At 45.0% G+C, this 43,691-nt stretch carries 34 protein-coding genes, 1 tRNA gene and 1 pseudogene; 10 read left to right on the forward strand and 26 right to left on the reverse strand.

Features of this window, described 5'->3' with window-relative positions; genetic code table 11:
• Positions 1 to 107: 107 nt before the first annotated feature.
• The 9 genes from rpsA to tig all read right to left on the reverse strand — a co-directional run bounded on the left by rpsA (position 108) and on the right by tig (position 11,499).
• Positions 108 to 1,778 (reverse strand): 30S ribosomal protein S1, encoded by a 1,671-nt coding sequence (gene rpsA / locus ACQEXT_RS18540; protein WP_138970759.1) that lies wholly within the window; start codon positions 1,776 to 1,778, stop codon positions 108 to 110.
• Positions 1,779 to 1,880: 102 nt separating this feature from the next.
• Entirely contained in the window at positions 1,881 to 2,561 is a 681-nt protein-coding gene (gene cmk / locus ACQEXT_RS18545) for a (d)CMP kinase (protein ID WP_426953160.1), read from the reverse strand.
• 142 nt (positions 2,562 to 2,703) lie between these two features.
• Positions 2,704 to 2,997, reverse strand: coding sequence for a ComEA family DNA-binding protein (locus ACQEXT_RS18550; RefSeq protein ID WP_138970761.1), 294 nt, complete (start codon positions 2,995 to 2,997; stop codon positions 2,704 to 2,706).
• A gap of 135 nt (positions 2,998 to 3,132) precedes the next feature.
• On the reverse strand, positions 3,133 to 4,992 hold the full coding sequence (gene ppiD, locus ACQEXT_RS18555) for a peptidylprolyl isomerase (protein ID WP_138970762.1): 1,860 nt from the start codon (positions 4,990 to 4,992) through the stop codon (positions 3,133 to 3,135).
• Between the two features lie 178 nt (positions 4,993 to 5,170).
• Positions 5,171 to 5,449 carry an HU family DNA-binding protein gene (locus ACQEXT_RS18560; protein WP_269376233.1) on the reverse strand — a complete coding sequence of 93 codons (279 nt, stop codon included), beginning with the start codon at positions 5,447 to 5,449 and terminating at the stop codon, positions 5,171 to 5,173.
• Positions 5,450 to 5,635: 186 nt separating this feature from the next.
• A complete protein-coding gene (gene lon, locus ACQEXT_RS18565; RefSeq protein WP_269376067.1) occupies positions 5,636 to 7,987 on the reverse strand; it encodes an endopeptidase La in 2,352 nt (783 codons plus the stop codon).
• 129 nt (positions 7,988 to 8,116) lie between these two features.
• Positions 8,117 to 9,400, reverse strand: coding sequence for an ATP-dependent protease ATP-binding subunit ClpX (gene clpX / locus ACQEXT_RS18570; protein ID WP_138970764.1), 1,284 nt, complete (start codon positions 9,398 to 9,400; stop codon positions 8,117 to 8,119).
• A gap of 65 nt (positions 9,401 to 9,465) precedes the next feature.
• Positions 9,466 to 10,092, reverse strand: coding sequence for an ATP-dependent Clp endopeptidase proteolytic subunit ClpP (clpP, locus tag ACQEXT_RS18575; RefSeq protein ID WP_138970765.1), 627 nt, complete (start codon positions 10,090 to 10,092; stop codon positions 9,466 to 9,468).
• A 105-nt stretch (positions 10,093 to 10,197) separates the two neighbouring features.
• Complete coding sequence (tig, locus tag ACQEXT_RS18580; RefSeq protein ID WP_426953161.1) at positions 10,198 to 11,499, reverse strand: trigger factor; 1,302 nt, start codon at positions 11,497 to 11,499, stop codon at positions 10,198 to 10,200.
• 502 nt (positions 11,500 to 12,001) lie between these two features.
• Between tig and ACQEXT_RS18585 the strand changes: the two genes are divergently transcribed.
• Both ACQEXT_RS18585 and ACQEXT_RS18590 read left to right on the forward strand, forming a co-directional pair.
• Entirely contained in the window at positions 12,002 to 13,780 is a 1,779-nt protein-coding gene (locus tag ACQEXT_RS18585; protein ID WP_426953162.1) for a sensor histidine kinase, read from the forward strand.
• A 13-nt stretch (positions 13,781 to 13,793) separates the two neighbouring features.
• A complete protein-coding gene (locus ACQEXT_RS18590; RefSeq protein WP_138970768.1) occupies positions 13,794 to 15,137 on the forward strand; it encodes a sigma-54-dependent transcriptional regulator in 1,344 nt (447 codons plus the stop codon).
• 147 nt (positions 15,138 to 15,284) lie between these two features.
• Here ACQEXT_RS18590 and ACQEXT_RS18595 read toward each other — a convergent pair whose 3' ends face one another.
• The 10 genes from ACQEXT_RS18595 to ACQEXT_RS18640 all read right to left on the reverse strand — a co-directional run bounded on the left by ACQEXT_RS18595 (position 15,285) and on the right by ACQEXT_RS18640 (position 27,079).
• The gene (locus ACQEXT_RS18595) at positions 15,285 to 16,646 is read right to left on the reverse strand and encodes a TRAP transporter large permease (protein ID WP_426953163.1); all 1,362 of its coding nucleotides are present in this window, start codon (positions 16,644 to 16,646) and stop codon (positions 15,285 to 15,287) included.
• Positions 16,647 to 16,649: 3 nt separating this feature from the next.
• The gene (locus ACQEXT_RS18600; protein ID WP_331417512.1) at positions 16,650 to 17,321 is read right to left on the reverse strand and encodes a TRAP transporter small permease; all 672 of its coding nucleotides are present in this window, start codon (positions 17,319 to 17,321) and stop codon (positions 16,650 to 16,652) included.
• A 100-nt stretch (positions 17,322 to 17,421) separates the two neighbouring features.
• Complete coding sequence (locus ACQEXT_RS18605; RefSeq protein WP_426953164.1) at positions 17,422 to 18,417, reverse strand: TRAP transporter substrate-binding protein; 996 nt, start codon at positions 18,415 to 18,417, stop codon at positions 17,422 to 17,424.
• 411 nt (positions 18,418 to 18,828) lie between these two features.
• On the reverse strand, positions 18,829 to 19,944 hold the full coding sequence (locus ACQEXT_RS18610) for an ABC transporter ATP-binding protein (protein WP_138970772.1): 1,116 nt from the start codon (positions 19,942 to 19,944) through the stop codon (positions 18,829 to 18,831).
• Between the two features lie 5 nt (positions 19,945 to 19,949).
• A complete protein-coding gene (locus tag ACQEXT_RS18615; RefSeq protein WP_138970773.1) occupies positions 19,950 to 20,807 on the reverse strand; it encodes a carbohydrate ABC transporter permease in 858 nt (285 codons plus the stop codon).
• Positions 20,804 to 21,727, reverse strand: a complete 924-nt coding sequence (locus tag ACQEXT_RS18620; RefSeq protein WP_426953165.1) for a carbohydrate ABC transporter permease — start codon at positions 21,725 to 21,727, stop codon at positions 20,804 to 20,806. The genes ACQEXT_RS18615 and ACQEXT_RS18620 overlap by 4 nt, the downstream gene beginning before the upstream one ends.
• Positions 21,728 to 21,844: 117 nt before the next feature.
• Positions 21,845 to 23,092 (reverse strand): ABC transporter substrate-binding protein, encoded by a 1,248-nt coding sequence (locus ACQEXT_RS18625; protein ID WP_426953166.1) that lies wholly within the window; start codon positions 23,090 to 23,092, stop codon positions 21,845 to 21,847.
• 143 nt (positions 23,093 to 23,235) lie between these two features.
• Positions 23,236 to 24,696: an ATP-binding protein gene (locus tag ACQEXT_RS18630; RefSeq protein WP_426953167.1), complete on the reverse strand. Its 1,461-nt coding sequence runs from the start codon at positions 24,694 to 24,696 to the stop codon at positions 23,236 to 23,238.
• Positions 24,686 to 25,408, reverse strand: a complete 723-nt coding sequence (locus ACQEXT_RS18635) for a response regulator (protein WP_138970777.1) — start codon at positions 25,406 to 25,408, stop codon at positions 24,686 to 24,688. Before ACQEXT_RS18635 ends, ACQEXT_RS18630 begins: the two co-directional genes overlap by 11 nt.
• Before the next feature lie 204 nt (positions 25,409 to 25,612).
• A complete protein-coding gene (locus ACQEXT_RS18640; protein WP_426953168.1) occupies positions 25,613 to 27,079 on the reverse strand; it encodes a protein adenylyltransferase SelO in 1,467 nt (488 codons plus the stop codon).
• 454 nt (positions 27,080 to 27,533) lie between these two features.
• Here ACQEXT_RS18640 and ACQEXT_RS18645 point away from each other — a divergent pair, with 454 nt between their 5' ends.
• The gene (locus ACQEXT_RS18645; protein WP_426953173.1) at positions 27,534 to 29,531 is read left to right on the forward strand and encodes a methyl-accepting chemotaxis protein; all 1,998 of its coding nucleotides are present in this window, start codon (positions 27,534 to 27,536) and stop codon (positions 29,529 to 29,531) included.
• Between the two features lie 39 nt (positions 29,532 to 29,570).
• Here ACQEXT_RS18645 and ACQEXT_RS18650 read toward each other — a convergent pair whose 3' ends face one another.
• Both ACQEXT_RS18650 and ACQEXT_RS18655 read right to left on the reverse strand, forming a co-directional pair.
• Positions 29,571 to 30,182 (reverse strand): DUF2913 family protein, encoded by a 612-nt coding sequence (locus ACQEXT_RS18650; RefSeq protein ID WP_426953169.1) that lies wholly within the window; start codon positions 30,180 to 30,182, stop codon positions 29,571 to 29,573.
• A 212-nt stretch (positions 30,183 to 30,394) separates the two neighbouring features.
• Positions 30,395 to 30,471 (reverse strand) — tRNA-Arg (locus tag ACQEXT_RS18655).
• A gap of 202 nt (positions 30,472 to 30,673) precedes the next feature.
• Between ACQEXT_RS18655 and folD the strand changes: the two genes are divergently transcribed.
• Positions 30,674 to 31,537 carry a bifunctional methylenetetrahydrofolate dehydrogenase/methenyltetrahydrofolate cyclohydrolase FolD gene (gene folD, locus ACQEXT_RS18660; protein WP_269376082.1) on the forward strand — a complete coding sequence of 288 codons (864 nt, stop codon included), beginning with the start codon at positions 30,674 to 30,676 and terminating at the stop codon, positions 31,535 to 31,537.
• Between the two features lie 136 nt (positions 31,538 to 31,673).
• Here folD and ACQEXT_RS18665 read toward each other — a convergent pair whose 3' ends face one another.
• Both ACQEXT_RS18665 and ACQEXT_RS18670 read right to left on the reverse strand, forming a co-directional pair.
• Entirely contained in the window at positions 31,674 to 32,639 is a 966-nt protein-coding gene (locus tag ACQEXT_RS18665; RefSeq protein ID WP_426953170.1) for a lytic murein transglycosylase, read from the reverse strand.
• A gap of 44 nt (positions 32,640 to 32,683) precedes the next feature.
• Positions 32,684 to 32,974: a YcgL domain-containing protein gene (locus tag ACQEXT_RS18670; RefSeq protein WP_269376086.1), complete on the reverse strand. Its 291-nt coding sequence runs from the start codon at positions 32,972 to 32,974 to the stop codon at positions 32,684 to 32,686.
• Between the two features lie 161 nt (positions 32,975 to 33,135).
• Here ACQEXT_RS18670 and minC point away from each other — a divergent pair, with 161 nt between their 5' ends.
• From minC to minE, 3 genes are read left to right on the forward strand one after another with little or no spacing between them, the layout of a single operon-like run.
• Positions 33,136 to 33,798: a septum site-determining protein MinC gene (gene minC / locus ACQEXT_RS18675; protein ID WP_426953171.1), complete on the forward strand. Its 663-nt coding sequence runs from the start codon at positions 33,136 to 33,138 to the stop codon at positions 33,796 to 33,798.
• Between the two features lie 18 nt (positions 33,799 to 33,816).
• Positions 33,817 to 34,629, forward strand: a complete 813-nt coding sequence (gene minD, locus ACQEXT_RS18680; protein ID WP_138971564.1) for a septum site-determining protein MinD — start codon at positions 33,817 to 33,819, stop codon at positions 34,627 to 34,629.
• The gene (gene minE / locus ACQEXT_RS18685) at positions 34,630 to 34,893 is read left to right on the forward strand and encodes a cell division topological specificity factor MinE (RefSeq protein WP_138971563.1); all 264 of its coding nucleotides are present in this window, start codon (positions 34,630 to 34,632) and stop codon (positions 34,891 to 34,893) included.
• Positions 34,894 to 35,118: 225 nt separating this feature from the next.
• Here minE and adhE read toward each other — a convergent pair whose 3' ends face one another.
• On the reverse strand, positions 35,119 to 37,818 hold the full coding sequence (gene adhE, locus ACQEXT_RS18690) for a bifunctional acetaldehyde-CoA/alcohol dehydrogenase (protein ID WP_331418473.1): 2,700 nt from the start codon (positions 37,816 to 37,818) through the stop codon (positions 35,119 to 35,121).
• Between the two features lie 633 nt (positions 37,819 to 38,451).
• Here adhE and ACQEXT_RS18695 point away from each other — a divergent pair.
• Both ACQEXT_RS18695 and ACQEXT_RS18700 read left to right on the forward strand, forming a co-directional pair.
• A complete protein-coding gene (locus ACQEXT_RS18695; protein WP_138971561.1) occupies positions 38,452 to 39,090 on the forward strand; it encodes a YchE family NAAT transporter in 639 nt (212 codons plus the stop codon).
• 63 nt (positions 39,091 to 39,153) lie between these two features.
• Entirely contained in the window at positions 39,154 to 39,990 is an 837-nt protein-coding gene (locus ACQEXT_RS18700; protein WP_269376091.1) for an ion transporter, read from the forward strand.
• A 151-nt stretch (positions 39,991 to 40,141) separates the two neighbouring features.
• Here the strand turns inward: ACQEXT_RS18700 and asd are convergent, their stop codons facing one another.
• The gene (asd, locus tag ACQEXT_RS18705) at positions 40,142 to 41,272 is read right to left on the reverse strand and encodes an aspartate-semialdehyde dehydrogenase (protein ID WP_331418472.1); all 1,131 of its coding nucleotides are present in this window, start codon (positions 41,270 to 41,272) and stop codon (positions 40,142 to 40,144) included.
• 449 nt (positions 41,273 to 41,721) lie between these two features.
• Between asd and nhaC the strand changes: the two genes are divergently transcribed.
• Entirely contained in the window at positions 41,722 to 43,167 is a 1,446-nt protein-coding gene (gene nhaC, locus ACQEXT_RS18710) for a Na+/H+ antiporter NhaC (protein WP_426953172.1), read from the forward strand.
• Between the two features lie 325 nt (positions 43,168 to 43,492).
• Here the strand turns inward: nhaC and ACQEXT_RS18715 are convergent.
• Positions 43,493 to 43,691, reverse strand: a pseudogene (locus ACQEXT_RS18715) (hypothetical protein); the annotation flags it as partial.

Below are 43,691 nucleotides of genomic sequence, written 5' to 3' on the forward strand. Positions count from 1 at the left end.
AGAAACTTAGAGCCTTTATAAGCCATCTGCAGGATCGTTCAACCGATCATTTATCTCTTAACTGATCGGCATTAGCCTTTCGGCTCCTTTTTCTTAAAAGCGACTAATTATTCGCCTTTAGCTGCTTTGAAAGCGTCAGCCATAGCGTTACCGAATGCCGCTTCATCAGCGCTGTTCAGTGTAGCCATTGCTTCTTGCTCTTCAGCTTCATCTTTAGCTTTGATAGATAGGTTGATTACGCGGTTCTTACGGTCTACACCTGTGAACTTAGCTTCAACACTGTCACCAACACTTAGGATTAGAGTAGCGTCTTCTACGCGGTCGCGAGAAACTTCAGAAGCGCGGATGTAACCTTCTACGCCTTCTTCAAGTTCGATAGTTGCACCTTTAGCGTCTACTGCAGTAACAGTACCGTTAACTAGTACACCTTTCTTCTTCTCAGAAACGTAAGCATTGAATGGGTCATTTTCCATTTGCTTAACGCCTAGAGAGATGCGCTCACGCTCTGCGTCTACTGCTAGAACTACTGCAGAGATTTCGTCGCCTTTCTTGTACTCACGTACAGCTTCTTCACCAGCAACATTCCAAGAAATGTCAGATAGGTGAACTAGACCGTCGATGCCGCCGTCTAGACCGATGAAGATACCGAAGTCAGTGATAGACTTGATCTTACCAGTAACTTTGTCGCCTTTAGCTTGCGCTTCAGCGAAAGATTGCCATGGGTTAGCTTTACACTGTTTCAGACCTAGAGAGATACGACGACGCTCTTCGTCGATTTCAAGAACCATAACCTCAACTTCGTCGCCAACATTAACAACTTTAGATGGGTGGATGTTCTTGTTAGTCCAATCCATTTCAGAAACGTGTACTAGACCTTCAACGCCTTCTTCGATTTCAACGAAACAGCCGTAGTCAGTTAGGTTAGTAACGCGACCAGATAGTTTGTGACCTTCTGGGTAACGCTTAGCGATTGCTACCCATGGATCTTCGCCTAGTTGCTTAAGACCTAGTGATACGCGAGTACGGTCACGGTCGAACTTAAGAACTTTAACTTGGATCTCGTCACCAACGTTAACGATCTCAGAAGGGTGCTTAACGCGCTTCCAAGCCATGTCAGTGATGTGTAGAAGACCGTCAACACCGCCTAGATCTACGAACGCACCGTAGTCAGTAAGGTTCTTAACGATACCTTTAACTTCTGCGCCTTCTTGTAGAGTCTCTAGAAGCTCATCACGCTCAACGCTGTTCTCAGATTCGATAACTGCACGACGAGAAACAACTACGTTGTTACGCTTCTGGTCAAGTTTGATAACTTTGAACTCTAGCTCTTTGTTTTCTAGGTGAGCAGTATCGCGGATTGGACGCACGTCTACTAGTGAACCTGGAAGGAAAGCACGGATACCGTTTAGTTCAACAGTGAAACCGCCTTTAACTTTACCGTTGATGATACCAACAACAGTTTCAGCTTCTTCACAAGCTTTCTCAAGTACGATCCAAGCTTCGTGACGCTTCGCTTTCTCACGAGAAAGTTGAGTTTCACCGAAACCGTCTTCTACAGCGTCTAGAGCCACGTCTACTTCAGAACCAACTTCAACTTCAAGTTCGCCAGCAGCGTTCTTGAACTGTTCAGCAGGGATAGCAGACTCAGACTTAAGGCCAGCGTCAACAAGAACAAAACCGTTCTCGATAGCTACTACAGTACCTTTAACGATAGTACCTTGTTGGAATTCAGTCTCGTTTAGAAACTCTTCAAAGAGTTGAGCAAAAGATTCAGTCATTATTTAATCTTCAATAAATTAAACGTCCACGGGTGTCCTACCACATGGGGTTATTAACTTCGCCGGTCATCATCCTTGCGACCAACGTTCTTACCTAGCAGCCTAGGCTACTAGCTTAGATTCGATATATTGTAGTGCCTTTTCTACCACTTCGTCGATACTCATCGCAGTAGAATCTAGCAAAAGCGCATCCTCAGCAGGGCGTAATGGCGCTACTGGGCGGTTACGATCTCGGTCGTCACGCTCTTGGATCTCGCTTAAAAGGTCGTCAAATTTAACATCTAACCCCTTGCCTTGCAACTGTTTAAGACGGCGACTTGCTCGCTCTTCAGCACTTGCGTCCAGAAAGATTTTCACTTCAGCTTGAGGGAAAACAACCGTCCCCATGTCACGACCATCAGCCACCAAACCTTGACCTTCCGCAAAAGCACGCTGACGACGCAAAAGGGCTTCGCGAACACGCGGTAAAGCAGCGACCTTTGATGCAGCCATGCCCGTTTCTTCTTTACGCAGTTCACGAGAAACATCTTCGCCTTCAAGGATAACCTTGACCAGCTCGCCTTCAGCCACAAACTGTACATCCAAATGGGTCGCCAAAGGAACCAGCGCATCTTCCGATTCAAGATCAACGCCATGATGAATTGCAGCTAGAGCTAAGACACGATAGATAGCGCCAGAGTCTAGTAAATGAAACCCTAGTTTTTTTGCAAGCAGCATACAAAGTGTGCCCTTGCCGGCACCACTTGGTCCATCAACGGTTACTACCGGTGTATGAGACGACATGTTTTACTCCGTGTTGTTTTCTGATCAACGTTCGACTCGTTGACCTTGTTTCGGCGTGGAATTATAGAGGGAAATGCCCACAGGTTCTAGGCAGGATTTGTCGTATGCGTAAAAAAGAGCGCCAAGGCGCTCTCCAATCAGTTTATAGCTTAATTCGGTCTCGGTTCTGCGCCACAATTGCAGCACCAATACCTTTGACTTTCTCGAGATCCTCGGCACTTGTGAAGTGACCATTGAGCTGACGGAACTCGACGATTGCCTGAGCCTTCGCCAATCCGATGCCTAACAACAGGTCGGCGAGCTCCTCCGCACTGGCTTGGTTGATGTTCACCGTGATCTCGATACCTTGATACTTGGCATCGGTGCTAGCGTCTTCAGCTTGGGTGATGGCAGGAAATGATAGTAGAAGAGTAACTAGCAGTAGTTGTTTTAACATTTTAGTTTCCTTGTTTACTTATGTGCAGGCCCAGACTAACCACTCATCACCAAAAGAAAACCGTGTAAACATTAAAACAAAACGGACTGCTGATGCAGTCCGTTAATATAGATATATCAATTACATTTGAGCTGATTATTGCGTCACAATGTAATATTCGATATCGATAGTCTTGCGCAGGATACTGATCAAGCCAGAAAGGTCTTGCTGAGCATTCACTTGTGTCAGTTGTGCACCAATCTGCTGGTTGTATTGCGGGTCAAACTTTGATGCGACATTAACAAGCTCAACCACGACCACATCACCATTGAGGTCTTTCGCCTGAGCAAACTCTTTTTCGCCATCGACAGGTTTCGCCATTGAGAAAACAACGTCTGCAAATGGTGAACTGCGATCTAGTGTTTCCATCTCACCGAATGACAAACCACTCTCAGCCAATAGCTCTTGCTTACCTTGCTTAAGTTCAGCAACTAGGTTTTGAGCGAGTTCGATAGCGGCTTGCTCGCCTTTCACATTGGCAAGTGACTTAGTAACGTCAGCACGAACTTGCTCCAACGGTAGAACCGTTTCATTGCGGCTATCTTCAACACGGACAACAACGACATGCTCAGGGGCAACTTCAATCACTTCTGAGTTGAGACCATCTTCTTTCACTTCAGGACTTACAATCGCTTGTAATACCGCAGGGGCATTCAAAAGCTCAGGAGCGTCTACTTGAGAGATAAAGTCTGTTGTCTCGATCTTAGCGCTGATTGCTTTCGCAGCTTCATCTAGTGAATCCGGATACTCAAACGCCACTTTCTCTAGTTCACTTTGAAGCGCATAGTATTGATCAACGGCTTGCTGGTCTCGTAGCTCTTGTTTAACTTCCTCTGCAACTTCTTGGTACGATTTCGCAACTGAATCTTTGAGCTCATCAAGTTTAATGATGTGGTAGCCAAAGTCTGATTTAACAAGACCTGTCATATCACCCACATTTTTAAGCGCAAACGCAGCTTCTTCGAATGAAGGATCCATCACATCACGTTCGATCCAACCCAAAGAACCGCCTTCAGATGCACTACCGAAGTCATCAGATTTCTCTTCAGCCAGTGCAGCAAAATCCGCACCTGCATTAAGCTCATCTAGGATGGCTTGCGCTTTAGCTTCATCATCACCCTCAATTAGGATATGACTTACACGACGCTGCTCTTCTGAAGAGTATTTATCGATGTGCTCTTGATAGTATTTTTCAGCTTGCTCGTCAGAAATCTCAATGTTTTCTTTTAGCTTTTGAGCTGATAATTCTACGTAAGCTACTTTAACTTGCTCTGGGCGCGTATAACGCTCAGGGTTTAGTTGGTAATATTCGTTGATCTCTTCTTCTGATAACTCTGCTTTAGCCGCAAAGTCTGCCAGAGAAAGGGTAACCTTTTTGATATCACGAGTTTGGGTCAGTAACTTGCTTTGCGCTTCTACTTCACCCGGCAATGAGAAATCACTACCTTGAATTGCGGTCATCAGTTGATTACGCACTAGGTCACGGCGTAAATATTCTGCAAAGCTATCTGCTGAGAAGCCAGCTCGACGTAGCGCAGCCTGGTAAATTTCTTGATCAAATTTGCCATCAACTTGGAACTGAGGCATTTCTAGAATCATGGTACGAACTTGAGTGTCGCTTACGCGCAGCCCTAGCGACTCTGCGTGTTGCTCTAGAAGCAAGTCATTGACCATACGATCAAGAACTGATTTACGGAAAGACTCTACATAGCTTGGGTCAGCCAATAGATTTGAGAAGTAATCACCAAGCTGAGCTTGCATACGATTACGTTCGTTTTGGTAAGCCTGTTCGAACTCACCACGACCAATTTCAACATTGCCTACTTTCGCCGCAGAGTTATTTGAGCCACCTACAATGTAACTACCAACACCTGCAAATACGAACGATAGGATGATAAGCCCTAGGATAATTTTAACCGCGATGCTGTTAACGCCTTCGCGTAATCGGTCCATCATACTTAAACTACTCTCCGCTTATGTGCCGTACATAAGCCCACTTTAAATCCGTGAGTTCGGCACATTTCATAAATAAAAAATTGAATAGCGCGATAATACCAGAAAAAGAAATGCGCATCAGTATGATGCGCATAATTTAAAAAGGTTCTAAAAAATCACCTCAAGTGGCGATTTTTTATTAGTTGCAAGAATCTTTAAGAGCTTTACCAGCTTTGAATGCAGGAACTTTAGCTTCTGCAATTTGAATCTCTTCACCAGTCTTAGGGTTACGGCCTGTACGTGCTGCACGAGTACGAACACTGAAAGTACCAAAGCCAACTAGAGCAACTTGATCACCAGATTGAAGAGTTTCACCAACTGCTTCGATGAATGCATCTAGAGCACGACCTGCAGACGCTTTAGATAGATCTGCATTTTCTGCGATTTTTTCTACTAATTGTGTTTTATTCACTGTGATTCCCCTTTGCGCTGCCTGTTTATATTTTTATGGCAGCTATACGTTCCATTTCATTTCAAATTTGCGACAAACCCTTATTTTTCAAGGCTCGCAGCTATCGTCGATAACGTTAGCGTCCAAAAAAAACGCTGACAAGCATTTTTGTGCTTATCAGCGTAATCTTTTACTTATTTTTGCTGCACATCACTATTTTGCGGCAGCAAACTCCACGCCTGAAGGCTCTTTTTCTAACGCAACTTTCAATACTTCATCAATCCACTGTACCGGAATGACCTTAAGATCGGCGATAACATTGTCAGGAATTTCCTCCAAATCACGCTCATTATCTTTAGGAATCAGCACTGTTTTGATGCCGCCACGGTGCGCTGCTAGGAGCTTCTCTTTAAGACCACCGATTGGTAAAACTTCACCACGAAGGGTAATTTCACCTGTCATCGCGACTTCTGCTTTTACAGGGTTACCCGTCAAGCTCGACACTAGCGCTGTACACATCGCAATACCAGCACTAGGGCCATCTTTCGGCGTTGCACCCTCTGGTACGTGAACGTGAATATCACGCTTCTCATAGAAGTCAGAGTTAATACCCAAAGCTTCTGCGCGAGAACGCACCACTGTCATTGCAGCCTGAATGGATTCCTGCATGACATCACCAAGAGAACCCGTCTGAGTTAGCTTGCCTTTGCCTGGCATTGATTGCGTTTCGATCGTCAGCAGGTCACCACCGACTTCAGTCCACGCCAAGCCAGTCACTTGACCGATGCGGTTGCTATCGTCTGCTTTGCCGTAGTCATGACGTTGAACCCCTAAGTATTCTTTGAGGTTGTCCATGTTGACGGTAACGGTTTTAAGCTCACTGTTGAGCAAGATGTTTTTCACTGCTTTACGACAGATTTTTGAGATCTCACGCTCTAGGCTACGAACGCCCGCTTCACGGGTGTAGTAACGAATAATGCCAATGATTGCTGAGTCTTCAATGGTAATCTCGTTGGCTTTTAGGCCGTTACGCTTGATCTGCTTGTCGACCAAGTGGCGTTTAGCAATGTTGAGTTTTTCATCTTCTGTGTAACCCGACAGACGGATCACTTCCATACGATCCAATAGAGGACCTGGAATATTCATCGAGTTAGACGTTGCAACGAACATCACATCAGACAGGTCGTAATCGACTTCGAGGTAATGGTCATTGAATGCGTTATTTTGCTCAGGGTCCAATACTTCCAATAGCGCCGATGATGGGTCACCACGCATGTCTGAAGACATCTTGTCGATTTCATCGAGAAGGAACAATGGGTTCTTCACACCAACTTTCGACATTTTTTGAATTAGCTTGCCAGGCATTGAACCGATGTAAGTACGGCGATGACCACGGATTTCCGCTTCATCACGTACGCCGCCAAGTGCCATTCGTGTATATTGTCGACCAGTAGCTGCTGCGATTGAGCGGCCTAGGGAAGTTTTACCCACACCAGGAGGCCCCACTAGACACAAGATAGGGCCCTTGAGTTTGTTAATACGGTTTTGCACCGCTAAGTACTCAAGAATGCGCTCTTTAACGCGCTCTAATCCATAGTGGTCTTCGTTAAGGATCTCTTCTGCTTTAGCAAGGTTCTTCTTCACCTTAGTTCGTTTGTTCCAAGGCACCCCTAGCATCCAGTCGATATAACCACGAACAACCGTGGCTTCTGCCGACATCGGAGACATCATCTTGAGCTTTTGTAGCTCTTGTTCTGTCTTCTCGCGCGCTTCTTGAGGCATCTTAGAATCGATAATTTTCTGTTTCAGAGTTTCAAACTCATCAACACCATCTTCACTTTCACCAAGCTCTTTCTGAATAGCTTTCATTTGCTCATTCAGGTAGTACTCGCGCTGAGATTTTTCCATCTGCTTCTTAACGCGGGTACGAATGCGTTTTTCAACTTGCAACAGATCGATTTCTGATTCCATCTGCCCCATCAGGAACTCTAAACGTTCTGTAACGTCAAGTAACTCAAGAACAACTTGCTTGTCTGCCAATTTCAGAGGCATATGGGCTGCAATGGTATCCGCAAGACGTGCGGCTTCATCGATACCATTCAGAGATGTCAGCACTTCTGGTGGAATCTTCTTGTTGAGCTTAATGAAGCCTTCAAACTGGTTAATTGCACTGCGGACAATGACTTCCTGCTCACGCTCATCTAACTCAGCAGTCGTGAGATACTCAGCATCAGCATAGAAAAATTCGTTTTCAATAAAGTGGTTAATGCGCGCGCGCTGCTGGCCTTCAACGAGTACTTTAACAGTACCATCTGGCAGCTTTAGTAGTTGAAGGATGGTCGCAACGGTACCAACATCAAACATATCGCCTTGAGTCGGTTCATCGGTATCCGCTTCTTTCTGCGCTACCAATAATACTTGTTTGTTGTTGTCCATTGCTGCTTCTAAGCAAGCAATAGATTTTTCACGACCAACAAACAATGGAATTACCATATGCGGGTAAACGACTACATCTCTTAGAGGTAGTACGGGGATCTCGATACGTTCGGAACGTTCCAAGTTCATATTCTTCTCTCTTCCGCTTAGTCCTATGAGCAGTATATGGGGGCTAATTGGTTGGATTCAATGAAAGAATAAAAAAAAGGGAGTAATTGATTACCCCCTTTCTATCTACTTCAATTTCTGTGAATCAGATTATGATTCTGCACCAGCAGCTTGATTATCTGAGTTGCTGTAAATAAGCAGTGGTTCAGACTCACCCTTAATTACCGACTCATCAATCACAACCTTACTAACATCTTTCATCGATGGTAGTTCGTACATGGTCTCAAGTAGCACGCTTTCTAGAATCGAACGCAGACCACGAGCACCCGTCTTACGCTCCATTGCTTTCTTAGCAATCGCACGCAGTGCATCTTCACGGAACTCAAGTTCTGAGTTTTCAAGCTCGAATAGTGCTGCATACTGTTTTGTCAGCGCATTCTTCGGCTCACACAGAATTTGAATCAGTGCTTCTTCATCCAGTTCTGTCAACGTTGTTGTTACTGGTAAACGACCAATAAACTCAGGGATCAAACCATATTTCACTAAGTCTTCCGGTTCTACCTGAGTAAACAGCTCGCCGACAGTCTTAGTTTCGTCTTTAGAACGGACTTCCGCTCCAAAACCGATACCCGTACCTGTCGCTACACGTTGTTCAATCACTTTATCTAGGCCAGCAAAAGCGCCACCACAAATAAATAGAATCTTAGATGTATCTACTTGTAGGAACTCTTGTTGAGGGTGCTTACGACCACCTTGAGGTGGAACCGATGCAACCGTACCTTCAATAAGCTTCAATAGCGCCTGCTGAACGCCCTCACCCGATACATCTCGTGTAATAGATGGGTTTTCAGCTTTACGAGAAATCTTATCGATTTCATCGATGTACACGATACCACGCTCAGCTTTCGCTACGTCGTAATCACATTTTTGCAGAAGTTTCTGGATGATGTTTTCTACATCTTCACCAACGTAACCCGCTTCAGTCAGCGTCGTTGCATCGGCCATAGTGAACGGTACATCTAGGAAACGAGCCAGTGTTTCAGCCAGTAGCGTTTTACCACTACCCGTTGGACCGATAAGCAAAATATTACTCTTACCTAGTTCAACACCTTCGCTCGTTGTATCTCCGTTACGTAAACGCTTATAGTGGTTATAAACGGCTACTGCTAACACTTTCTTAGCGTAATCTTGTCCAATCACATAGTCGTCAAGGTGTTCACGAATGTCTCTTGGCACTGGTAGCGCCTCAGACTGCTTCTTAGGGAGAACATCCTTAATTTCTTCACGAATGATGTCGTTACATAAGTCGACACATTCATCACAAATATAGACTGATGGACCAGCGATTAGCTTGCGAACTTCGTGCTGGCTTTTACCGCAGAAAGAGCAGTAAAGAAGCTTACTACTACCGCTCTCTTTGCTTTTATCTGTCATTCGCTAACCTCTTAGCCTTTACTCATATGACTTGAGTGTATATCAATATATACCAATGTTGCTAGTTATTCACCGCGATGAGTCAGAACCGCGTCAACTAAGCCATACTCTACTGCTTGTTCAGCCGCCATGAAGTTATCACGATCAGTATCGCGCTCAATCACTTCTAGAGGCTGACCTGTATGCTCTGCAAGAAGTCTGTTTAACTTCTCTTTGATCGTTAGAATCTCTTGAGCATGAATTTGAATATCCGAAGCTTGGCCTTGGAAACCACCTAGCGGTTGGTGAATCATTACACGCGAGTTAGGCAATACATAACGTTTACCTGGCGCACCACCAGCAAGTAGGAATGCACCCATTGAACACGCTTGTCCCATACATACTGTGCTCACGTTTGGTTTAATAAACTGCATAGTGTCGTAGATTGACATACCCGCAGTTACGCTGCCACCCGGAGAGTTTATATAAAGGAAGATATCTTTGTCAGGATTTTCTGATTCGAGGAAAAGTAGCTGTGCCACGACAAGATTTGCCATGTGATCTTCTACTTGACCAGTTAAAAAAATAACACGTTCTTTTAGCAAACGAGAGTAGATATCGTAAGAACGTTCACCACGGGAAGTTTGTTCAACCACCATCGGTACTAGCGCGTCTAGAATTGGCGACATTGCATTTTTTTCTTGGTAGCTCATATTCTTATGTCCCTAAAATAAATGGCCCGGATGATAATTATCATACGGACCATTGTTAGCAGAATAGTTAACGCGAAGTCAACCTTCTAAGCAATATATTGCTTATTACGCAGGCTGTTGGTTCATTAGCTCGTTAAAGCTAACCGTTTTTTCAGTAACCTGTGCTTTAGCGATGATAGCGTCGATCGCTTGTTCTTCTAGAGCAACGTTACGCATGTTGTTCATCATTTGCTCGTTTTGCTCGTAGTAAGCAACAACTTCAGCTGGATCTTCGTAAGCAGTCGCCATCTCTTCGATAAGCGCTTTCACTTTCTCGTCGTCCGCTTTTAGCTCTTCAGACTTGATGACTTCACCTAGTAGAAGACCTACAACTACGCGACGCTTAGCTTGCTCTTCGAACAGCTCACGTGGAAGTTGAGCAGCCGCTTCTGGGTTGCCACCGAAACGCTGTGCAGCTTGCTGACGTAGAGCACCAATTTCTTGGTCGATTAGAGCTGCTGGTACGTCGATTTCGTTCTCTTTCACTAGACCGTCGATAGCTTGCTCTTTGATGCGGTTCTTAACAGCTTGCTTAAGCTCACGCTCCATGTTCTTACGCACTTCAGCTTTAAGAGCGTCAACGCCACCTTCAGCAACGCCGAACTTAGCAACGAACTCGTCGTTTAGCTCTGGAAGCTCACGAGCTTCAACTTTGTTTACTTTGATTGCAAACTTAGCCGCTTTACCTTTTAGGTTTTCTGCGTGGTAATCTTCTGGGAAAGTCACGTCGATGTCGAATTCCATACCAGCAGTCTTACCTGCGATACCGTCTTCAAAACCAGGGATCATGCGACCAGCACCCATTTCTAGTGGGAAGTTTTCAGCTTTACCGCCTTCGAACTCTTCACCGTCGATAGAGCCTACGAAATCGATTGTTGCACGTTTGCCGTCTTCAGCCGCTTCTTCAACTACAACCCAAGTTGCTTGTTGTTTGCGTAGAGTGTCGATCATCTCTTCAACATCTGCGTCTTGAACTTCTGTTGCTGGTTTTTCAACAGTGATGTTCTCTAGACCTTTAAGCTCAACTTCTGGGTAAACTTCAAAAGTCGCGTTAAATACTAGATCTTCGCCTTCTTTAACTTCAACTGGAGCGAAAGTAGGTGCGCCTGCTGGGTTGATCTTCTCTTTAACGATCGCTTCGATGAAGTGACGTTGCATTACTTCACCCATTACGTCTTGACGTACTGCTTTGCCGTACATCTTCGCAACCATTTTTAGAGGCACTTTGCCTTTACGGAAACCATCGAAACGACGGTTTTTTGCGATGTTGCGTAGTTCCGCTGTTACAGCATCTTCGATGTTTGCAGCAGGAACAGTAATGTTTAGACGGCGCTCTAGGCCCTCTAGCGTTTCAACAGTAACTTGCATTATTCATTAACCTCAAAACTGGCTCAGAAAACTGAGCTTATGTGCCCTATCCTCTTTCGGACAGAACCCATCCTTGTTTGTACTCTATGAGTACTCTTTTATAAACCGAGTATCGACAATCGAACAAGCCAATTGTCGGACTAATGAGTGATATCTTTTCGAAGGATATTCGGTAAAGGTATCTCTGATTAGCCTCAAGATAAAATTCAGACGCAGCATTCTACCGAGCAGATCGTTAGCTGTCGAGCCGAACCCTACGATCGCTGCGGGATTACCCTAAAAACTCACTTAACTGCTAAAAAAAACACCAATAAAGCAGTCTTTGTTTCCAGAAATGGGGACATTAATGCCTTTTTCAATGGAAACTAACGTTTTTTTTTGATTAAAGATTAAAAGTCGATCTAAGTCCGGTTTTATCACTCAATTTATCATGATGAGTAAACACATTTGTAACAAAAACATTTACGCTATGGCGGAGTGATGTAGTTTGGCAAGGATTAAGATGTTGACGTATCGACGGGGTAAGTTCTCTCTGCTTGTTCTGTACGTAATTGCGATCATAGGTGGCTCTAGTTGGATTTGGAATTCAAGCGAAAACCACCTTATCGTAACGCATAAGGAACAGCTCGAACGCTTTGCTGAGTTCATCTCCAGCAAATTGGACAAATACGCGCACCTGCCACAATTGATTGCTAAAGATAGTGAGCTAGTTTCTGCACTTCAGTCGCCTAATAACTCCGCCCAAATCGATCTGACCAACCGTTATTTGCAGCACATCAACCAAACCATCCAGTCGACTGACGCCTATCTGCTCGACGAGTTTGGCAATACTATCGCATCGAGTAACTGGGACCTAGAACGATCCTTTATCGGTCGAAACTATGCTTGGCGTCCCTATTTCTCCGACGCGATTCTCGGTAAGCCTAGCCAATACTTTGCGCTCGGTTCTAGCTCAAAACAGCGTGGTTATTACTTTTCACACCCAGTCACTTATGCGGCCGAGATCATCGGCGTGATCGTCATTAAAATGGATTTAACTGCGATTGAAGCTAACTGGCAAGACAAGAACAATATCTTTGTTGCTACAGACGCCAATAACGTAATTTTTATGTCAAGCAACGATGACTGGCTGTTTAAGAGTCTAACCACGCTCTCAGAATCAGCTCGTCAGTCCATCCTTAACAGTCGCCAATATCTGGATACACCGATTCGCTCATTTGGTCTGGTGGGCGATCTAACTCAGGAACATTCCGAACTGAGGAACCCAAACCTACCCGGATTTGAGAACGACTATCTCGTTTCATCTCGTTCATTGGATAAACACAGCTTAACTCTGCGTGTCCTCACCTCTAAAGTGACCCTGTTGTGGTCAGTGCTGAGTTACTCGCTCATAATCAGTTTAATGTTCGTCATTGCGTACCTCTCGTTTGCACTGGTACACCAGCGTCAACTCAAAAAGCGTCAATTCGAACAGTTACAGTCGGAAGCGAAGCAGAAGCTTGAGTTTCTTGTTATGGAACGAACCTCTGAACTTCAAGCTGAAATCAGTGAAAGAAGCAAAACAGAACAAGTGCTACGCCAAACACAAAATGAGCTAATTCAGGCAGCTAAATTAGCGGTATTGGGGCAAATGTCAGCCAGTATCAGTCACGAGCTCAATAATCCCCTCGCAGCAATACGCAGCTTTGCTGACAATGGTCGACGGTTTTTGGAGAGAGAAAGTTACGATCGAGTCGATGATAATCTCTCACGCATTTCCGCTCTGACGGAGCGCATGGCAAAAATCAGTAACCAGCTGCGCACTTTCGCCCGTAAAAGTGACAGTAATGATGTGAGCAAACTGGACGTGAAGCCACTGATTTGGTCGGCGAAAGAGTTACTCTCTCCACAGTGTAAGGCCAAACAGGTTGAGCTAATTCTTGAACTTGACGAAATATTGCCCGCTGTTGAAGTCAACCCAATACAATTTGAGCAAGTACTAATCAACCTTGTTACCAATGCAATCCAAGCGGTCGAGGAACAAGAGAAACGCAGAATTAAGATCTCGACCTCGGTGTCCAATCACCAACTGCACATTTTTGTCGATGATAATGGACCCGGTATCGCTTATAGTGAGCAACATCAACTGTTTGAGCCTTTCTATACCACTAAGAAGAATGGACTTGGATTGGGGCTATCAATTTCACAACAGATCACCCAAGCGATGGGAGGGGAACTCGACGTCGCGGACTCGCCTCTGGGAGGCGCCCGATTTGTAATCACTCTCCCTGTCGATGCCTAATCAAGGAATTAAGATGTACGATGTTATCTTCATTGATGATGAAAGCGATATTCGCCTAGCGATCGAACAGAGTTTCGAGCTGGAGGATATCAGTGCCCGTTTTTTTGCTAACGCTGAAGATGCTCTATTGGCGATAAAAAGTGACGGTCTACCGAAAGTCGTCATCACCGATATCTGCTTACCGGGTTTGTCTGGCGAAAATATTTTATCCAGCATACTGCACCAAGACGAAAACATTCCGGTCATTCTGATAACGGGACATGGCGATATCTCGATGGCAGTTAATGCCCTACGCAATGGCGCGTATGACTTTATTGAGAAGCCCTTCCCAATTGATCGTTTGATCGATACCACCAGACGTGCGTTGGAAAAACGCGAACTCACTTTAGAAAACCAAGAATTAAAACGCAGCCTTAAAGCGAGTCAAGCGCTGGGTCCACGCATCATCGGTGACACCCCTTCCATTCAACTCCTCCGCGATACCATCGTCCATATTGCAGACACCAATGCGGACATCTTGCTGTTTGGCGAGACCGGCACAGGTAAAGAGCTGTTTGCCCGTTCTATTCACGAGCAAAGCTCTCGGCGCGACAATAACTTCGTAGCGATCAACTGTGGTGCTGTACCAGAAAACTTGATTGAAAGTGAACTGTACGGCCACGAGAAAGGCGCTTTTACTGGTGCAGACTCAAAACGAGTGGGTAAATTCGAACATGCCCAAGGCGGTACACTTTTTCTCGATGAAATTGAATCGATGCCCCTTCAAGCGCAGATTCGTTTGTTGCGGGTTTTGCAAGAGAGGGTCATTGAGCGTGTGGGCTCCAACGAACTGGTTCCTATTGATATTCGCGTCATTGCCGCGACTAAGGTCGATTTAAAACAGGCGGCGGCTGAGGGCTCATTTCGCGAAGATCTCTACTATCGACTGAATGTGGTCACTCTAGAGCTTCCTCCGCTCAGGCAGCGCAAGGAAGATATTCCGACGCTATTTCATCACTTTTTGCTGGTTGCCGCTTCACGCTATGGTAAGTCCGCACCAGCTATCGAAACTCAGCAGATTCATCAACTGATGACGCACGATTGGCCGGGAAACGTTCGCGAACTGAGAAATGCCGCCGAACGTTTTGTACTATTGGGAAGATTAACTCAATTTGATTCAGAGTCTGCGTTCGCAAGCCGAGAGATGAGTCTCGCCGAACAAATTGCGGAATTTGAAAAGAGTGTTATTGAACAAGCACTTAACCAGTGTCATGGCAGTATTAAGCAAACCATGGATAGGTTACAACTCGCGCGTAAAACTCTATATGACAAGATGCAAAAATACGGTTTGGATAAAAGTAACTATAAAGGTGAATAAGCGGTTCATTTTATATTCAGATTGAAAGCGTTAAGTTAGATGCATCAAAAGGAACTGATACAAATGAGCTAAGAATTTAGTTCATCCACTGTCCTAACAACAAAGCCCCGGATAACGAGTTATTCGGGGCCTTCTTTTTTAGTTCCGTTATTTGGTGATGATTTCAGGGCCCATCAAGGTGGTTGGTAACCACGTTGACACCCAAGGAACATAAGTCACGATAATCAGGAATAAGAACATCACCCCTACCCAAGGCAAGGCGGCTTTCACCACTTGCATCATCGACATCTTAGCGACCCCTGCGGTAACAAACAGGTTGAGACCAACGGGCGGCGTGATCATCCCTATCTCCATGTTCACGACCATCATGATACCTAGGTGAATCGGGTCAATGCCTAGTGCAATAGCTATTGGGAACACCAGAGGTGCAACGATGATAAGTAGACCCGATGGTTCCATAAACTGACCGCCAATCAACAGCAGTAGGTTGACCACAATCAGGAAGGTAATCGGACCAAGACCAGCAGATAGCATCGATTCCGTAATCATCTGAGGAATGCGCTCTTCGGTCAGTACGTGCTTAAGGATCAGTGCGTTTGCAATGATAAACAGCAGCATGATAGTCAACTTACCTGCTTCGTAAAGCGTGTGTTTAGTATCTTTATGCACAAACGCCTGCACGATTTTTACCAATGCTGGTTTGGTATTTTCCTTATCTGCAAATGGCCCCATATCCTTGTAGATAAAGTTCGCGATTAAGAACGAGTAAACCGCAGCCACGGCAGCCGCTTCCGTTGGCGTAAATACCCCACCGTAAATACCGCCTAGGATAATAACGACCAGTAATAAACCCCAGCTCGCATCTTTTGCTGAATCAAACATCTCCTTCCAACCGACAAATGGCTGTTTTGGAAGGTTCTTAACACGCGCAGCGATGTAGATGGCAATCATCAACATCACCCCAGCCAGAAGACCTGGGATCACGCCACCTAGGAACATACGACCAACCGATACATCCGTCGCCGCTGCGTAAACCACCATCACGATAGAAGGCGGGATCAAAATACCCAGCGTACCTGCATTACAGATAACCCCAGCCGCGAACTCTTTTGAGTAGCCGTTTTTAATCATACCCGCGATAACAATACTACCGATGGCAACAACTGTCGCAGGCGATGAACCAGACAGGGCTGCAAACATCATACACGCAACAACCGATGCCATGGCGAGACCACCACGGAACCAACCGACCATGGCAATAGCGAAACGGATAATACGTTTAGCAACCCCACCCGTAGACATAAAACTAGAGGCAAGAATGAAGAATGGAATCGCGAGTAGCGTATAGTGGCCAGCAAAGGCATTAAATAAGGTCTGAGCAACGGAAGCCAGTGACGCATCAGAGTGCATCATCAGGAAAATAATGCTCGATAAACCAAGGGAAATAGCGATTGGCACACCCACAAGCATAAAGCCAATCACCATGATGAATAAGAATAGAATTTCCATGGCTTAGCCCTCCTTGCTCTGGTTATTATTACTTTTAGGTTCCATTGCTTCTCCAGCGTCTTTGAGTTCCTCTTTCAGAGCTTCGAGCTCTTCTTCAGCCTCGTGACCTGCGATGAGACGATCCAACTTGCCAGTAATAATTTGCAACGTAACTTGAACAAAGCGGAAAGTGAGTAACGCCATACCTATAGGCAGTGCCATGTACGGAATGAATCGAGGTAATTTTTCGTAACGCTCACCTTCATTCAACCAGTCAGCCAAAAACTGCAACATTTCCGGCATCGGAATATCGTCGGTTTCATACCATGCACGTTCAGTTGCGAACGGGTACCAGTAGTTCCAAGAGCCAATAAGCAGCAAGATTGAAAAAGCCAAACAGGATGCCGCAGCGATCAGCGCATAAACTTTACGCAGATGGTCTGGCGCTAGGTTAATAACAACATCAACACCAATGTGAAAATGTTTTTTCACGCCGTATGATGCCCCGACGAGTACCATCCAAGCGAACATGAACACGGTTAGCTCAAGTGCCCACAAGATGTTGTCATTAAATACGTAGCGAAATACTACATTGGCAAAGGTGAGCATGGTCATCGCACCCAAGAAGAACGCGATCAGAGTTTCCTCAATTGCGTCTGTCACCCTGCCAATTCTGGCAAAAATAGACTGTTCCATAAGTTACTTCACTTTCTCAAAAGAAAAGAAAGGCCCTCTTCCCGATATATCCCGAGAAGAAAGAGATACTAAGAGGGCCAAAGGTTAGGGGAAATTGTTATTATTTATTTGATGCGATAGCCGCTTCGATCAGGTCAGAGCCGATATCTTTCTCGAACTTCTTCCATACTGGCTGAAGCGCAGTTACCCACTGTTGGCGCTCTTCGGCAGTCAAGGTACGAACGACACCACCCGCTTCAATGATGTTATTTTTGTTCGCAAGGTCGACACGCGAAGATTCAGCATTACGCTCAATCGTCACTTCTTCAATGATTGTCGCAAGCTGCTGACGTTGGTCTTCTGGTAGACCTTTCCAGAAATCGTTTGACGTAACGACTAGGTAATCAAGAATACCGTGGTTTGTTTCAGTGATACCGTCTTGAACTTCGAAGAATTTTTTACCGTAGATGTTAGACCAAGTGTTTTCTTGACCATCAATAACTTTAGTTTGTAGACCACCGTAAACTTCTTTGAATGACATTTTCTGCGGGTTACCGCCTAATTGCTCAAACTGAGCAACAAGAACATCGGATGCTTGCACGCGGAATTTCAGACCTTTTGCATCTTCAGGAGTGATAAGTGGCTTGTTCGCAGACATCTGTTTCATGCCGTTGTGCCAGAACGCTAGACCTTGAAGACCGCGACGTTTCATCGCATTTTTCAGCTTCTCACCCGCTTCTGAGTTTTGGAAACGGTCAACCGCTTCTACATCTTCAAATAGGAATGGTAGGTCGAAAATACGGTACTTCTTGGTGAACTTTTCAAACTTTGATAGAGAAGGGGCAGCAAGTTGCACGTCACCGTTAAGAAGAGCTTCTAGAACTTTGTCATCATCATACAGAGTTGAGTTCGGGAATACCTGAAGACACACTTTACCGTTCATCTCTTCATTAACACGTTTTTCAAGTAATGAAGCCGCGATACCTTTCGGGTGCTTATCTGTATTCGTTACGTGACTGAATTTAATCACTGTTTCACCTGGATCACAGTTAGCCGCAGCGTTGAAACTGGTCACAGCAAGAATCGATGCAGATAGTAGAGTCAATGGCTTGAACATTATTATTCTCCTTGTTAAATGAACAACCCCATCACTGGGTGTTGATATTTCTATAAGGGCAATAACTAAGCCAACTTTCAATTAATCATAAAAACATCTATAAATCATAAGTTTAATAAAAACGTCCCGACTGCCACCTGTTTTTAAATCACACTTTTTTATAAAAATGGGTGGATTTCCACCCATCATATTTATCACAACGGGTGAATTTACACATATTTAACAAAGACTCATTATAAAAAACAAATGGCAGCCCTTGGGCTGCCATTTTTGTTACTAGAGATTCGACGGGCAATAAGGAGACGAAATCGCCCATCTCCCCTCAAATGTGCACGAAGCTTCTTCATGCTATAGCTCTAAGCATAGTTGACTATGTGCATTTTTCTAACAATATTGTTAACAAATTAATCATTAATGAAAGTCGATGCGTTTCTCTGTTGTTGCATCAAAGAACACCGCTTTAGAGAGGTCAAAGTGCAAAGGTGCCACTTGACCTGCGACCACATCAAACTCAGGAGAAAGACGACACGCGACTTCTTGCTCGTTGACTTTGATCATCGCAATCGTATCTGGACCCGTTGGCTCCAAAACTTCCAGCATCAGATCAAGCTTGGTGCTTGCTTGTGAATCCACATTCTCGCTATCTGTAATGTGTTCTGGACGAAGCCCAATAACGATCTCTCGTCCATCTTGCTCACGCATTGATGCCGGTAAACTAATGTGATGTTCTTGACCGTTGCTGCCCTTCACTTTGATCACAGGGTTATCCTGCGCATCCAGATCGACCATAGTTTTGATGAAGTTCATCGACGGTGACCCCATAAAACCGGCGACAAACATATTGGTTGGCTTGTTGTAAATCTCTTGCGGAGTGCCTAGCTGCTGAAGTTCACCATCCTTCATAACTGCAATACGGTCGGCGAGAGTCATCGCTTCAATCTGGTCGTGGGTCACGTACACGATGGTCGTTTTAAGCTGTTGATGAAGGCGCTTAATCTGATGGCGCATCTCTACGCGAAGTTTCGCATCAAGATTCGATAACGGTTCATCAAACAGATATAGCTTAGGGCGGCGGGCCAGTGCGCGCCCCATTGCGACACGTTGACGCTGACCACCCGAAAGCTGTGAAGGTTTACGGTCTAACAGATGATCAATTTGCAGCATGGTTGCAACTCGCTCAACTTCTGCATCTATCTCAGCCTTAGGCATCTTGCGGATCTTCAGACCAAACTCGATATTGCCGCGAACCGTCATATTTGGGTAAAGCGCATAGGATTGGAATACCATCGCAATATCACGGTCTTTCGGTTCAACCTCTGAGACATCATTACCGTCGATAACAATCTCACCAGAACTGATATTTTCCAATCCAGCAATGGTGTTCATCAAGGTCGATTTACCGCAACCCGAAGGCCCAACCAAGATCAGGAACTCGCCTGAATCAATGTTAATGTCGATACCCTTTAAGGTTTCTTGCTCCGCTTTCGGGTAGGTTTTACGGATCTGTTTAAGTTCGAGTGTTGCCATGATAATTATCCTTTTACCGACCCAGCCGTTAGGCCGCGAACAAAGTATTTTCCTGCTAATACATAAACTAATAGTGTTGGCAGCGCCGCGATAATCGCCGCAGCCATATCAACGTTGTACTCTTTGACACCAGTACTGGTGTTAACCAAGTTATTGAGTGCAACAGTTATTGGTTGAGTTTCTGAGCCTGAATAAACCACCCCGAACAGGAAGTCATTCCAAATCGCTGTGAACTGCCAAATCACCGTCACCATGATGATAGGCGTTGAGATTGGTAACAGAATCTTGAAGAAAATAGTGAAGAAGCCTGCACCATCTAGCTTCGCCGCTTTAACCAGTTCATCAGGGACGCTGATATAGAAGTTGCGGAAGAACAGTGTAGTAAACGCCATACCGTAGATAACGTGAACAATCACTAGCCCAGCAGTGGTATTCGCCAAACCTAACTTGCCAAGTACTGCTGCCATCGGCAAAAGGATGACCTGAAACGGAATGAAACAGCCGAACAGCAATAGGCTGAAAAACAGATTTGAACCACGGAATTGCCATTTGGTCACAACGTAACCATTAAACGCGCCTAATAGAGTTGAGATAGCCACGGCCGGAATAACCATCTGGAAAGAGTTCCAGAAGTAACCTTTAACACCTTCACACTTAACACCAGTACAAGCACTGTCCCATGCTTTAAACCAAGCATCGAACACCCACTCAGTTGGTAAACTCATTAAGTTACCCGCTTTGATATCTGGCAAGGTTTTAAATGAGGTAATGAACATTACGAACAGTGGCATCAGGTAAACCAGACAGAAGAACACCAGTGTCGAATAGATAAATAGTCGAGAAAAATTGACACTACGCATCATGATTTTTTCTCCCTAAGTTCAGAGTAAAGATAAGGTACTAAGATGGCTAAGATACCTGCTAGCATCATCATCGCACTCGCCGCACCCAGACCTATCTGACCACGAGTAAATGAGTGAGCATACATAAATAGTGCAGGCAGATCGGAAGAGTAACCAGGTCCACCGGCTGTCATAGCGGTCACCAAGTCAAAGCTCTTGATCGCAATATGAGAGGTAATAATCACCGCGCTGAAAAACACCGGGCGCAAACACGGCATAATGATTTGCCAGTAGATAGTCGGTAAACTTGCGCCATCAATTTGCGCCGCTTTTATGATCGAAGAGTCGATACCTCGCAAGCCGGCTAAAAACATCGCCATGACAAAGCCAGAGGACTGCCAAACCGCGGCAATAACCAAGGTATAAACAGACATATCCGAGTTAACCAACCAATCAAATTTGAACTCGGAGAAGCCCCAGTCCTGCATTAATTTTTCGATACCTAATCCCGGGTTAAGAATCCACTTCCACGCCGTACCGGTCACGATGAATGACAACGCCATTGGATAGAGATAAATGGTACGGATCGCCCCTTCCTGACGGATGTTCTGGTCGAGGAAGATAGCCAAAGCCACTCCCAAACCAATTGCCACCAGCATAAACAGCAGGCCGAAGATACCTAGGTTAGTGATTGATGTGATCCAACGGTCGTTCTCCATTAGCTTTTCATACTGGGCAAAACCCACGAAGTTAAAGCTAGGCAGAAAGCGCGAGTTGGTCATTGAAAGTGCCGCCGTCCAGAAAATGTAACCATAGATACAAACCACAGTCACAAGCACTGTCGGGGCAAGAACGATTTTCGGCAGCCAATGTTGAAGTCGGTCGCCTAGGTTAACCTTGGCTTTTGACTTCTTATCAGACCGAGTAACAACATGCTCCATAACGAGTCCTTACGTCATAAGACCCTAATCAAATTCCTGATCGGGTAATAGAGAAAGGGCAGACAGGCTCCCCACAAGCCTGCCTGCCCTTTGGGGGTGTACTTAAACGAGCGAAGTTTAAATGGCGGCTTTAACGGCCTTAGCCAGTTTTTGAGCCGCTTGCTTAGGATCCGCTTTGTCATCATTGAAGAAGTTAGTCACTACGTCGTAGATGGCGCCTTGTGCATAGCTCGTTGTTGATAGACCGTGCGCCATACTTGGTACTAGGTCACCAGACTGAGCGCTCGCCTTAAATGTCGCCATAGAGTCCAGTGCACACTGGTCAAACTTAGACATATCCATATCTAGGCGCACAGGAATTGAACCTTTGTTTAGGTTAAACACCTCTTGGAACTCTTTAGTTAGGATTGTACGAGCTAGATCTTGCTGAGCTTTCTGATTGTCTTTGTTGCTAAGCTCGAAGAAAGCGAAGCTGTCGATGTTGAACGTGAACTGTCCATCCGTACCTGGAGCAGGTGCACAGATGTAATCTTTGCCTGGAACTTTACCAGCAGCGGTAAACTCACCTTTCGCCCAGTCACCCATGATTTGCATCGCCGCTTCACCGTTAATCACCATTGAGGTTGCAACGTTCCAGTCACGTCCTGGTGAGTTTGCATCGATGTAGTCACGCACCTTCTTGAACTTAGTGAACACTTCCACCATCTTGTCACCAGAAAGCACATCCATGTCTAGGTCTACAAACGCTTTGTTGTAGTCTTCACTACCTAGTACATCCAATGCGACTGCTTCGAATACAGTGGCATCTTGCCAAGGCTGACCACCATGAGCGAGCGGTACAAAACCAGCGGCTTTAATTTTTTCAGCCGCAGCAAAGAACTCATCCAATGTGGTTGGCAACTCTACGCCCGATTTCTTAAGCACTTCAGGGTTAGCCCAAATCCAGTTAACGCGGTGAACATTGACCGGCACTGCGACGTACTCACCGTTGTATTTCATCACTTTGGTGACTACTGAAGGTAGGATTTCATCCCATTTTTCTTGTTTTGCTGTGCTCTCAAGAGAAGTCAGGAAGCCAAGACCGCCCCACTCCTGAATGTCATGACCTTTGATTTGTGCTGCTGATGGTGGATTACCTGATACAGCACGAGTTTTCAAAACCGTCATAGCAGATTCACCGCCACCACCAGCTACTGCGAAATCTTTCCAAGTGTGGTTTTGCTCTTCTAGCATCTGTTTAAGAACAGCAGCAGATTTTGCTTCACCGCCCGCAGTCCACCAGTGAAGAACTTCAACTTCACCAGCAGTTGCAACATTAGCAGCAGACAAAAGAGAGAGGGTAAGTAGGGTTTTATTAAGTTTCATTATTATCTTCCATGTATTGGATTAGACATTCAGGCCAACAGCTCAATGACCCCAAGCGTTCTTGCTTGTACTAAACAGAGTCTATCCAAATTGAAATTTAAGATTGAAACAAACGGTAAACGCCACGTAACAATTATGTTACATTACACCTCTAGGTTCGATGGAATATAGATTTGGGCGCGTAAGCCTTTTCTGGGTAAGTTATCAATAATGAGATCTCCGCCATGTCCGTGAAGAATATTCCGGCAGATACCTAAGCCTAAGCCATGCCCATTTTCATCATTTGCCAATCTAAAATAGGGTTCAAAAACGGCTTCGAGCTTATCTTCTGGAATACCTGGACCATGATCCTCAATGACAATACTGACCCACTCCTGATTGGTGAGCACTTCAATCTCAGCACGATGACCATATTTTACTGCGTTATCGACTAAATTACTGATCACTCGCTTGATCGCTAATGGTTTCGCAACAATTGGCTCAATTGGGTAGGGATCAAACTCAACCGTTTGCTGGTGTTGGTTCAATGGTTCAATCACACTCAGTATCATCTCATTGAGATCAATGTAGGCATTGTTTTCATGTAGGTCGGTGTCACGGACACACTGCAACGCCCCTTTAACCATCATTTCTAGTTCATCAAGGTCACGATTAAACTTGTCGCGTTTGGTGTCGTTTTCAAGCAACTCGGCCCTGAGCCTTAAACGTGTGATGGGTGTTTTCAGGTCGTGGGAAATCGCCGAGAAAAGATGCTCCCTATCCGCTACATAACGGCGTATCCGCTGCTGCATACGATTAAATGCACGCGTCGCGGTGATCAATTCGCTCGCCCCCTCTTCCTTTATAGGCGCTTGATCGATGTCCATGCTCATCTCATTCGCGGCCTTAGCTAATCGCTTGAGTGGCTTGACCTGACGCCGTACCAACAAGTAAGTAAGGAACAATAAAATCGTGGTAGAGAAGAGCAGAAACATCATCTGTTCACGACCGATCAAGGTATCGTCGAGAGTGACATACGGTGCAGGTAATAGAGCCGCAATATAGACCCACTCATGGGTTTTTAGCTCAATTTGTACCACGAGAATCGGTGGTTCAATGGGATTGAGCGTCAGCGTATGGTGAGCCCACGACTTAGGTAAGTCATGCAGATAAATATCATTTTTGAGCAGTCTCAAGTTATCTGGATGAGAAAAGTCGACTTGAATCGACTCGACCTTAGGTAGCTTTTTGGCTAACACACTTTCAATTGCTTGCAATGAAGCTAACTTCAGCGGGGTATCTTCTATCGGGTCGACGATTAACTGCTCTTTATTGAATGAGACGAAAAAACGAGTCCCGCCCATATTTCGGATCTGATCCAATACAATATGGCGATACTTGACCGGCAAAGATTGAAAGAAGGTCACTGTCGAAGAGAACATATTTGCCATGCTTTCAGAAGCAGAGCGGATACCTTCCAGCTCCTTCTGTTTCGACTCGGCGTACCAAATAGTCGTCGCCACACCTTGAGCGAGCACAACCGCCAACAACGTTAACCCCAGAGTTCGGCTGACTAGCGAATTGGGCTTGAAACGGCGTAACCAATTTTGCAATTTATTGCTCATAACTCACAGGCACCGCGAGAATATAGCCATTACCACGCATCGTTTTGATGTAATGCGGGAATCTTGCACTGTCACCTAACCTTTGGCGCAATCGGCTAAGCTGGACATCGATACCGCGTTCAAAAGGTAACGCTTCTCGACCGCGAGTCGCGAAAGAGATGGTGTCGCGGTCAAGTACTTCATTTGGACGTTTAAGAAATAGCATCAGCAATGCAAAGTCACTGCCTGACAAGTCATGAGACTCATGGCGCTCGACATGAGTAATTCTGTGTGCCAAGGGATCCAGTTTCCAATCACCAAATACGATGGTTTTAGCGATAACACTGGCAGGCAGCTCTTCTACTACGTTAACTCGGCGCAACACGGCTTTTATCCGTGCGGTGAGGTGACGTGGATTGAACGGTTTTGCGATATAGTCATCTGCACCAATCTCAAGGCCGATGATCTGATCGGTATCATCGGAGACCGCAGTGAGCATAATGATGGGGACAGAAGAGTGACGGCGCACTTGCTGACACAAAGTAAAGCCATCATCTCCCGGCAGCATCACATCAAGCAGGATAAGTTCAGGATAACCCTGTTGTTCAAGATACGACTTCATCTGTTCGCCGTCATTGACCGCATCAACCTGATAACCTTGCTTCGTCAGGTATTCTTCCAATAACTCACAAATCTCTTGATCATCATCGACAACAAGAATTTTAGCTGACATACCCTTACCTACTACTGAGCGACTTTAGTACTGAGGAGTGTAAACAGTTCTTATTCGGTAATTTGTAAGATATTACTTAGAATTTGAACCCCTTGCGGACTCACATCACATCTTATTAACAAAAAACGAATTATCGAACCTTCTAACCAAACCCATCAACCGCACCCTACTCAAAGAGAAACTCATCGCTTGGAGCCCACGTCATTAAGATGAACAGCTAATCTCCATCTTTTTGCCCCAATCAGGTGGTAGGTTGGCATACTGACTCATCTCAGGCTGCTCATCAAAAGGGTTTCTCAACAAGGTGGCAAGGCGCTCTACTTCGCTGAAATCGCCCTCTTCTGCTCGATCTATTGCAATTTGAGCGAGGTAGTTACGCAAGATGTACTTCGGGTTTACCCGACGCATGGCTTGACAACGTTCGGCGGCGGAAACCACCTCTCCATGGCCATTATGTTCATGCTCACAGCGTTCTAGGTATTGTGCCAACCACTGATTTATCGCCTGCTGGTCGACAAAAAGATCCAGTACCGCTTGAATCCCTTTGATATCGATCGATGACAATTCGCGTAAAAAACGCGTGTAATCAATACCCTGTTGATGCAACAACTCAAACATTGCACCAAACAGTTGCGTATCACTTTGCTGCTGACTATTGATACCCAATTTACTTCGCATCAGACGGCTAAACTCCTGACCTAACAATGGCTCAAACTGCGATAGTGCTTGTTCTAGATCCTCTCTCAATATGAGAGGAGACAAGCTGTGAGCTAAGGCTGATAGATTCCAAAGCGCAATGCGTGGTTGTTGATTAAATGCATAGCGCCCTTGGTAGTCAGAGTGATTGCAAATATAACTTGGGTCGTAATCGTCAAGAAAACCAAATGGACCGTAATCAAATGTATCGCCAATGATCGACATATTGTCCGTGTTCATTACCCCGTGCGCAAAACCATACGCCTGCCATTGCGCTATCATTTTTGCAGTGCGTTGGACGATTTGATCAAACATCGAGAGATAAGGTTTCTCATTGTCCCGTGCTGAGGGGAAGTGCCACTCAACAACTCTGTCAGCTAATAACTGAAGCTCTTCAAGTTGATTGGTATAGAAGAAATGCTCGAAATGACCAAAACGAATATGACTGCGTGCCATTCTAATTAATAGAGCACCTTGCTCACACTTCTCTCTATAGACAGGGGTATCACTCACCAACATCCCTAAAGCTCGCGTCGTTGGAATACCAAGTCCTGCCATCGCTTCACTGCATAGATACTCACGAATTGTAGAGCGCAATACTGCCCTGCCATCCCCCATCCGTGAATAAGGCGTTAAACCTGCACCTTTAATATGCAAGTCAAAGACTTCGTTATGATGATTAGTCAACTCACCGAGCAATAGACCACGGCCATCGCCTAATTCAGGGTTATAAACACCAAATTGGTGTCCTGCATACTTCATGGCAACAGGCGGCGAGTTTTCTATGATGTATTCGCCAGTCAGAAACTGTTTCAGATCTCCGTCAGGAGCCTGTAGGGGTAAATTAAATTGCTCAGCAAACTGTCCGTTCCAAATAATCCAACGCGTATTATCAAGAGGTTGCGGTGCGACAGGCGTATAAAAAGCATCTGGCAAGGAGGCAAAACGATGAGAAAGTGACGACAGCGAAAACATATACAAACCATTAACAGTATGAATCACTGCGAAACTAACATAGCAAATGGGTGAGATCCAGAACTGCCTTGAGTCTCCGTACACTTAAGTGAGTAATTACTTCCTCGTCAAGGCTTGTTCGAAAACTAAATAATACTGAATACCAATAAAATACCGAACAATGAAAACAGACAAGTACGGCTGATAACGCCAAAATTGGAAGGTTGGATCATTTCTTGATGCTGCATAAACCACTCTCTCTTTTTTGTTACATAGTCATTACAATATGATGAATTTTCAATATTTTCACAATGCACACTAAGATTAAATTTTTATGACAAGCGTCTACACTTTTTATTCCCCCTTTTCTAACTATGGATAATTAGAACAATAGGGGGTAAATCACTTAAAAGTTTACTATGTTCATATACAATAAGTAGAGCATTATTATAACGTATTTAGTCAGGAGGCCATGATGACAGCATTTTTGAAAAAATTCTCGCTTCATCATATATTTACTGCTCTAGCGGTTATCCCGCTGCTCCTTGCATTGTCGATGGCTGTAGAGCTTTCACTCAATCAAAAGGCAACGGTAGAACAAGCAAACAAAGACAAAGAAATCATTCAGCTGACATTGCTGTACGATAACTTGGCCCACAATCTTGCTGTAGAACGTGGACTGACAGCTGGTGTATTAGGCAGTAAAGGCGCATCTGAGCAAGTCGCCAAACTTAAAGAGCAACGAACCTCGGCAGATAAACATATTTCCGCGTTTAAAGCCTTTAACCCACAATATATCTCGACTGACCTAGCCACCAAACTTAAGCAATCTGTCCTTTCCGAGCTTTCTCAGATCAATGATATTCGCAGCCAAGTCGATCGTTTATCTCCTCAAAGATCACCTTTCGCCTACTATTCGAATCTCAACCAACTTGCGATTGACAATGCAACACTACTTATCTCAGGTGTTGCGAACTCTGAAACCATTAGATTAGGTAACTCGCTGACTTCTATCATGACCATTAAAGAGAGAGCTGGACAAGTCCGCGGGGCTCTAAATGGTGCATTCGCACGTAAGCAATCGTCACAAGGTCAATACACGGCGATTGAAAACTATCTTAACTCGGGTAAGTACAGTGAAAGAGCCGCAATGTTAACCATGCCTAGCGAATACTTAACCCTGTTTAATGACGCGAAGCAAAATCCGATTTGGAAACAAGTTGAAGAGATCCAAGAGCAGTATTTGGCGCAAAAAAATAGCCTAGACAATCTGCAAGGCCCATCGGCGTTAGCATGGTTTGGCGCGGCGACTGAACGCATTAAATTGGTCAATCAAATCCGCAATAACCTAGTGGAAAAAATGACCACCATTGTAACTCAGCAGGCTGATGCTGCAATGTGGCAGATGAGCGTAATGATCGCATCGACACTCTGTTTAAGTATCATTCTTATCGGTGGTTTGGTCATTAGTCTTTCAAGCCTTAAATCCCGCGTTGGTGAACTGACCTCTGAATTGGCACATATGTCAGAAACCAACAACTTAAGCGTGGTACTCAACTCCGAAGGTAAAAACGAACTGTCACAAATATCGTTCAGTGTTAACGGACTAGTCTCAAGTATCAAGAGCTTGCTGCTTCAAGTCACCGATAGCAATAGCCACAGTAACGAAAGACTGGCACAAATGGTGAAAGGCGCCGACGACTTAGGAGACAGCAGCCGAGCGACAGCGGATAAATGCAGTAACATTGCCACCGCTATGACCGAGTTATCTCAGTCGAGTCTAGAAATTGCAGCATCCTCTGAGCGTGCTCTTGAAGAGACCGAGCAGATGACCAACAAAGTCCTGACTTGCCAACAACAGAGCCAAGCTTCGTACGATATTGTAAAAGCGTTGGTTAGCCAGATTGAACAAACGCAAAGCTGTATGCTTCAGCTTGAGCAAGATGCCCAAAGCGTGAGCAAGATTGTTGATACTATTAATGGCATCTCGGAGCAAACCAATTTACTCGCACTCAACGCAGCGATTGAAGCGGCTCGTGCAGGTGAACACGGCCGTGGGTTTGCAGTGGTATCATCCGAAGTCAGAGATCTTGCTCAGCGCAGTAAAGAGGCGACGGAGCATATTTCTCAACTGCTTGGAAATATCACCAACAACACTCAAACAGCAGTGAGCAACATGCATAAGAGCCGTGAAGCCACAGACTCTACCTTTAATTCCGTGTCTGAGGTAAACAACAGCGTCTCTCAGCTAGAAACATTGATTGAGACGGTGAATCAACATATCACCAGTATTGCTAACTCAACTGTCGAACAATCTAAAGCGAGTGAAGCGGTCGATCAGGATGTCGATGTTCTCACTGAAATTGCTCAGACTACGGGGCATCTCGCTGACACAATGAACGATATTGTGGCGAGCTATCGAGAAGAGGTGAACGAAGTCAACGAGCAGTTACAAGAGTTCAAACTCGCGTAATGAAGCAAATCATAAAAAAGTGGCCATGTGCCACTTTTTTTATTTTTGTAAGCTCAAAGAGATACGTACAAAGTCACCATCTTCAAATTCGACTTTATGCTCAAATAAGGATGACGAATAAATCGTACGCATAAAGGCATGCTTTTCACCGTGAGTCCCACGAAACAACATAGAAATATCCGCAACCAAGCGATTACGATTGTTGAAATGAGCGTTGAGATCCGTAGAAAGCACACACAGCAAACAGCCTTTCGGGTTATGTTTTAGATCCACCTCTTGAGGACTTGAAACCAACACTGTGGTGTTTAACTCCCTCTCTAAGGTGTTAACCAACAGCAAAAAACTGTCGAGATGAGGTAACTCGTCCCCTTCTACCGGCGGGAGTAAATTCCCAAGCATCCCTTCCATATCTAAGCGCTGTGAGCGAGCATGGCTGACTAACGAGCGCACTTTCTTCTTGAAGGGTTTGTATTTCTTGCTATTTGCAGCTTTGTTAAGCCAAGCAGAAAGAATATCGTTCACATCGGAACGTGGCTTTCTCGCCAAAGACACTGCGGTATGATTAGTGCGCAAATGAAGTAAAGCGTGAAGAGCAAGTTCTGCTAATAGCGGCTCAAATTCAGGTTTAATTTTAGTATGGATACTGCGCATGGTTCACTAAAGGTAGGTACTCGGTTCGAACTTGGCCAAGACGGAAACGTCAGAGGAGCGACATGCTACCGAAAAGCACAGCTTATGTACAGAGAGCATATTAAATCGGTTGAAATAGCGCAGAATATAGGTTGCGTATGTAACGATCCACCAGCACCACAGAAACGACAAAGCCCCGATAACTCATCGAGTTATCGGGGCTTCTGAATAAATGGCACGCCCTGTAGGATTCGAACCTACGACCACATCCTTAGAAGGGACGTGCTCTATCCAGCTGAGCTAAGGGCGCGCTACAGGGACAGGATTATACGAGTTCGAGGCGTTAAAACAAGAGCTTTTCTTAACATTCTGATCTGAATGACTAAAAAAAGGCCACTGAACTCTTATTTGATTAAAATCACCACAAAGCAAACGTTTGCTTATAGATGTTCGTCAAATAATTTGCGACAATGCGCTGCAAATACGTCGCCATTCATTTCTTAAGGAAAGTCATGACAGCTCAAAATATCGATGGAACTCTTATTTCACAAACTGTTCGTTCAGAAGTTGCAGCACGTGTTAAAGCTCGTAAAGAGGCGGGTCTTCGTGCACCAGGCCTTGCTGTTGTGCTCGTTGGTGAAGATCCTGCGTCACAGGTTTATGTCGGAAGTAAACGCCGTGCTTGTGAAGAAGTCGGTTTTGTTTCCAAATCATTTGACCTTCCAGCGACCACAACCGAGCAAGAACTGCTTGCGTTGATTGATGAGCTTAACGAAGATGCTCAGATAGATGGTATTTTGGTTCAATTACCCCTTCCTGCGGGTATCGACGCCACTCATGTGCTAGAGCGCATCCACCCAGAAAAAGACGTTGATGGTTTCCACCCTTACAACGTTGGTCGCCTAGCTCAACGCATCCCTAAGCTTCGCTCTTGTACGCCAAAAGGGATCATTACTCTACTAGACCGCTACAATGTCGAACTACGTGGTAAGCATGCCGTTATCGTAGGTGCATCAAATATTGTTGGCCGTCCAATGACTCTTGAGTTGTTGCTAGCAGGTTGTACAACAACAACGTGTCATCGCTTTACTAAGGATCTTGAGAGCCACGTTCGCCAGGCTGATGTGGTTGTAGTCGCAGTAGGTAAACCTAACTTTATCCCAGGTAACTGGATCAAAGAGGGTGCTATCGTGGTCGATGTGGGTATTAACCGTCTTGAATCAGGAAAACTGGTCGGTGACGTCGAGTACGATAAAGCAAGAGAAAAAGCGAGCTTCATTACACCTGTACCTGGTGGTGTGGGACCAATGACAGTGGCAAGCCTAATCGAAAACACCATGCTGGCGTGTGAGCAGTTCCATACCAAGAAGAAATAGCGTAGAACTGGAGAAAGTTTGAAGGGTCGGTGCTTGGCGTCAGCCCTTACCTCCTTAAAGGCTCGGAAGCCGTATTTGGAAATAACTCCAAAAGAAAAAGGAGCTCTATAAGCTCCTTTGCTAACAAATTGATTCTCTACAGTGTAATTCTGTCCGCTAAATGACTAACAGCAAGTGCAAAGTAATAAGAGCGATTCCACTTCATCAATACATTGTAGTTGTTGTAAACCAGATAGACTCGGCCGTTGGCATTGTCTGGTGCCGTCAACCACGCATTGACATTCACTTGTGGCAATGCGCTTCCATCGTAACGTGTGATACCAAGTTGATTCCACTGCGCTAAGGTTTTCTCTTTACCCTCGACACGTCCCTCTAGGTTCATGTCGAAACCCTTTGGCAGTTTTACCTGACGCCCCCAAGTGTAAGTGTCGTTCCAACCTGACTGACTTAAATAGTTAGCGGCGGAAGCGAACACATCCGCTTCGGTGTTCCAAATGTCCTTCTTGCCATCCCCATTACCGTCAGCGGCAAAAGATAGGAACGAACTTGGCATGAACTGACATTGCCCCATCGCGCCAGCCCAAGAACCTTTAAAGTCCTCAACGGCAATATGACCCTGCTCAAGGATTTGCAACGCCGCCATGGTCTCTTTACGGAAAAAGTCCTCACGACGACCGTCATAAGCCATCGTCGACAGCGCATCAATCACAGGGTAATTACCCGTAAAACGACCAAAGTTACTTTCTACGCCCCATAGTGCAACGATAAACCGTGGCTGAACGCCGTACTCTTCACCAATGCGACTCAGCTCAGCATAGTGCTCTTTGTAGAGCTCTTTAGCTTGTTTTACTTTCCAATCGGGCACTGCGCGTGGAATATACTCATCTAGGGTGAGCTTCTTCTCAGGCTGATTCTTATCGGCTTTCACCGCACGCGGTTTGTGGGTGACATTATCGAACGCTTGCTCAATAACCGCCTCAGAAATACCGTTTTGGCGAGCCTCAACTTTTAAACCTTCAACGTATTCCTCAAAGCTCACTTCATTAGCAAAAACCGATGAGGCGAGCGTGACCCCTAGAGCGACTGACATTAGTTTTTTCACATTGCCCTCCTTGAGCAACAGAATCTAACAGTCCGAATATAATTTTATTCTTCTTCAGACTGCTGACGAGCTTGTTTTTGCTCTTTATATTCATCGAGTAAATTTTTCGGTGGTGGCGGTAGTTGAAGGAAAAAGCCGTCATCTTTCAGTGACTGCTTCACTTTCTCTACGTCTACTTGAGCCAGCGTACGCCCCTCTAACTTCACCACCATAACCATAATAGGTTTGCCAAACATCTGCATTAATGTGTCAGGAACTTGTGAGAAATCATCCTTTTTAGGGATATATAAGTAAGCACCTTCTTTTTTAGAACTTTTGTATATTGCACAAAGCATTGGAAGCCTTTTATCGTTTTAATTCATGGAACGTCAATGTTTCGCTATTTTTTTAAGCAAAACGGTCAATTGGGCACAAGATAACTTGCTGAGCTTATTCTAGGAATATAACATGACAACCCTAGTCTCAGGCAACGCCCTTAAGAGGTTGTACGTAAAAGATGTCAAATACTCCAGACCTAAAAGGCAGTAGCTTCACTTTGTCAGTTTTGCACCTTTCTGACAACGATGTGGAAAAAACTATTCATTTCTTACAACAAAAGGTCGAGCAAGCCCCTGCTTTCTTCGCTCACGCGCCCGTGGTAATCAATATCGCGAAAGTAGAAAGCGATCTTGACTTTTCGAGGCTAAAACAAGGCATATCTCAAGCTGGGATGATTCCTGTCGGCGTTACTGGCTGTAAAGACAAGCGAACGCAAAACTTGGCTTCTGAGGCCAACTTTGCCGTGATGTCTGCCAGTAAGTCGCCTGCTCAAGCACCTGCAAAAATGAGCGCGACAAAAATTGTTCGTACTCCAGTTCGCTCAGGGCAACAGATCTATGCCAAAGACAGCGATCTTATCGTACTGAATCATGTCAGTGAAGGAGCTGAGGTTATCGCAGATGGTTCTATTCATATCCTCGGAACACTTCGTGGCCGAGCGATTGCCGGCGCAAGTGGGAACACAGGTGCAGTCATCATCTGCAATAAACTTAATGCCGAATTAATGTCGATTGCCGGACACTACTGGCTTACGGAGCAATTCTCCGAAGAGTTCTGGCAACAAAAAGTTATGTTCAGTTTGAACGACGACTCGCTCAAGTTCGAGTTGTTAACGATTTAATATTATAAGGAACACATAATGGCACGCATTATTGTTGTCACATCAGGTAAAGGCGGGGTGGGTAAAACAACCTCCAGCGCCGCTATCGCATCAGGCCTGGCTGTAAAAGGAAAGAAAACCGCGGTTATCGATTTTGATATCGGCCTACGTAACCTTGATTTAATCATGGGTTGTGAGCGTCGCGTTGTGTACGATTTCGTTAATGTCATCAATGGTGAAGCAACATTAAACCAAGCTTTGATTAAGGACAAACGTACCGACAATCTATTCATTCTTCCTGCTTCACAAACACGTGATAAAGACGCTCTGACCAAAGAAGGCGTGCGCCGCGTTCTTGATGAACTGGATGAGATGGGCTTTGATTTCGTTATCTGTGATTCACCTGCTGGTATCGAGCAAGGCGCTCTGATGGCGCTATACTTTGCAGATGAAGCCATTGTGACCACCAACCCAGAAGTCTCTTCAGTACGCGATTCAGACCGTATTTTAGGTATTCTCGACTCTAAGTCACTTCGTGCCGAAGAGGGGCTTGAGCCTGTAAAACAGCATCTGCTGCTTACACGTTACAACCCTGCTCGCGTTAATCAGGGTGAAATGCTTAGCGTTGAAGACGTAGAAGAAATTCTGCATATTTCGCTTCTTGGGGTTATTCCAGAAAGTCAGGCTGTGCTGAACGCATCAAACAAAGGCGTACCAGTCATTTTTGATGATCAGTCAGATGCAGGTATGGCCTATGATGATACGGTAGAGCGTCTGCTTGGCCAGCAAGTGGATTTCCGCTTCCTGACCGAACAGAAGAAAGGGATTTTCAAACGACTTTTCGGAGGCTAAATGTCATTACTAGAGTTTTTCCGTCCGCAGAAAAAAAGCTCGGCCAACTTAGCCAAAGAGCGTTTACAAATCATCGTTGCAGAGCGTCGCAGTCAAAGCGACCCTGCACCGTCTTATCTGCCTCAGCTAAAGGAAGATATCCTTAAAGTCATCGGCAAATACGTCGCGGTTGATCCATCAATGGTCGACCTATCTTTTGAGCACAAAGATGATGATATTTCCGTTCTTGAGCTCAATATTAAGCTTCCAGATGACGAAAAATAGAAGCTAGAAGCTAGAAGCTAGAAGCTAGAAGCTAGAAGCTAGAAGCTAGAAGCTAGAAAAAAGGGTTGACGTGAGAGCGTCAACCCTTTTTGTTTGTGAGAATAGAAGCTACCAAGTGTCACCGTATCTCAAAAAAAAGCCCCAGTCTTTCGACTGGGGCTTGGTCTTTTCCCGATAAGTAGGTTTCGTGCTAGCGAAAACCTATCTCAAACTGAATCTTACTTATTACGCTTCAGCTTTTGCTTTTTTCGCTTTAGGCGCGTCTTTCGCTACTTGGTCAGCTTTCTTTTTGATAACTGTAGTACCTTCGAAAGTTTCACCTTCTACGAACGCTTTACCGTAGTAAGAAGCAAGTAGAACTTCTTTTAGTTCAGTGATTAGTGGGTAACGTGGGTTCGCACCTGTACATTGGTCATCGAACGCTTCAACTGCTAGTTCATCTAGTTTAGCAACAAAATCAGCTTCAGATACACCAGCCGCTTGGATAGACATTGGGATATCTAGGTTAGCTTTTAGTTCATCCAACCATGCTAGTAGACGTTCAATCTTCTGAGCAGTACGGTCACCTTCTTGGCTTAGGCCTAGGTGGTCAGCAACCTCAGCGTAACGACGACGTGCTTGTGGACGGTCGTATTGAGAGAATGCAGTCTGCTTAGTTGGGTTGTCGTTCGCGTTGTAACGTACCACGTTAGAGATTAGTAGTGCGTTCGCCAGACCGTGTGGTAGGTGGAACTCAGCACCAATCTTGTGCGCCATAGAGTGACAAACACCTAGGAATGCGTTCGCAAATGCTACACCAGCGATAGTTGCTGCGTTGTGTACTTTTTCACGAGCGATTGGGTCGCCTGCACCGTTCGCGTAGCTTGATGGTAGGTACTCTTTTAGCATCTTAAGTGCTTGTAGAGCCTGACCGTCAGAGTATTCGTTCGCTAGAACTGATACGTAAGCTTCTAGAGCGTGAGTTACTGCATCGTAACCACCGAATGCTGTTAGAGACTTAGGCATGTTCATAACAAGGTTAGCATCAACGATAGCCATGTTTGGCGTGATTTCGTAGTCAGCTAGTGGGTACTTAGCACCAGTCTTGTCGTCAGTAACAACTGCGAATGGAGTAACTTCTGAACCCGTACCTGAAGTTGTAGTGATACATACAAGCTCAGCTTTCTTACCCATTTTAGGGAACTTGTAGATACGTTTACGGATGTCCATAAAGCGCATTGCAAGTTCTTCGAAGTGAGTTTCTGGGTGCTCGTACATTACCCACATGATTTTCGCAGCATCCATCGGAGAACCACCACCTAGAGCGATGATTGTGTCTGGTTGGAAGCTCTTCATTGCTTCAGCACCTTTCTCTACTACAGATAGAGTTGGATCTGCTTCTACGTCGAAGAACGTTTGAACTTCCATGCCTTGAGCTTTAAGTAGGCGTACTACGTCATCTGCATAACCGTTGTTGAATAGGAAACGGTCAGTTACTAGGAATGCGCGTTTCTTACCTTCTAGGTCGCTAAGTGCGATTGGAAGGCTACCACGACGGAAGTAGATAGACTTAGGTAGTTTGTGCCACAACATGTTTTCAGCTCGCTTCGCTACAGTTTTCTTGTTGATTAGGTGCTTAGGACCTACGTTCTCAGAGATAGAGTTACCACCCCATGAACCACAACCTAGAGTTAGAGAAGGTGCAACGTTGAAGTTGTACAGGTCACCGATACCACCGTGAGTCGTCGGGATGTTGATTAGGATACGAGCAGTCTTCATCTTGTCACCGAAGTAACGGATGCGGTCTGCATTTACGTCTTGGTTAGTGTATAGACCAGACGTGTGACCGATACCACCGATCTCAACCATTGTTACCGCTTGAGCAACTGCGTCTTCGAAGTTGTCTGCACGGAATAGACCAAGCGTTGGAGATAGTTTCTCGTGTGCAAATGCGTCGTCGTAAGATACTTTGCCTAGACCTTCACCAACTAGAACTTTAGTGTCAGCTGGTACTGATACGCCTGCCATTTCAGCGATTGCTGGAGCTGGTTGACCAACGATTTTCGCGTTTAGTGCACCATCGATAAGAAGAACTTTACGAACTTTCTCTGCTTCTGCTTTGCTTAGAACGTAAGCTTTGTGAGAAGCGAAACGCTCTTTAACTTCGTCATATACTTCATCAACAACGATTGCAGCCTGCTCAGAAGCACATACTACGCCGTTATCGAAAGTTTTAGACATTAGGATAGATGCTACAGCACGTTTGATGTCTGCTGTTTCATCGATAACTACAGGAACGTTACCTGCACCTACACCGATTGCTGGCTTACCAGAAGAGTATGCTGCTTTAACCATGCCTGGACCACCAGTTGCAAGGATAAGAGCGATGTCATCGTGCTTCATAAGAGCGTTAGAAAGCTCTACAGATGGCTGGTCGATCCAACCGATGATGTCTTTTGGAGCACCTGCTGCTACTGCTGCTTCTAGAACAAGTTTCGCTGCGTCGTTAGTAGAGTTCTTAGCACGTGGGTGTGGTGAGAAGATGATACCGTTACGAGTCTTCAGAGAGATCAGAGATTTGAAGATCGCTGTAGAAGTTGGGTTAGTTGTTGGTACGATACCGCAGATGATACCTACTGGTTCAGCGATAGTCATAGTACCTAGGTTGTCATCCTCTTCAAGGATGCCACATGTTTTTTCGTCTTTGTATTTGTTGTAGATAAACTCAGAAGCGAAGTGGTTCTTGATTACTTTATCTTCAACAATACCCATACCAGATTCTTCAACCGCTTGTTGAGCTAGCGGGATACGAGCTTGGTTAGCTGCAAGAGACGCAGCGCGGAAGATTTTGTCTACTTGCTCTTGAGAGTAAGTAGCGAACTCTTCTTGCGCTTTCTTGACGCGAGCAATCATTGCATCTAGTTCAGCCATATTAGTTACAGGCATAGGGATTCTCCTAAAATTAGCAAATATTAAAAACTTTTTATTAAGAGTGCTGTTCGGAAGTCTTCTTTGTCAGCAATCAGAACAGGCTTCTTAGTAAATTGCTTTCAAGGCTGAGTATATTATTTCAGGTTGTGAAAAAAATTGACCCAGATCAGTTCTGAAAAACTATTTACCTAATAAGTGGTACACCAATCCCAAAAACAATCGTAACCCAATGATAAATAACAATTTAGATCACATTTTATTATTGAACAAAAATAAAGCAAACAGTCAGACAACCACGAAAAATCTCAACATCTTGTAAAAAAGTTTCATTTTTTGGCCACAAACTTACATGTAGTCCACAAACTTTGTGCTACTGAGAGTATATCCAATGGATCATTTCTCTCTACAATTGGACTTATTTTTTATTGAAAATGTGCAATTGTTAACGTTTGTGTAAACATCAGCCCGCAAGCTCGTTCATTCTACGTAACAAAGTGTGTCATTTGTGTTTACTATTCTTTCAATAATAAGATTTTCTCAGTAATGAAAGAGGTTCTGCTTTAGTTTTTTTCATTCGTCGATGAATATATTTTCGACTATATTCCGCAAATGACCTGTTCCCTCTGTTGATTACTTTTAGGATCACGAATGCAAACGTTCGAAATCGCTATATTTTTGCAGTTCTTTCTTGGCTTGGTGGCGGCGGTTAACCCCGTTGGGATCATGCCGGTATTTGTTTCATTGACTGGACATATGACTCAGGAAGAGAAGCACAAGACTGCCGTTACCGCTAACATTGCCGTCGCAATTATTTTGGTTGTCTCGCTACTCGCCGGACAAATGCTATTGGATATGTTTAGCATCTCTCTCGATTCGTTTCGTGTTGCCGGTGGCCTGCTGCTGCTAAGTATCGCCTTCTCGATGATGAGCGGTAAATTGGGCGAAGATAAGCAGAACAAGCAGGAGAAAACCGAATACGTCAGCCGCGAACAGATTGGTGTGGTTCCACTGGCTATGCCTTTGATGGCCGGTCCGGGTGCGATCAGCTCAACCATCGTCTACGGTTCTCGCTACCCTGCGATGTTCGACACTATGGGGATCATCGTCACTATCCTGCTATTCAGTCTTTGTACTTGGCTGTTGTTCCGCTCAGCGCCTTTAATTGTTCGCTTTCTTGGCCAAACCGGAATCAACGTCATCACTCGTATCATGGGTCTGATCCTCGGTGCACTGGGTATAGAGTTTATCGCTAACGGTCTGCGTAACCTGTTCCCGGGTTTAGCCTAATCTCGCTATCTTCTGGTATGATGTTGCCATTCATTTCGTGTTTAACAATGACAGTGCAACATCATGCCTCGCAAGCCTTTTAAACATCATTTGTATGTGATCATTTTCGGCACCCATACCCCTGCCGGTCGCGCCTTTGATATCGCGCTGATTATTGCCATCATCGCCTCTTTGGCAGTGTTGATCATTGAGTCCCTACCTAATGTATTAGACGATTGGTCACAACAACTTCGATACATCGAATATACCTTTACCGCACTCTTCACAATTGAGTATCTACTTCGACTCTATTGCTCACCTAAACCCAGTTCCTATGCGATGAGCTTTTATGGGGTGGTCGACCTACTCGCAATTCTTCCCACCTATTTGGCTATCTTCTTCCCTGGGGCGAGCTTTATGGGCGTGGTACGTCTGTTACGTGTGATGCGTATCTTCCGTATCCTAAAACTGGTGCGTTACCTTCAAGATTCAAACATTCTGATGCGTTCGCTATTGATGGCTCGACGTAAAATTTTCATTTTCTTTAGTGCTGTGGGAATTTTAGTCACCATCTTTGGTGCGCTGATATTTGTTATTGAAGGTCCTGAGAATGGATTTACCAGCATTCCTAAAAGCATTTACTGGGCAATCGTGACGATCACAACCGTTGGCTACGGAGATATGGTGCCACAGACAGATTTAGGTAAGGCGATTGCGTCGCTAACAATGTTGCTCGGCTACTCGATTCTTGCGGTTCCGACCGGGATTATTACCGCCGAACTAAGCAATGAGATGAGTGCCCACAAACAACTGGTCAAGTGCCCAAACTGTAACCGAGCGGGTCATGATTCAGATGCTATGCACTGTAAGTACTGCGGTAGCCAATTGGCAGACCCAGATAAGCGTGTTGTAGTAGAGTAGAGGCAAGAAAAATTGAAGGGTTGACAATAGTTGTCAACCCTTGTGTTTTTAATTCAGATAATTAAGACCAACAGAACCACGATACTCAGTTACTTTCGAGGCAATCACTGCTGTTGTTCTCGAAGCGCAGCGTTCTAAACTCTCGCCTCTCTTAAGCTTTCTCAGCCAAGATGATTCGCAATGTGCGGCGTAGCGGCTCTGCTGCACCCCAAAGTAGCTGGTCACCGACAGTGAACGCGTTTAAGAAATCATCGCCCATTGCCATCTTACGGAGACGACCAACAGGGATAGACAGTGTGCCAGTCACTTTAGCTGGCGTCAGCTCTTGCGCGGTGATGTCACGATCGTTTGGAATCACTTTAACCCAATCATTATGAGTTGCGATGATCTCTTCAATCTCATCCATAGGTACATTCTGCTTTAGCTTGATAGTAAGCGCTTGAGAGTGACAACGCATCGCACCGATACGTACACAGGTACCATCGATAGGAACCGGTGAATCTTGGAAACCAAGAATCTTGTTCGCTTCAACACCCGCTTTCCACTCTTCTTTGCTTTGACCATTGTCGCGCTTCACATCAATCCATGGGATCAATGAGCCTGCTAGAGGAACGCCAAACTTGTCTGTTGGGAACGAACCGCTGCGCATGGTATCAGCAACTTTCTTGTCGATATCAAGGATAGAGCTCGATGGGTTAGCAAGTTCACTGCTAACTGAGTCATTGATTACACCCATTTGAGAAATAAGCTCACGCATGTTCTGTGCACCAGCACCCGAAGCCGCTTGATAAGTCATGGCACTCGTCCATTCAACCAAGCCTTTTTCGAACAGACCACCAAGACCCATTAGCATCAAGCTAACCGTACAGTTACCACCAACAAAGGTGTTAGTACCAGCGTGAATACCTCGCTGGATTTGCGCCAAGTTTACTGGATCGAGTGTGATGATAGAATCTTGCGCCATACGTAAGGTTGACGCTGCGTCAATCCAGTAGCCCTTCCAACCAGCTTGGCGAAGTGCTGGATATACTTGCTCCGTGTAGCTACCACCCTGACAGGTAATGACGGCATCAAGCTGCTTTAAGCTTTCAATATCAAATGCGTCTTGTAGCATTCCAGCATCTTTGCCTACCTTACTATTTCCAAATAAGGGAGCTGGGATGCCAATTTGAGATGTGCTGTAAAAAACTGGTTCAATAAGGTCAAAATCTTTCTCTTCAACCATACGTTGCATAAGTACAGAACCGACCATGCCGCGCCAACCAACTAAACCTACTCTCATTCTCAACTCTCCGTGTAATCAACTTAAATAATGGGATACCCCAATATTCAATTTTCGAAGCAAAATCTCAAGGAAAAATTGCATCAAATCTGTAACTTTTATCTGCTCCCACTCCAAATAAGTGCAAAACCTACATTTTGCTCCCTTTTTGTTCGATTGTTATTTTCACAAACAAAACAAATGCTTCTTAAAACATAAGTGAAAAATACGTGCCACACCTTGATTACATTTCAAAACATTTCAACTCATTAAAATTAACGAATTACCATATATTTAACCACAATAAATCACCATTACAGACTCAAATCACATTGAATGGACATTTTATCGAAATATTATTCTAACTACGGTAAAGTGCCACTCGTACCAAAAAGGAGTTAACACTCGTAAAGCAGATAGTGCAGTGGCTTCTATTTGCTCTTGCTCACAACATTTATAAGAGGCTCTGTATGACGCAACTTACCCCACGTCTACCCAGCTTGATCCAGGTTATCGTCTCCCTTGGATTGTTCCTATTGATGGCATTTTCGTTCACTGCCCAATTGGATCTTCCTATCCAGCTTGCCCTATACATTGGCTGGTTCATTATCATGGTGCTCGGCATACGTTTAGGACACCAGTACAAGGATCTTGAGAAAGCAGCATTGGACGGCATATCCAACGGCTTGGGAGCGGTACTCATTCTACTGGCAGTCGGTGCGCTTGTTGGCACTTGGATTTCAGGCGGTATCGTTCCTACCATCATTTACTATGGTCTGAAAGCAATTCACCCTTCAATTTTCCTTCTTGCAACGATGATCATCTGTTCACTGACGGCACTCGCAACGGGCACATCATGGGGTGCGGCCGGCACCGCGGGTATTGCGATGATGGGGATTGGTCAGGGACTTGGCGTTCCAGCACCGATTACCGCTGGTGCGGTACTTTCTGGCTGTTACTTTGGCGATAAGATGTCACCACTGTCTGATTCCGTGATCCTAGCTTCTTCGATGTCCAACGTAGAAGTCGTAGAACACATTAAAGGGATGCTGCCAGTGGCTTTAATCAGCTACATCATTACTGGCATCATGTTCACCGCGTTTGGTTTCCACTACGCTGGCAACGTTGACATGACTCAGGTGCAATCTGTTATTCAGGCGATGGAAGAGCAATTCTACATCACCCCTTACTCATTCGTCCCTGTCGTGATCGTTCTTGGTCTACTGGCGATGCGTATGCCTTCATTCCCTGTGATCAGCTTCGGCTCACTTCTCGGGATTATCTGGGCGGTGATGATTCAAGATGTTAACTTCCTTCAAGCATTCAACACTGCGTGGGCACCTTTTGAAATCTCATCTGGCGTAACGTTCATTGACTCAATCCTAAACCGTGGTGGCATGTCATCAATGCTAGGTTCAGTTGCAGTCATTGTGTTTGGTCTAGGATTTGGTGGCTTGCTCGATAAAGTGGGTGTGCTAGAGACCATCGCAAAACTATTTGAACGTCGAGTGCAGAGCGCAGGTTCACTTGCCACAAGCACGATTGCTACCGCCTTTATGGGTAACGTTTTCGGTTCAGCGATGTATGTGTCACTGATCCTAACCCCTAAGATCTGTGCTAAGAACTATGACCGTCTAGGTTACAAGCGTAAAAATCTTTCTCGTAACGCAGAGTTTGGCGGTACCTTGACTTCGGGCATGGTGCCTTGGAGTGATAACGGTATCTACATGGCGAGCATCCTTGGTGTCGCAACACTTTCTTATGCGCCGTTCATGTGGTTAAGCTTTGTTTGTATCCTCGTCACCATCATTACGTCATATATGGGTTGGTTTGTTGATAAATGCGAACCAATTGAAGACGCTGAATTGGCTTCAGAGGCTCAACAACCAGAGCAGCTGGCTAAGCAAACGGTTTAACCTCTATTGACTACGAAAAAGCGCCTAATCTGGGGTAACTCCTATCACTTAACGTGTTCGGAACGAACAGGGTAGCGAGTTTTACTCATACGAACGGTCCTTGATTTGGGCCGTTTTTTTCGTTCTGGCAGAATGTAACGCTTCACTTGCTCTCCATTGCCCTCAACTTCCCAATGCTCGACGTAGACATCCATTTCGCCAATAACTTAGCCAATGTTTCCACTGGCATATTGGTGATCCACTGCTGATTTTCTTGTTGGTGCTGTTCTGAAAACAAAAAGTTAGCAACAAAGTAGCCACTTTCTTAGTCGGTGGCTAGACGGAGTTACTTACCTGTTTGAGGGTCTAACGGGGTACTACGATACTTTTCACCAGCTAAAATGTCGTAGTGAATCACCGTATCGCTATTAAACTGAGAAAAATCAAAGTAGACACTTTCTGCGTTAGACTCTGATTCTTTTGATATCCTTTTTTGATTGAAGTAAAAGTCACATCCGATTGCTCCAGCCCAGACTTTTCTTAAG

The sequence above is a fragment of the Vibrio sp. TRT 29B02 genome, assembly GCF_050113655.1.
Lineage (GTDB): Bacteria > Pseudomonadota > Gammaproteobacteria > Enterobacterales > Vibrionaceae > Vibrio.

Excerpts from the sequence above, each read along its gene's own strand:
- rpsA (WP_138970759.1), bottom strand. The coding sequence starts at position 1,778 with ATGACTGAATCTTTTGCTCAACTCTTTGAAGAGTTTCTAAACGAGACT.
- cmk (WP_426953160.1), bottom strand. The coding sequence starts at position 2,561 with ATGTCGTCTCATACACCGGTAGTAACCGTTGATGGACCAAGTGGTGCC.
- ACQEXT_RS18550 (WP_138970761.1), bottom strand. The coding sequence starts at position 2,997 with ATGTTAAAACAACTACTGCTAGTTACTCTTCTACTATCATTTCCTGCC.
- ppiD (WP_138970762.1), bottom strand. The coding sequence starts at position 4,992 with ATGATGGACCGATTACGCGAAGGCGTTAACAGCATCGCGGTTAAAATT.
- lon (WP_269376067.1), bottom strand. The coding sequence starts at position 7,987 with ATGAACTTGGAACGTTCCGAACGTATCGAGATCCCCGTACTACCTCTA.
- clpX (WP_138970764.1), bottom strand. The coding sequence starts at position 9,400 with ATGACAGATAAAAGCAAAGAGAGCGGTAGTAGTAAGCTTCTTTACTGC.
- clpP (WP_138970765.1), bottom strand. The coding sequence starts at position 10,092 with ATGAGCTACCAAGAAAAAAATGCAATGTCGCCAATTCTAGACGCGCTA.
- tig (WP_426953161.1), bottom strand. The coding sequence starts at position 11,499 with ATGCAAGTTACTGTTGAAACGCTAGAGGGCCTAGAGCGCCGTCTAAAC.
- ACQEXT_RS18585 (WP_426953162.1), top strand. The coding sequence starts at position 12,002 with ATGTTGACGTATCGACGGGGTAAGTTCTCTCTGCTTGTTCTGTACGTA.
- ACQEXT_RS18590 (WP_138970768.1), top strand. The coding sequence starts at position 13,794 with ATGTACGATGTTATCTTCATTGATGATGAAAGCGATATTCGCCTAGCG.
- ACQEXT_RS18595 (WP_426953163.1), bottom strand. The coding sequence starts at position 16,646 with ATGGAAATTCTATTCTTATTCATCATGGTGATTGGCTTTATGCTTGTG.
- ACQEXT_RS18600 (WP_331417512.1), bottom strand. The coding sequence starts at position 17,321 with ATGGAACAGTCTATTTTTGCCAGAATTGGCAGGGTGACAGACGCAATT.
- ACQEXT_RS18605 (WP_426953164.1), bottom strand. The coding sequence starts at position 18,417 with ATGTTCAAGCCATTGACTCTACTATCTGCATCGATTCTTGCTGTGACC.
- ACQEXT_RS18610 (WP_138970772.1), bottom strand. The coding sequence starts at position 19,944 with ATGGCAACACTCGAACTTAAACAGATCCGTAAAACCTACCCGAAAGCG.
- ACQEXT_RS18615 (WP_138970773.1), bottom strand. The coding sequence starts at position 20,807 with ATGATGCGTAGTGTCAATTTTTCTCGACTATTTATCTATTCGACACTG.
- ACQEXT_RS18620 (WP_426953165.1), bottom strand. The coding sequence starts at position 21,727 with ATGGAGCATGTTGTTACTCGGTCTGATAAGAAGTCAAAAGCCAAGGTT.
- ACQEXT_RS18625 (WP_426953166.1), bottom strand. The coding sequence starts at position 23,092 with ATGAAACTTAATAAAACCCTACTTACCCTCTCTCTTTTGTCTGCTGCT.
- ACQEXT_RS18630 (WP_426953167.1), bottom strand. The coding sequence starts at position 24,696 with ATGAGCAATAAATTGCAAAATTGGTTACGCCGTTTCAAGCCCAATTCG.
- ACQEXT_RS18635 (WP_138970777.1), bottom strand. The coding sequence starts at position 25,408 with ATGTCAGCTAAAATTCTTGTTGTCGATGATGATCAAGAGATTTGTGAG.
- ACQEXT_RS18640 (WP_426953168.1), bottom strand. The coding sequence starts at position 27,079 with ATGTTTTCGCTGTCGTCACTTTCTCATCGTTTTGCCTCCTTGCCAGAT.
- ACQEXT_RS18645 (WP_426953173.1), top strand. The coding sequence starts at position 27,534 with ATGACAGCATTTTTGAAAAAATTCTCGCTTCATCATATATTTACTGCT.
- ACQEXT_RS18650 (WP_426953169.1), bottom strand. The coding sequence starts at position 30,182 with ATGCGCAGTATCCATACTAAAATTAAACCTGAATTTGAGCCGCTATTA.
- folD (WP_269376082.1), top strand. The coding sequence starts at position 30,674 with ATGACAGCTCAAAATATCGATGGAACTCTTATTTCACAAACTGTTCGT.
- ACQEXT_RS18670 (WP_269376086.1), bottom strand. The coding sequence starts at position 32,974 with ATGCTTTGTGCAATATACAAAAGTTCTAAAAAAGAAGGTGCTTACTTA.
- minC (WP_426953171.1), top strand. The coding sequence starts at position 33,136 with ATGTCAAATACTCCAGACCTAAAAGGCAGTAGCTTCACTTTGTCAGTT.
- minD (WP_138971564.1), top strand. The coding sequence starts at position 33,817 with ATGGCACGCATTATTGTTGTCACATCAGGTAAAGGCGGGGTGGGTAAA.
- minE (WP_138971563.1), top strand. The coding sequence starts at position 34,630 with ATGTCATTACTAGAGTTTTTCCGTCCGCAGAAAAAAAGCTCGGCCAAC.
- adhE (WP_331418473.1), bottom strand. The coding sequence starts at position 37,818 with ATGCCTGTAACTAATATGGCTGAACTAGATGCAATGATTGCTCGCGTC.
- ACQEXT_RS18695 (WP_138971561.1), top strand. The coding sequence starts at position 38,452 with ATGCAAACGTTCGAAATCGCTATATTTTTGCAGTTCTTTCTTGGCTTG.
- ACQEXT_RS18700 (WP_269376091.1), top strand. The coding sequence starts at position 39,154 with ATGCCTCGCAAGCCTTTTAAACATCATTTGTATGTGATCATTTTCGGC.
- asd (WP_331418472.1), bottom strand. The coding sequence starts at position 41,272 with ATGAGAGTAGGTTTAGTTGGTTGGCGCGGCATGGTCGGTTCTGTACTT.
- nhaC (WP_426953172.1), top strand. The coding sequence starts at position 41,722 with ATGACGCAACTTACCCCACGTCTACCCAGCTTGATCCAGGTTATCGTC.